This window comes from Pseudomonas helleri (genome assembly GCF_001043025.1).
Taxonomy (GTDB): Bacteria; Pseudomonadota; Gammaproteobacteria; order Pseudomonadales; family Pseudomonadaceae; genus Aquipseudomonas; species Aquipseudomonas helleri.
Window position 1 is genome coordinate 519045 of sequence record NZ_JYLD01000002.1, and the last position, 57671, is coordinate 576715.

At 61.3% G+C, this 57671-nt stretch carries 48 protein-coding genes (2 of these 48 cut by a window edge); 32 read left to right on the plus strand and 16 right to left on the minus strand.

Going from position 1 to position 57671, the window contains the following annotated elements:
- Together TU84_RS05045 and TU84_RS05050 are read left to right on the plus strand one after the other, a co-directional pair.
- A protein-coding gene (locus TU84_RS05045) for a C13 family peptidase (protein WP_048367661.1) crosses the window boundary here: on the plus strand, nt 1-1601 show its 3' portion. Its footprint begins 82 nt before the window's first position; only the last 1601 of its 1683 coding nucleotides appear in the window; its start codon lies beyond the left edge, outside the window; it ends in the stop codon at nt 1599-1601.
- Between the two features lie 61 nt (nt 1602-1662).
- Nucleotides 1663-2304, plus strand: a complete 642-nt coding sequence (locus tag TU84_RS05050) for an oxidoreductase (protein WP_048367662.1) — start codon at nt 1663-1665, stop codon at nt 2302-2304.
- A gap of 51 nt (nt 2305-2355) precedes the next feature.
- On the opposite strand, the gene TU84_RS05055 is transcribed toward TU84_RS05050, so the two are convergent.
- The 4 genes from TU84_RS05055 to TU84_RS05070 form a co-directional block, all read right to left on the minus strand.
- Nucleotides 2356-2643, minus strand: a complete 288-nt coding sequence (locus TU84_RS05055; RefSeq protein ID WP_048367664.1) for a YceK/YidQ family lipoprotein — start codon at nt 2641-2643, stop codon at nt 2356-2358.
- Nucleotides 2636-3265 carry a flavin prenyltransferase UbiX gene (ubiX, locus tag TU84_RS05060; protein WP_048367666.1) on the minus strand — a complete coding sequence of 210 codons (630 nt, stop codon included), beginning with the start codon at nt 3263-3265 and terminating at the stop codon, nt 2636-2638. The genes TU84_RS05055 and ubiX overlap by 8 nt, the downstream gene beginning before the upstream one ends.
- A complete protein-coding gene (gene mpl / locus TU84_RS05065) occupies nt 3262-4611 on the minus strand; it encodes a UDP-N-acetylmuramate:L-alanyl-gamma-D-glutamyl-meso-diaminopimelate ligase (RefSeq protein WP_048367668.1) in 1350 nt (449 codons plus the stop codon). Before mpl ends, ubiX begins: the two co-directional genes overlap by 4 nt.
- 192 nt (nt 4612-4803) lie before the next feature.
- Complete coding sequence (locus TU84_RS05070; protein ID WP_048367669.1) at nt 4804-6693, minus strand: sigma-54-dependent Fis family transcriptional regulator; 1890 nt, start codon at nt 6691-6693, stop codon at nt 4804-4806.
- 341 nt (nt 6694-7034) lie between these two features.
- Here TU84_RS05070 and exaC point away from each other — a divergent pair, with 341 nt between their 5' ends.
- The 14 genes from exaC to TU84_RS05140 all read left to right on the plus strand — a co-directional run bounded on the left by exaC (nt 7035) and on the right by TU84_RS05140 (nt 21371).
- Entirely contained in the window at nt 7035-8555 is a 1521-nt protein-coding gene (gene exaC / locus TU84_RS05075) for an acetaldehyde dehydrogenase ExaC (protein WP_048367671.1), read from the plus strand.
- A gap of 148 nt (nt 8556-8703) precedes the next feature.
- Nucleotides 8704-10152 carry an ethanolamine permease gene (gene eat, locus TU84_RS05080; protein ID WP_048367672.1) on the plus strand — a complete coding sequence of 483 codons (1449 nt, stop codon included), beginning with the start codon at nt 8704-8706 and terminating at the stop codon, nt 10150-10152.
- 52 nt (nt 10153-10204) lie between these two features.
- Complete coding sequence (locus tag TU84_RS05085) at nt 10205-11605, plus strand: ethanolamine ammonia-lyase subunit EutB (RefSeq protein ID WP_048367673.1); 1401 nt, start codon at nt 10205-10207, stop codon at nt 11603-11605.
- A 2-nt stretch (nt 11606-11607) separates the two neighbouring features.
- Nucleotides 11608-12408 carry an ethanolamine ammonia-lyase subunit EutC gene (gene eutC, locus TU84_RS05090; protein ID WP_048367675.1) on the plus strand — a complete coding sequence of 267 codons (801 nt, stop codon included), beginning with the start codon at nt 11608-11610 and terminating at the stop codon, nt 12406-12408.
- A 266-nt stretch (nt 12409-12674) separates the two neighbouring features.
- Nucleotides 12675-13322: a DedA family protein gene (locus TU84_RS05095; protein WP_048367677.1), complete on the plus strand. Its 648-nt coding sequence runs from the start codon at nt 12675-12677 to the stop codon at nt 13320-13322.
- A 13-nt stretch (nt 13323-13335) separates the two neighbouring features.
- Nucleotides 13336-14148: a M90 family metallopeptidase gene (locus TU84_RS05100; protein ID WP_048367679.1), complete on the plus strand. Its 813-nt coding sequence runs from the start codon at nt 13336-13338 to the stop codon at nt 14146-14148.
- A gap of 102 nt (nt 14149-14250) precedes the next feature.
- Nucleotides 14251-14778, plus strand: coding sequence for an inorganic diphosphatase (gene ppa / locus TU84_RS05105; RefSeq protein ID WP_016779241.1), 528 nt, complete (start codon nt 14251-14253; stop codon nt 14776-14778).
- A gap of 234 nt (nt 14779-15012) precedes the next feature.
- Nucleotides 15013-15768, plus strand: a complete 756-nt coding sequence (locus TU84_RS05110) for a LexA family transcriptional regulator (RefSeq protein ID WP_082148622.1) — start codon at nt 15013-15015, stop codon at nt 15766-15768.
- 407 nt (nt 15769-16175) lie between these two features.
- Nucleotides 16176-16754, plus strand: coding sequence for a TetR/AcrR family transcriptional regulator (locus TU84_RS05115; protein WP_048367682.1), 579 nt, complete (start codon nt 16176-16178; stop codon nt 16752-16754).
- 136 nt (nt 16755-16890) lie between these two features.
- Nucleotides 16891-17967, plus strand: coding sequence for an ABC transporter substrate-binding protein (locus TU84_RS05120; RefSeq protein ID WP_053225188.1), 1077 nt, complete (start codon nt 16891-16893; stop codon nt 17965-17967).
- Complete coding sequence (locus tag TU84_RS05125) at nt 17964-18797, plus strand: ABC transporter permease (RefSeq protein ID WP_048367684.1); 834 nt, start codon at nt 17964-17966, stop codon at nt 18795-18797. Before TU84_RS05120 ends, TU84_RS05125 begins: the two co-directional genes overlap by 4 nt.
- On the plus strand, nt 18794-19561 hold the full coding sequence (locus TU84_RS05130) for an ABC transporter ATP-binding protein (RefSeq protein WP_048367686.1): 768 nt from the start codon (nt 18794-18796) through the stop codon (nt 19559-19561). The genes TU84_RS05125 and TU84_RS05130 overlap by 4 nt, the downstream gene beginning before the upstream one ends.
- Nucleotides 19562-19639: 78 nt before the next feature.
- Nucleotides 19640-20194, plus strand: a complete 555-nt coding sequence (locus tag TU84_RS05135) for an OsmC family protein (protein WP_048367688.1) — start codon at nt 19640-19642, stop codon at nt 20192-20194.
- On the plus strand, nt 20187-21371 hold the full coding sequence (locus TU84_RS05140; protein WP_048367690.1) for a flavin-containing monooxygenase: 1185 nt from the start codon (nt 20187-20189) through the stop codon (nt 21369-21371). The genes TU84_RS05135 and TU84_RS05140 overlap by 8 nt, the downstream gene beginning before the upstream one ends.
- A gap of 479 nt (nt 21372-21850) precedes the next feature.
- Here TU84_RS05140 and TU84_RS05145 read toward each other — a convergent pair whose 3' ends face one another.
- The 6 genes from TU84_RS05145 to TU84_RS05170 are packed head-to-tail and all read right to left on the minus strand — an operon-like array spanning nt 21851 to nt 28978.
- The gene (locus tag TU84_RS05145; RefSeq protein ID WP_048367692.1) at nt 21851-22699 is read right to left on the minus strand and encodes an alpha/beta fold hydrolase; all 849 of its coding nucleotides are present in this window, start codon (nt 22697-22699) and stop codon (nt 21851-21853) included.
- Nucleotides 22686-23909, minus strand: coding sequence for an LLM class flavin-dependent oxidoreductase (locus TU84_RS05150; RefSeq protein WP_048367694.1), 1224 nt, complete (start codon nt 23907-23909; stop codon nt 22686-22688). The genes TU84_RS05145 and TU84_RS05150 overlap by 14 nt, the downstream gene beginning before the upstream one ends.
- Nucleotides 23906-25531 carry a dipeptide ABC transporter ATP-binding protein gene (locus tag TU84_RS05155; RefSeq protein WP_048367695.1) on the minus strand — a complete coding sequence of 542 codons (1626 nt, stop codon included), beginning with the start codon at nt 25529-25531 and terminating at the stop codon, nt 23906-23908. Before TU84_RS05155 ends, TU84_RS05150 begins: the two co-directional genes overlap by 4 nt.
- Nucleotides 25528-26376 carry an ABC transporter permease gene (locus TU84_RS05160; protein ID WP_048367697.1) on the minus strand — a complete coding sequence of 283 codons (849 nt, stop codon included), beginning with the start codon at nt 26374-26376 and terminating at the stop codon, nt 25528-25530. Before TU84_RS05160 ends, TU84_RS05155 begins: the two co-directional genes overlap by 4 nt.
- Nucleotides 26373-27365, minus strand: coding sequence for an ABC transporter permease (locus TU84_RS05165; RefSeq protein WP_048367699.1), 993 nt, complete (start codon nt 27363-27365; stop codon nt 26373-26375). The genes TU84_RS05160 and TU84_RS05165 overlap by 4 nt, the downstream gene beginning before the upstream one ends.
- Nucleotides 27362-28978 (minus strand): ABC transporter substrate-binding protein, encoded by a 1617-nt coding sequence (locus TU84_RS05170; protein ID WP_082148623.1) that lies wholly within the window; start codon nt 28976-28978, stop codon nt 27362-27364. The genes TU84_RS05165 and TU84_RS05170 overlap by 4 nt, the downstream gene beginning before the upstream one ends.
- Before the next feature lie 275 nt (nt 28979-29253).
- On the opposite strand from TU84_RS05170, the gene TU84_RS05175 reads away from it, so the two are divergent.
- Entirely contained in the window at nt 29254-30630 is a 1377-nt protein-coding gene (locus TU84_RS05175) for a tetratricopeptide repeat protein (RefSeq protein ID WP_048367700.1), read from the plus strand.
- 111 nt (nt 30631-30741) lie between these two features.
- Here TU84_RS05175 and TU84_RS05180 read toward each other — a convergent pair whose 3' ends face one another.
- Entirely contained in the window at nt 30742-31734 is a 993-nt protein-coding gene (locus tag TU84_RS05180) for a P1 family peptidase (RefSeq protein WP_048367701.1), read from the minus strand.
- A 371-nt stretch (nt 31735-32105) separates the two neighbouring features.
- Here TU84_RS05180 and TU84_RS05185 point away from each other — a divergent pair, with 371 nt between their 5' ends.
- The 4 genes from TU84_RS05185 to TU84_RS05200 all read left to right on the plus strand — a co-directional run bounded on the left by TU84_RS05185 (nt 32106) and on the right by TU84_RS05200 (nt 37679).
- On the plus strand, nt 32106-34541 hold the full coding sequence (locus TU84_RS05185) for a TonB-dependent receptor plug domain-containing protein (RefSeq protein ID WP_048367704.1): 2436 nt from the start codon (nt 32106-32108) through the stop codon (nt 34539-34541).
- Nucleotides 34542-34602: 61 nt separating this feature from the next.
- Complete coding sequence (locus tag TU84_RS05190) at nt 34603-35556, plus strand: LLM class flavin-dependent oxidoreductase (protein ID WP_048367705.1); 954 nt, start codon at nt 34603-34605, stop codon at nt 35554-35556.
- Nucleotides 35546-36562: an LLM class flavin-dependent oxidoreductase gene (locus TU84_RS05195; RefSeq protein WP_048367707.1), complete on the plus strand. Its 1017-nt coding sequence runs from the start codon at nt 35546-35548 to the stop codon at nt 36560-36562. The genes TU84_RS05190 and TU84_RS05195 overlap by 11 nt, the downstream gene beginning before the upstream one ends.
- A gap of 1 nt (nt 36563) precedes the next feature.
- Entirely contained in the window at nt 36564-37679 is a 1116-nt protein-coding gene (locus tag TU84_RS05200) for an LLM class flavin-dependent oxidoreductase (protein ID WP_048367709.1), read from the plus strand.
- Here TU84_RS05200 and TU84_RS05205 read toward each other — a convergent pair.
- Nucleotides 37676-38752, minus strand: a complete 1077-nt coding sequence (locus TU84_RS05205) for a sigma-54 interaction domain-containing protein (protein WP_048367710.1) — start codon at nt 38750-38752, stop codon at nt 37676-37678. The two genes, TU84_RS05200 and TU84_RS05205, sit on opposite strands and share 4 nt — an antisense overlap.
- 453 nt (nt 38753-39205) lie before the next feature.
- On the opposite strand from TU84_RS05205, the gene darT reads away from it, so the two are divergent.
- Complete coding sequence (gene darT / locus TU84_RS05210) at nt 39206-39850, plus strand: type II toxin-antitoxin system toxin DNA ADP-ribosyl transferase DarT (RefSeq protein ID WP_048367712.1); 645 nt, start codon at nt 39206-39208, stop codon at nt 39848-39850.
- On the plus strand, nt 39847-40935 hold the full coding sequence (darG, locus tag TU84_RS05215; protein ID WP_048367713.1) for a type II toxin-antitoxin system antitoxin DNA ADP-ribosyl glycohydrolase DarG: 1089 nt from the start codon (nt 39847-39849) through the stop codon (nt 40933-40935). Before darT ends, darG begins: the two co-directional genes overlap by 4 nt.
- An 84-nt stretch (nt 40936-41019) precedes the next feature.
- On the opposite strand, the gene TU84_RS05220 is transcribed toward darG, so the two are convergent.
- Both TU84_RS05220 and TU84_RS05225 read right to left on the minus strand, forming a co-directional pair.
- On the minus strand, nt 41020-42057 hold the full coding sequence (locus TU84_RS05220; RefSeq protein ID WP_048367715.1) for a branched-chain amino acid aminotransferase: 1038 nt from the start codon (nt 42055-42057) through the stop codon (nt 41020-41022).
- A gap of 229 nt (nt 42058-42286) precedes the next feature.
- Complete coding sequence (locus TU84_RS05225; protein ID WP_174479314.1) at nt 42287-43390, minus strand: GlxA family transcriptional regulator; 1104 nt, start codon at nt 43388-43390, stop codon at nt 42287-42289.
- Between the two features lie 329 nt (nt 43391-43719).
- On the opposite strand from TU84_RS05225, the gene TU84_RS05230 reads away from it, so the two are divergent.
- From TU84_RS05230 to TU84_RS05270, 9 genes are all read left to right on the plus strand, one after another.
- Complete coding sequence (locus tag TU84_RS05230; protein ID WP_241486380.1) at nt 43720-45531, plus strand: DUF1302 domain-containing protein; 1812 nt, start codon at nt 43720-43722, stop codon at nt 45529-45531.
- 26 nt (nt 45532-45557) lie between these two features.
- Entirely contained in the window at nt 45558-46850 is a 1293-nt protein-coding gene (locus tag TU84_RS05235) for an MFS transporter (protein ID WP_048367717.1), read from the plus strand.
- Between the two features lie 44 nt (nt 46851-46894).
- Nucleotides 46895-47977, plus strand: a complete 1083-nt coding sequence (locus TU84_RS05240) for a M14 family metallopeptidase (protein ID WP_048367718.1) — start codon at nt 46895-46897, stop codon at nt 47975-47977.
- Nucleotides 47978-48028: 51 nt separating this feature from the next.
- The gene (locus TU84_RS05245) at nt 48029-49675 is read left to right on the plus strand and encodes a CapA family protein (RefSeq protein WP_048367720.1); all 1647 of its coding nucleotides are present in this window, start codon (nt 48029-48031) and stop codon (nt 49673-49675) included.
- A 330-nt stretch (nt 49676-50005) separates the two neighbouring features.
- Nucleotides 50006-51502 (plus strand): aldehyde dehydrogenase family protein, encoded by a 1497-nt coding sequence (locus TU84_RS05250; protein ID WP_048367722.1) that lies wholly within the window; start codon nt 50006-50008, stop codon nt 51500-51502.
- Nucleotides 51503-51512: 10 nt separating this feature from the next.
- On the plus strand, nt 51513-52697 hold the full coding sequence (locus tag TU84_RS05255) for an iron-containing alcohol dehydrogenase (RefSeq protein WP_241486381.1): 1185 nt from the start codon (nt 51513-51515) through the stop codon (nt 52695-52697).
- 65 nt (nt 52698-52762) lie between these two features.
- Complete coding sequence (locus tag TU84_RS05260; RefSeq protein WP_048367724.1) at nt 52763-54208, plus strand: purine-cytosine permease family protein; 1446 nt, start codon at nt 52763-52765, stop codon at nt 54206-54208.
- Between the two features lie 139 nt (nt 54209-54347).
- On the plus strand, nt 54348-54995 hold the full coding sequence (betI, locus tag TU84_RS05265) for a transcriptional regulator BetI (protein WP_053225189.1): 648 nt from the start codon (nt 54348-54350) through the stop codon (nt 54993-54995).
- Nucleotides 54996-55445: 450 nt separating this feature from the next.
- Nucleotides 55446-55796, plus strand: coding sequence for a DUF6124 family protein (locus TU84_RS05270; RefSeq protein ID WP_048367726.1), 351 nt, complete (start codon nt 55446-55448; stop codon nt 55794-55796).
- Between the two features lie 392 nt (nt 55797-56188).
- On the opposite strand, the gene TU84_RS05275 is transcribed toward TU84_RS05270, so the two are convergent.
- Together TU84_RS05275 and lpdA are read right to left on the minus strand one after the other, a co-directional pair.
- The gene (locus tag TU84_RS05275) at nt 56189-56968 is read right to left on the minus strand and encodes an acetoin reductase (RefSeq protein ID WP_048367727.1); all 780 of its coding nucleotides are present in this window, start codon (nt 56966-56968) and stop codon (nt 56189-56191) included.
- Nucleotides 56969-57035: 67 nt separating this feature from the next.
- Nucleotides 57036-57671, minus strand: the end of a protein-coding gene (gene lpdA, locus TU84_RS05280) for a dihydrolipoyl dehydrogenase (RefSeq protein ID WP_048367728.1). It continues 762 nt past the right edge of the window; only the last 636 of its 1398 coding nucleotides appear in the window; its start codon lies beyond the right edge, outside the window; its stop codon occupies nt 57036-57038.

Sequence of the window (57671 nt, forward strand, 5' to 3'; positions counted from 1 at the left end):
GCCTGCCTGATGGCGGCCGTTACCGGGGCGAAGTGGTCAATGGGTTGCTGCAAGGCCAGGGCCGTATCGACTACCCAAACGGCAGTTGGTACGCAGGCCAGTTTAAAAATGGCCAATGGCACGGCCAGGGCGAGTGGCATGGCAGCAACGGCGAGGTCTATATCGGCCATTTCGAGCAAGGTTTGTTCAATGGTCAAGGCAGCCTGACCACCCACAACAGCAGCTATGTGGGGGGATTCAAGAACGGCCGTCGCGAAGGCGAAGGCACGCTCAAAGAAGGCAGCATGAGCTATCGCGGCGAGTTCCATGATGACGAGTTCTCCGGGCTCGGCCATCTGGAGCTGGACGACGGCAGCCAGTACGAAGGCCAGTTTGCCAACGGCAAGCCCAACGGCGAAGGCAAGCGCAGCGACTCAACCGGCAATGAATTCAGCGGGCACTTCGTCAACGGCCAGCTCGAAGGCAACGGTACGTTCAACAGCGCTGATGGCGACCAGTACGCCGGCGGGTTCAAAAATAACCAGTTAAATGGTAAAGGCCGCTATGAAAACGCCGACGGCGACGTCTGGATTGGTGACTTCAAAGACGGCGCGCTGACCGGCAAAGGCGAGCTGATCGGTGTCGATGGCAGCCACTATCGCGGCCAGTTCAGCGAGTGGCGCTTCAATGGCCCCGGCCATTTGAGCATGACCGATGGCAGCACCTACATCGGCGACTTTGCCGCCGACACCTATCAGGGCAACGGCACGCTGACCGCCAGTGACGGCACGGTCGAAAGCGGTTTCTGGATCAATGGCCAGCGGGTTCGCGATGCCCAGGGCGGCCTGCTGCCAGATACCCTGGAACTGGGCCTGCTCAACCAGGGCCAATTGCTGAACCAGGCACTGCAAGCGGTCCCGGCCTCAACCCCGGCCATTGAGCTGTACAGCCTGGTGGTCGCGGGCGACGGCAAACAAAGCGTTTTCATGCGCGAAGCCGACTACGTGACGGACATGCTCGCCAGCCGTTTCGGCAGCCGCGGCCACATCACCCTGGTCAACCATCGCGACCATCTGATGGACCGCCCCATGGCCACCCGTGAAAACCTGCACCGTGCCGCCAAAACCCTGGCCGAGCGCACCGGGCCCGAAGACCTGGTGTTTATCTACCTGACCAGCCACGGCACCCAGGACCATGAACTGGTACTCGACCAGCCGCGTCTGGAGCTGGCAGACCTGCCCGCCGATGAACTCGCCGCAGCGCTGGAGCCGCTGAAAAACCGCGACAAGGTCATTGTGATTTCATCGTGCTATTCGGGCGGCTTTATCCCCGCGCTCAAAGATGAAAGAACCCTGATCATGACCGCCTCGCGCACCGACCGCGTGTCATTTGGCTGCTCCGAAGAAGCCGACTTCACTTACTTCGGCAACGCCTTGTTTGCCCAGGCGCTGAACCAGACCGATGACCTGCAAAAAGCCTTCAAGCTGGCTAAAGAGGCCATTGCTGAACGCGAACAAACTGACGGCTACGAGGCGTCCGAGCCGCAAATGTGGGCGCCAAAAGGCGTGCTGAATCACTGGCAACGCCTGCGTCAGCAACAAGCCAAACGGGCTTTGCAATAAATCAGTTGAACAGCAAGCCCTCAAAGAAGGACTAAGCTGAATGTATCAAGGGAGAACTCGCATGTACTTGACGCCTCAGCACATTCTGCTCGCAGGAGCCACCGGCCTGACCGGCGAGCTTCTGCTCGACCGACTGCTCAACGAACCTACCATCAAGCGCGTACTGGCCCCCTCGCGCAAACCATTGGCGGCTCACCCGCATCTGGAAAACCCCGTGGGTGACCCGGCCGTATTCTTGCCGCAACTGAGCGGCCCGGTAGAGGTAGCCTTCTGCTGCCTGGGCACCACCATCAAACAGGCAGGCTCAGAAGAAGCATTCCGCGCCGTGGATCACGACATGGTCGTGGCCTTTGCCAAACGCGCCCTGGAAATGGGGGCAAAACACCTGATCGTCATCAGCGCGATCGGCGCCGATCCAAAATCCTCAGTGTTCTACAACCGGGTCAAAGGTGAGATGGAGCAATCGTTGCGCGCTCAAAATTGGCCGCAATTGACCATCGCCCGCCCATCATTACTGATTGGCGAGCGCCAGGAAGAACGCCCCGTAGAAAAAATTGCCGGCACCCTGTCCAAGCTGATTCCAGGCAAGTACCACGGCATCGAAGCCTGCGAACTGGCCCGGGCCTTGTGGCGTTTAGCGCTGGAAGAGCAAAAAGGTGTGCGGGTGGTCGAGTCGGATGAGCTGCGCAAGCTGGGTAAATAACCGGCGGCAGTTACTAATGCGGCGCCTGAGCCGGGCAATAAAAGCCCGGTATCAAAGGCCGCCGCTGGCTTGAAACCCGACACCCAGCACAGTCAGCACTGACAACGGCAGCAACACCGTGTCCAGCAATGCACTAGCCGGCAAATCCAGCCCCGGATAGCGCGGCGCCTGAGCGCCAAAACGATCCTGCGCACAACACCCGCCTTGCAGTGCGTACCAGTCCAGCCGCGTACCGGAATAGACAATCGGCGCCCCCGGCTTGGCAGCGTCCAGCGTACGAACGCTGGCGCAGCCGCCGATCTGGATCAGCACCCATAGGGCCAGCAGAGCCTTAGTCATTACTGCCCAGATGGTGCTCGCCCCAACGCGGGAGCATGTCTTGCGGGATGTTCAGCAGATTCAGAATGCGCGCGACCATGAAGTCCACCAGGTCATCAATGGTCTGCGGCTGGTGATAGAAGCCAGGGGATGCGGGCAATATCACGGCCCCCATGTTCGACAGCTTGAGCATATTTTCCAGGTGGATACTGGAATACGGCGCCTCACGCGGCACCAGAATCAATTGGCGACGCTCTTTAAGTGTCACGTCCGCGGCCCGCTCAATCAGGTTGTTGCAAGCGCCTGTGGCAATTGCTGACAACGTACCCGTCGAACACGGCACCACCACCATCGCAGCCGGTGCTCCAGACCCCGACGCCACGGGCGACATCCAGTCTTCCTTGCCGTAAACGCGAATCTGCCCTGCGGCAGCGCCCGTGTATTCGGTCAGAAAGGTCTGCATGGCTTGTGGCTTGGGTGGCAAGTTAACGTCGGTTTCAGTCGCCATCACCAATTGCGCGGCCTTGGAGATCAAAAAATGCACCTCGCGATCTTCGCGTACCAGGCAGTCGAGCAGCCGCAACGCGTAGGGCATGCCCGACGCGCCGGTCACGGCCAGGGTAATGCGCTCCGGGCCGCTCATTGCAGCGCTTCCGCCAGCTTGCCATGCAGGCCGCCGAAGCCGCCGTTGCTCATGATCACCACGTGGGTGCCCGGCTTGGCCTGGGCTTTCACATCGGCAATGATCGCTTCCAGCGAATCACACACCCGCGTCGGCACCGAGCTTGAAGCCACGGTTGCGGCCAGGTCCCAACCGAGGTTAGGCGGCGCATACCAGACCACGTGATCGGCCTGGGTCACGCTGCCGGGCAAGCCGTCACGGTGGGCACCGAGCTTCATGGAGTTGGAGCGCGGCTCAATCACGGCGATCAACGGCGCATCGCCGATGCGTTTACGCAGGCCGTCCAGCGTAGTGGCAATCGCCGTCGGGTGGTGCGCAAAGTCGTCATAAATAGTGATGCCCTGCACCTCAGCGACTTTTTCCATACGGCGCTTCACGCTTTTAAAGGCGCTCAAACCGTCGATCGCCAAACTCGGTACCACGCCCACATGGCGCGCGGCGGCCAGGGTTGCCAGGGCGTTGGCGACGTTGTGCTGGCCGGTCATGTCCCATTCAACGATGCCTTGGGCAACGCCTTCAAACAGCACCTCAAAGCGCGAGCCGTCTTCGCTCAGCAATTTGGCTTGCCATTGACCGCCTTCGCCGGTGGTTTGCACCGGCGTCCAGCAGCCCATCTCGATCACTCGCTGCAAGGCAGGCTCGGTGGTCGGATGAATCACCAGGCCTTCACCGGGGATGGTGCGCACCAAGTGGTGGAATTGACGCTCAATCGCTGGCAAGTCCGGGAAGATGTCAGCGTGATCGAACTCAAGGTTATTGAGGATCGCGGTGCGCGGGCGGTAGTGAACAAATTTTGAGCGCTTGTCGAAGAATGCGCTGTCGTATTCATCGGCCTCCACCACGAAAAACGGCGTATCGCCCAGACGGGCCGACACGGCAAAGTTCTGCGGCACCCCGCCGATCAAGAAGCCCGGCGCCATGCCCGCGTGCTCAAGCACCCAGGCCAACATGCTGCTGGTGGTGGTTTTGCCGTGCGTACCGGCAACGGCCAGTACCCAGCGCCCTTGCAGCACGTGATCGGCCAGCCATTGTGGGCCAGACACATACGGCAGGCCTTTATTGAGTACGTACTCAACCGCCGGGTTGCCCCGTGACAGCGCGTTGCCGATAACCACCAGATCCGGCGCCGGATCGAGCTGTTGCGGGTCGTAGCCTTGAGTCAATTCAATGCCTTGAGCTTGCAGCTGGGTGCTCATCGGCGGATAGACGTTAGCGTCGGAACCGGTAACGTGATGGCCCAGTTCTTTGGCTAATACCGCCAGCGAACCCATGAAAGTGCCGCAAATACCAAGAATATGAATGTGCATAGTCGACCTCGTAAATCATCGGCGAAGGGTAGCGTAGGGGGCTGTTTTTCGCACCTGATGATTCTCGTTGAGGGCTAAACACGACGCGCAACCTTGTAGCCGCTGTCGAGGCACGAAGGCTGCGATGGGTTGCACAGCAGCCCCAAACGGCGGTCCTGCGGCCCGCATCGCAGCCTCGTGCCTCGACAGCGACTACAGGTTTCTCTCTATCCCATGCCGGCGCAGCTTTCTATAGAGCGTATTGCGGCTGACACCCAACTGCGCGGCGGTTTGGGTCATGTGCCAGCGCTGTTGTTCCAGCGCGGCCAGTAAGGCGAGTTTTTCGGCGTCTTCCAGCGGGTTGTCAGAGCAAGGTGGCAGCGGTTTAAGCGGCACCTGACGAATCGCCACGGGCAAGTCGCCAAACTCGATAACCTCGCCTTCACACAATGCCGCCAAGGTGCGCAGCACATTGCGCAGTTGGCGCACGTTGCCCGGCCATTGAAAGTGCAGCAACGCCTGACGCGCCGTCGGGCTAATCGTCAGCCGCTGCCCGCCCGCTTCCTGGGCCAGCAAAAAGTCCAGTAACTGCGATTTGTCGGTGCGCTCGCGCAACGCCGGCAAGGCTACTTCCAGGCCATTGAGACGGTAGTACAAGTCTTCGCGAAAGCTGCCGTCGGCCACACGCTCCAATAAGTTGCGGTGGGTCGCGCTGACAATGCGCACATCCACCGTCTGCGGCTCGCCGCCAATCGGTACCACCACGCGGTCCTCCAGCACCCTTAACAGACGGGTTTGCAGCACCAGCGGCATGTCGCCTATTTCGTCCAGAAACAATGTTCCGCCATCGGCCTGCTGCAACTTGCCCTGCATGCCTTCTTTGCGTGCCCCGGTAAAGCTGCCACCGCGATAACCAAACAGCTCGCTTTCGATCAAGCTCTCGGGGATCGACGCGCAGTTCAGCGCCACAAACGGCTTGCTGGCCCGCAGGCTGGCCTGGTGCACGGCCTTGGCAAAGGCCTCTTTGCCTGTGCCGGTTTCGCCGTTGATCAACAACGGCACGTCACGCTCAAACACCCGCAGTGCCCGGCGAAAATCACTTTGCAGGGCTTCATCACCCAGGCAAATCCCGCCCGGCGACACCCTCACCGGCGCAGGCGCCACCAACACCGGTATTGCGCGAGGCTGGCCACGCAGGGCGGCAAACAAGAGGCGACCATCGCGGCTGCGCAGCGGCCAACTGGTCGTGGCCTGCACACTGGCGCGGGCAAACAGCTCATCAGCGCTGCAATCGAAAATGCTGTCCACCGCTTGCCCGAGCAAACCGCTGCGGGTCTGCCCCAACAAATTCAGGCCACTTTGATTGACGCCACAGATCACACCATCGCCGTCAAACGCCAGCATGCCTTCACTGAACAGGCCCACCGATTCGGCCTGTAAATGAAAGCGCAGCAACCACTGGTGTTCGTATTGGCGCAGGAAGTAACTGCTTTCGATGGTCTTGGCCGAGAGGTTCACCAGCGCCATGGTGTGGAACTGGCTCTGGCGCGAGGCTTCATGACGCGCCGAAGACACGTCCAGCACCGCCAGCAGTTCACCATGAGGGTCAAATACCGGGCTGGCCGAACACGTCAGGCCGGTATGACGACCACGAAAATGCTCGTCCTGATAAATGCTCAGGGCCTGGCGCTCTACCAGGCAGGTGCCGATGCCGTTGGTGCCTTCACGGGCTTCACTCCAGTCGGCCCCCAGCCACAAACCTGCATGCTCGAAGACTTTGCGCTCCGTGGGCGCGGTGATGCAGTTGAGGATGACCCCGCGGGCATCGGTCAACAGCACCGCATGGCCAGCGCCCGATAACTGCTGATGCAGGCTGTTCATTTCGTGCCCGGCGATTTGCAGCACCTGCTGCAGACGCTCGCGGCCCTCAAGGATGCGGCTGTGTTCCAGCACCGTCGGGGCGATGTTTTGCGCGGGATCGAGGTGGTAGTCCTCCAGGCAACGCTGCCAGGAGCGAATGATAGAAGGGTCACACCCTTGGGGGCGGCCCTGAATGACATTGATGACTTGTCGGGCGTGCCGATTTAAATCGGTACTGTGCATTTTTATTGTTCTCCGCTCTGTCACGACGACCCCACCGCGCAAAAAAACCAGCCTTGTGCGACGCATGGGACTCAGTCCAAACCGAACAGCCAGCATCCTCTTGCGCTCGATGCATTGCAATCTCGAACTGACCCGTCGGTCACTTGTTGTGCCATTTTTGACACAACCTGTCACTCACGCTGTACCAGCCTTGTCACACTCGCCCTGCTTCAGCCCACCCCTGAAAACCTGCAAGCCCCGGCTTACAAGGGCTTGCGCTATTTGGCCCAGCCTTTGCTCCGGTATGGGGCAGCGCCACAGCGCGTCCTCCCATAAGCACAATAAAGCCAAGGAGACACTCCATGCGTTACGCACAACCCGGTACTGAAGGCTCGGTCATCACATTCAAGGGCCGCTACGGTAACTACATCGGCGGCGAATTCGTGGCACCGGTCAAAGGCCAGTACTTCACCAACACCTCGCCGGTTAACGGCAAGCCCATCGCTGAATTCCCCCGTTCCACTGCCGAAGACATCGAAAAAGCCCTGGATGCCGCCCACGCCGCAGCCGATGCCTGGGGCGCGACTTCCGTGCAGGCGCGCTCGCTGGTGCTGCTGAAAATCGCTGACCGCATTGAGCAAAACCTCGAACTGCTGGCCGTGACTGAAACTTGGGACAACGGCAAAGCCGTGCGTGAAACCCTGAACGCCGACGTGCCGCTGGCGGCCGACCACTTCCGCTACTACGCCGGGTGCATTCGTGCACAAGAAGGCAGCGCGGCAGAGATTGATGGCAACACCGTGGCTTATCACATCCACGAGCCGCTGGGCGTGGTCGGGCAGATCATTCCGTGGAACTTCCCGTTGCTGATGGCCGCCTGGAAACTCGCCCCGGCATTGGCCGCCGGTAACTGCATCGTGCTCAAACCGGCCGAGCAAACCCCGCTGAGCATCACCGTGCTGATGGAGCTGATCGGCGACCTACTGCCACCGGGCGTGCTTAACGTGGTGCAAGGTTTCGGCAAGGAAGCAGGCGAAGCGCTGGCCACCAGCAAACGTATCGCCAAAATCGCCTTCACCGGCTCGACACCGGTGGGCTCGCACATCATGAAATGCGCGGCAGAAAACATCATTCCGTCGACCGTCGAACTGGGCGGCAAATCGCCGAACATCTTCTTCGCCGACATCATGCAGGCCGAGCCGACCTTTATTGAGAAAGCCGCAGAAGGCCTGGTGCTGGCGTTCTTCAACCAGGGCGAAGTGTGCACCTGCCCGTCACGTGCACTGATTCAAGAGTCGATCTACGACGACTTCATGAAAGTAGTGATGAAGAAAGTCGAGTCGATCAAACGTGGCGACCCGCTGGACACCGACACCATGGTCGGCGCCCAGGCGTCCGAGCAGCAATTCGACAAGATCCTGTCCTACCTTGAAATCGCCAAAAACGAAGGTGCAGAACTGCTGACCGGCGGCCAGGTGGCCAAGCTCGAAGGCGATCTGTCGACCGGTTATTACATCCAGCCGACCCTGCTCAAGGGCACCAACAAAATGCGCGTGTTCCAGGAAGAAATCTTTGGCCCGGTGGTCAGCATCACCACCTTCAAGGATGAAGCCGAAGCATTGGCGATTGCCAACGACACCGAGTTTGGCCTGGGCGCCGGCTTGTGGACCCGCGACATCAACCGCGCCTACCGCGTGGGCCGTGCGATCAAAGCGGGCCGCGTGTGGACCAACTGCTATCACCTGTACCCGGCGCACGCCGCGTTCGGTGGCTACAAAAAGTCCGGTGTTGGCCGTGAAACCCACAAAATGATGCTCGACCATTATCAGCAGACCAAAAACCTGCTGGTGAGCTACGACATCAACCCGCTGGGCTTCTTCTAACCGCCCTACCACTTTGTGGGAGCGGGCTTGCCTCGCGATCTTTTAAAAGATCGCGAGGCAAGCTCGCTCCTACAAACGGGCCTGTGGCCCGGCTCTTGCTTTGTTCCCTGTCAAATTTTCCAAACTATAAAAGAACAGGTGATCTGAAATGCCTAGCGAACCCAATGCGGCTCCCGCAGCAAATTCCTCTGTCGATTTTGAAAAAGTCGGCTCCGAATACTTTCAACAACGTGAACTGAAAAAAGGCGCTGCCGGCTGGGTCCTGCTGGTGGGCCTGGGCGTGGCGTACGTGATCTCCGGCGACTACGCCGGGTGGAACTTCGGCCTGGCCCAGGGCGGCTGGGGCGGGATGTTTATCGCCACCCTGCTGATGGCCACCATGTACTTGTGCATGTGCTTCTCGCTGGCCGAACTGTCATCGATGATCCCCACCGCAGGCGGCGGCTACGGCTTTGCCCGCAGTGCTTTCGGGCCGTGGGGCGGGTTTCTGACCGGCACCGCCATCCTCATTGAATACGCCATCGCCCCCGCCGCCATTGCGGTGTTTATCGGGGCGTATTGCGAGTCGCTGTTTGGCATCGGCGGCTGGATGATTTACCTGGCCTTCTACATCATTTTTATCGGCATCCACATCTTCGGCGTCGGTGAAGCGCTCAAGCTGATGTTCATCATCACCGCCGTGGCCGCCATTGCCCTGGGCGTGTTCCTGGTCGCGATGGTGCCGCACTTCAGCGTCGCCAACCTGCTGGACATCCCCGTCACCCAAGCCAAGGGCGCCAGTTCGTTCCTGCCGTTTGGTTATGTTGGCGTGTGGGCGGCTATCCCCTATGCGATCTGGTTTTTCCTCGCGGTCGAAGGCGTGCCACTGGCCGCCGAAGAAACCAAAAACCCCAAGCGCGACCTGCCCCGCGGCCTGATTGGCGCCATGCTGGTACTCGCCACCTTTGCCCTGTTGATCCTGTTCATCGGCCCCGGCGGCGCCGGTGCCCACCACTTGATGACCTCGGGCAACCCACTGGTAGAAGCACTGAGCAAAGCCTATGGCGGCTCAACCTGGATGGGCAGCTTCGTCAACCTGGTCGGCCTGGCCGGTTTGATCGCCAGCTTCTTCTCGATCATTTACGCCTACTCGCGTCAGATCTTCGCCCTGTCCCGTGCAGGCTATTTGCCACGCAAGCTGTCTGAAACCAACAAGAGCAAAGCCCCGGTATTGGCGCTGATCATCCCCGGCATTATCGGCTTTGGCCTGTCCCTGACCGGTCAGGGTGACTTGCTGATTCTGGTGGCGGTGTTTGGCGCGACCATCTCGTACGTGCTGATGATGGCTGCGCACATCACCCTGCGCATTCGTCGCCCCAAAATGGAGCGTCCTTATCGCACCCCGGGCGGTATTGTCACTTCAGGCACCGCTTTGGTGCTGGCCTGCGTGGCCGTGGTCGCCGGGTTCCTGGTGGATCCGCGCGTAGTGATTGGCGCTGCGGTGATCTATGGCGTATTAATTGCCTACTTTGCTTTTTACAGTCGACACCATTTGGTCGCCGGTACGCCGGAAGAGGAATTCGCAGCCATTCAACAGGCTGAGCAATCCTTGCACTAGTCGCTGAGAAACCCGCCAGGCGCACCGCGTCTGGCGTTAAGGAGCACCTTGTATGGCAACTTTTTCTCACGCGGTGGGGACACAGACCTACCGTTTTGACAGCCTCAAAGACGTCATGGCCAAAGCCAGCCCGGCCCGTTCCGGGGACTTTCTGGCCGGTGTTGCCGCGACCAATGATGGCGAACGCGTCGCGGCGCAAATGGCATTGGCTGACATCCCGCTCTCGTACTTCCTGCAAGAAGTGCTGATCCCTTACGAGTCCGACGAAGTCACCCGGCTGATTATCGACAGCCATGATCGACAGGCTTTTGCCACGGTCAGCCATTTGACCGTGGGCGGCTTTCGTGACTGGCTGCTCAGTGACGCCGCCGATGAACACACGCTGCGCGCATTGGCCCCCGGGCTCACCCCGGAAATGGTCGCGGCCGTGTCGAAGATCATGCGCGTGCAGGATTTGATTCTAGTGGCGCAGAAGATCCGCGTGGTCACCCAGTTTCGCGGCACCATGGGCTTGCGCGGGCGCTTGTCGACCCGACTGCAACCCAACCACCCCACCGACGACCCGGCCGGGATTGCCGCGAGCATTCTCGACGGCCTGCTGTACGGCAATGGCGACGCGATGATCGGCATCAACCCGGCCACCGACAGCATCGCCTCAATCTGCGACCTGCTGAACATGCTCGACGCGATCATCCAGCGCTATGACATCCCGACCCAGTCCTGCGTGCTGACCCACGTCACCACCTCCATTGAGGCGATCAACCGTGGCGTGCCGCTGGACCTGGTGTTTCAGTCGATTGCCGGCACCGAAGCGGCCAACGCCAGCTTCGGGATTAACCTGAATGTGCTGCAAGAAGGTTACGAAGCAGGTTTGAGCCTCAATCGCGGCACGTTGGGCAACAACTTGATGTATTTCGAGACCGGGCAAGGCAGCGCGCTGTCGGCCAACGCGCATTTCGGCGTTGACCAGCAAACCTGCGAAACCCGCGCCTACGCCGTGGCCCGGCACTTCAAGCCGTTCTTGGTTAACACCGTGGTCGGCTTTATCGGCCCCGAGTACTTGTACAACGGCAAACAAATTATCCGCGCCGGGCTCGAAGACCACTTTTGCGGCAAGTTGCTCGGCGTGCCGATGGGCTGTGATATTTGCTACACCAACCACGCCGAAGCCGATCAGGACGACATGGACAACCTGCTGACGCTGCTGGGCGTGGCCGGGATCAACTTCATCATGGGCATTCCGGGATCGGACGACATCATGCTCAACTATCAGACCACGTCCTTTCATGACGCACTCTACGCCCGAAAAACCTTGGGATTAAAGCCTGCGCCCGAGTTTGAACACTGGTTGAGCAAGATCGGAATTTTCACCCAGAACGATGGCCGGATTGAATTTGGTCATCAGTTGCCGCCTGCGTTCCGTCAGGCGCTGGCCCATTTGGGAGGGCGCTGAGCATGGCCACCGACACCCTTAACCCGTGGCTCGAACTGCGCCGCCTGACCCCGGCACGTATTGCCCTTGGGCGCACCGGCACGAGCATGCCGACCCAGGCGCAACTGGACTTTCAATTTGCTCACGCCCAGGCGCGGGACGCGGTGCATTTGCCGTTTGATCATGCCGGGCTGAGCAGCCAATTTGCTGAACTGGGCCGTGACAGCCTGCTGGTGCACAGCGCCGCCAGTGATCGCCACAGCTACCTGCAACGGCCTGATCTGGGGCGCAAACTCAATGACGCCTCGGCGCAACAGTTGCGCGACTACGCGCAGGCCAACACGGGCGGCTTCGATGTTGTTGTGGTAGTAGCCGACGGGTTGTCCGCGTTGGCGGTTCATCGTCACACCGTGCCTTTTTTAACGCGCATGCAAGAGCACTTCAGCACTGAAGGCTGGCGCCTGTCGCCGGTGGTGCTGGTTGAGCAAGGCCGGGTGGCCGTCGCCGACGAGATTGGCGAACTGCTGGGCGCCAAGATGGTGGTGATGCTGATTGGGGAACGCCCGGGCCTCAGCTCGCCGGACAGCCTCGGGCTGTACTTCACCTACGGGCCGAAGGTGGGTTTGACCGACGCGTACCGCAACTGCATCTCCAACGTCAGGCTTGAAGGCTTGAGTTACGGCATGGCCGCTCATCGGCTGGCGTACCTGATGCGCGAGGCCTGTCGGCGGCAGTTGTCGGGCGTCAACTTGAAGGACGAAGCCCAGGTACAGACCCTGGACGTGGCCGCGCCCAACGAAAACTTTCTGCTAAAAGACGCGTAATCACGCGCAAAACCCTCTGTAGGAGCGAGCTTGCCTCGCGATCTTTTGATCTTTAAAAAACAAAAGATCGCGAGGCAAGCTCGCTCCTACACGTTTGGTCAAGCACAACTAATACATGCTTCGCTACAAACTCAGGCAGCACAATTTGTCTCAATCCGTATAATCCCCCGGAACCAGAATGTACGAAAAAACTACATTCGTTGTAGTTAACTACCTACTCCCCCGCACAGACCTGCTGAGCCGGGTCATCAAGACAGGTGCCTTACATGGATTTCAACCCTATCGACATTATCCTGCACCTCGATGTGTACCTGGACATGCTGGTAAGAAACTACGGTGTATGGATTTACGCCATCCTGTTTCTGGTGATCTTTTGTGAAACCGGGCTGGTGGTCATGCCATTTTTGCCGGGTGATTCGTTGCTATTTATCGCCGGCGCCGTTGCCGCGGGCGGTGGCATGGACCCGGTATTGCTGGGCGCACTGTTAATGCTGGCGGCGATTCTGGGTGACAGTACCAACTACGTCATCGGACGAACGGCCGGGGAACGCTTATTCAGCAACCCCGACTCGAAGATCTTCCGTCGTGACTACCTGCAAAAAACCCACGATTTCTATGAGCGTCATGGCGGCAAAACCGTGACCATGGCGCGCTTCCTGCCGATCTTCCGCACCTTCGCGCCGTTCGTGGCCGGTGTGGCCCGCATGTTCTACCCGCGCTTCTTCATGTTCAGCGTGTTCGGCACCATCCTGTGGGTCGGCGGCCTGGTCACCCTGGGTTACTTCTTCGGTAACGTACCGTTCATCAAAACCAACCTGTCGCTGCTGGTGGTGGGCATCATCGTGCTGTCGTTGGTGCCAATGATTATTGGTGTAGTACGCAGCCGTTTCGGACGCAGCCCTTCCAAAGCCTGATCGGAGAACGGCAATGTGGTCGCTGAGTGAATGGAGACGCCAGCGGATTCTGGCGCAGCACCCGGTGGCGGAGGACGTCTGGCATGACGTGCGCCAACACCTGAGTATTCTTGACGGGCTGGACGACGCGCAGGACAAATGGCTGCGCGAAAGCAGCGTGTTGTTCCTCAAGCAAAAACACCTGACGCCCATGCCCGGCGTCGAGCTGACCGAAGAAGGCGAGCTGCTGCTCGCCGCCCAGGCGCAACTACCTTTACTCAACCTGGGCGATCTGGACTGGTATCAGGGCTTTCATGAAATCGTCCTGTACCCCGATGACTTCGTCAGCCCCCAGCGCCACCGCGATTCCAGCGGCGTAGAACACGTGTGGGAAGGCCATCACAGCGGTGAAGCCTGGCAGCACGGCGCGGTGATTCTGGCTTGGCCGGGCGTACTGGCCAGTGGTCACTGGGAAGGTTACAACCTGGTCATTCACGAGCTGGCGCACAAGCTGGACATGCTCAACGGCGCCGCCAACGGCATGCCGCCGCTGCACAGCAACATGCAAGTGACTGACTGGACGAAGGACATGCAGCAAGCCTTCGATCACCTCAACCACTATCTGGACCACCACAACCCGGACCACGCGCCCATCGATCCGTACGCCGCTGAAAACCCGGCCGAGTTTTTTGCCGTCACCAGCGAGTACTTCTTTAGCGCGCCCGACCTGCTGCACCATGTCTATCCGCTGGTGTATAAGCAGCTCAGCCTGTTTTACCGGCAGGACACCCTGGCCCGCTTACGCACGCTACAGAGTGAACACCCTGATTACCGTGCACATCACTGATACCGCCAGACGTGACGTGGTTGCAGGAATACGCCTATAATCGCCGCCACTTTTTGGCCACATCGGCCAAGTAAACTGGCCTACACACGGGGGCACCGCCCAATGAGCTACAGCAAGATTCCGGCTGGCAAAGACCTGCCGAATGACATCTACGTCGCCATCGAGATTCCGGCTAACCACGCGCCGATCAAATATGAAATCGACAAAGACAGCGATTGCCTGTTCGTTGACCGCTTCATGGCGACCCCGATGTTCTACCCGGCCAACTACGGCTTCATCCCCAACACCCTGGCTGACGACGGTGACCCCCTCGACGTGCTGGTTGTGACCCCTTACCCGGTTGCTCCAGGTTCGGTTATCCGCGCGCGTCCAGTCGGCATTCTGCACATGACCGACGACGGCGGCGGCGATGCCAAAGTAGTAGCTGTGCCTCACGACAAGCTGTCCCAGCTGTACGTTGACGTGAAAGAGTACACCGACCTGCCACCGCTGCTGATCCAGCAGATCCAGCACTTCTTCGAGAACTACAAAGACCTCGAAAAAGGCAAGTGGGTAAAAATCGAAGGTTGGGGCGACGCAGAAGCTGCCCGCGCCGAGATCACCAAATCGGTTGCTGCCTACAAAGGCTAAGTGCACACCGGCAGGCGTTTTCAGCCCGCCCGACGCACTCAAAAAACCCCGGCTCGCCGGGGTTTTTTATTGCCGTCTAAACACCCGCAACACAGCCCGTTCATCGGTTTTGCGCGATAACCGGCATACCGTAAGAAATCTCCTTTTAGCTCAGGGAAATGTCTCTTTTTCACCGTTTTTTTTGAACGTTTAGTTTATTTAAACGGTGCTGTCTTCTCCGTAAACTCCGCATTCATGAATACATCCGGTGATCGCCTCAGAACCCTCCTGCGGGAGTGTCATTTATCCGCTTCGGACTTCGCCGCCAATCGCCGCGTTACGCCGCAGCACGTCAACAACTGGTTCAAGCGTGGTATACCCATGGCCCGACTGGACGAAATCGCCGAACTGTTGTGCGTTAACAGCCGTTGGCTGCGCACGGGTGAAGGCACCAAACATCCAGGAGCCCCCAGCATTAGTCCTACGGCACGCAACACCGCGCCCAAACAACCCGTGAGCACTCACCCCTACACCGTCTCAACCACCCCCCATGACATCGACGTCCCGTTCTACAACGAAGTGTTAAATGCCAGCGGCTCAAGCCAAACCCATGTGGCCCAGATCATGGACTGTCAAATCCGCCTGAGCGCGGCCATCCTGCAGGCCATGGACGTCGGCCACGACCAGGCCATCTGCGCGCCCATGCTCGGCAACAGCATGGCGCCACGCATAGAAGACGGCTCCACCCTGGCCATCGACAGCAGCCTGACCCACATCGTGGACGGCGAAATCTACGCCATTGAGCATGACGGCATGCTGCGCATCAAATACGTCTACCGCCAGCCCAGCAATGGTTTACGCCTACGCAGCCACAACCACGAAGAGTTCCCGGACGAACTCTACGGTGCGGCGCAGATACAAGAACAACGCATACGCATATTGGGCTGGGTATTCTGGTGGTCCACCCTCAATAAACGTCGCCCGCCAGTCCCGTGCAAACTGGCGGAATAGAGCCTTGGCGCGCGAACCAGCGAAGCCACAAGAGGAATTTGTGCTGGGAAATGTAACCGATTCCCAGTATGCTTCGCTCCACTCGCGCAACCCCTTGCTCAGGCAGGCCGGATTGCAGGGGCCGCCGCAAAAAGCGGCCATGCCCCACACCAGCCCAACGCGCTGGTCGCCCCGATTTGAAGGCGAGTACGGTTTGCCAAAAACAAACCAAACCCGCCCCCGAGAAGCCGGCCACAAGCCGGCTTTTTAATGTCTGAAATAAAAAGCTGCTACGGCCCAAAACTGTAGGAGCGAGCTTGCCTCGCGATCTTTTGACTTGCCTTTTCGCCCCCCAAATCCTTCCCTAATCCCCCCCCACTCATTACCCTGCACGCAGCCCCCCACTTGATTCAGCCGGAATTGATTTGATGGAAAGTACACACCCGACCGTTGCCAAGGAGCGTTTGCTGGAGAGTGCCCGGCGGTTGTTTTGCCGTGAGGGCATTCATGCCACGGGCGTTTCTCGTCTGCTCAGTGAGGCCAAGGTCGCGCGGCGTACGTTGTATGAGAGTTATGGCTCGAAGGAGAATCTGCTGCGCGCGGTGTTCGATCGCGAGGCGGCGATGTGGTTTGGCTGGTTTGATCATTCGCTGCCCCAGCACACGGATGATCCGGAGCAGCGTCTGATTTTTCTGTTTGATCTGCTGGAGGCGTGGTTCGCCAGCGGGCGCTTTTTCGGCTGCCTGTTCACCAATGCGGTGGCGGAGCACGATAAGTCTTCGAGTTGGGTACGGGACTTGGCCCAGGAGCATTTTGATCGGGTGCATGCCCGCATCGAGGCGCTGGCCGTGGCCTCTGGCCTGCGTGATCCGGCGTGGATGGCGCAGCAGATTGCGCTGTTGATCGACGGTGCCATCGCCACCGCGATGGTCACGCGCAATGCGCAGAGTGCGCAGGTGGCGCGCTCGATTTTGTTGATCCTGCTGCGCGAGGCGAAAGCCGTCTAGACCGAGCCTCTCGGCCTCACTTATTCCATACAGAACTAAGCTAAGGCTAAAAAATTAGTTCTGCTTATATTGCAGATCTCACATACTTCGCACGCCTGCCGAGAACGATCGGTCTACCTGTTTTGGGATGCGTGTGATGCGAGATTTTTTCCAGCGGTTGTTCTCCACTTCTGACGCCCGAGCGACGTCCGCACTCCAGCCCAATCTGAGTCGCCGCTCGTTCATGTGCGCCTGTGGCTGCGGCATGCTGGCCTTGAGCAGTGTGGGCACCGCGCTGTTGGCCGCCGCCAGTGAGGTCGAAGCCGCCACCGGCGGGCCGCTGTTGCGCGTCGGGCACATGCCCGCGGGCTGTGTCTCGCATTTGCTGCTGGCGAAATTGCGCGGCGACTTCGCTGCGGCAGGCATTCAGGTCGAATTGACCCAGTTCAACAGCCCAAGCGATGCGTTGCAGGCGTTGCTGGCCGGGCGTCTGGACTTGATGCACGGCCCCTGGACCATGACCGCAGCCGCCTATGCCAAAGGCACCCAAGACCTGCGCATCATCGGCGGCTCCGGGCAAGGCGGCATCGAACTGGTGGCACGCAACGGCTCGGTGGCCAGCCTTGACGAATTTATTGCCGCCGCAGGCAGCGGTTTGCGCGTCGGCACGCTGCGTCTGGACACCCTGGAGTTGGTGGGTTACGGCTCGATGGCGCGCCACGGCAAGTCCTATAACGATTACCAAATGACCTTTTTCCCAAGCATGGCCGGCATGGGCGAAGCCATCGCCAACGGCCGTCTGGACGTCTGCACCCTGGCCCAGCCCTATGCGCAGAACGTCGTCAGCACCACCGGCGCGCGCTATTTGAGCGACTCCAATGCGGTGTGGGGCCCGGAAGCCGCCGACTGCGTGATCACCACCCAAGTACGGACCAGCGAAGAACAAGGGCCGCTGCTCACGCGCTATCTGGAGCTGCTGCAAGCTTCGGCGAACGCAATGAAAGCCGACTTCGACGGCGCTGTGCAGCAGTTGCAGCCGGTGTACGGGGTGTCCAATGACGTGCTCAAAGTGGCCCTGGCGCGCCAGTCGCCCAACCCGGTCATCAGCCCGGTGGGCGTGGCAGGCCTCAAGCGCGGCGCGGGGTATCTGGTTGAGTTGGGCTACTTCACCGACAACCCGATCGACGCGGTACTCGACCTTCGCCATCAACCGGCCGCTCAGGTGACGGGATGAGCGAAAGCATTTTGACCCTCAACCCGCCGGTCGAGGCGCGGCGCCCGTCGCGGTATCTGCACGCGCTGCGCGACACCCTGTGGTTTCTCCTGGCCTGGGCGCTGTTGATCGGTGCGTGGGAGTTGGCCGTGCAGGTCGGCTGGCTGGACGGCCGCGTGCTGCCGCCGCCCAGCGTGACGCTGCCGTACGCGTTTTCCGGTGAAGCGGTGGTGGGTTTCGGCCAGCAGCGCAGCGGATTGCTGGAGGCCTTGCTAGTGACCTTGATGCGGGTCAGCGGCGGGCTGCTGGCCGGCAGCCTGGCGGCGCTGGTGCTGGCGGTACTGATCACCGAAGTGAAGCTGTTGCGCCGTTTGATCCTGCCACTGGTGCAAACCCTGGCGCCGATCTCGCCAGTGGCCTGGGTGCCCTTCACCATCGCGGTGATCGGCATTGGTGGCCAGGCGGCGGTCTTCGTGGTGTTCCTCGCCGTGCTGGGCACCATGACACTGTCGCTGAGCGCCGCACTGGACGCCATCAACCCGCAGTACCTGAACATCGCCCACAACCTGCGCTGCACCCGCAAACAGATCTGGCTGCGGGTGCGCTTGCCGGCGATTGCGCCGAGCGCGATGACCAGCCTGCGCATGGCCTTTTTCGGCGCGTGGATGGCGGTGCTGGCCGGGGAAATGGCCGGGATCAATTCCGGGTTGGGCTACATGATCATCATGGCCCAGCAGATGTACAACATGCCGTTGGTGATGGTGGGCGTGATGACCATTGGTGCTGTGGGTTTTGTGGTGGATCGCCTGTTGCTGTTGCTCGGGCGCCGTTTTAGCGGGTGGTCGTCATGAGCCGGGGCGCCACGCTGAGCTTTCGTGGCCTGAGCAAGCAGTTTGAAGGCGGCACGCGGGTCGATGTCGGTGATCTGGACATCAAGGCGGGCAGCTTCACCGTGCTGCTGGGGCGCAGTGGCTGCGGCAAAAGCACCTTGCTCAACATCGCCGCCGGTCTGCAACAGCCCAGCACCGGGCACCTTTTGTATGACGGCCAGGCGTTGACGGGCAACAAACCCGACAGCGCGCTGATCTTCCAGCAGAACAACCTGTTCCCGTGGATGAGTGCGGCCGAGAATATCGCCATCGCCCTGCTCAACCGTGGGCTGAACCGCGAAGACGCCAACCGGCGCGCCGGGCAATTGCTGGCCGAGGTCGGTTTGGCCGAGTTCGCCCAGCACCGGCCCGGCGCGTTGTCGGGCGGCATGTGCCAGCGCATTGCGTTGGCCCGAGCCTTGGCGCTGGAGCCACGTTTGCTGCTGCTCGACGAGCCGTTTTCGGCACTGGACGCCCAGACCCGGCGCTTGATGCAGGAGCAATTGCTGCGCGCCTGGAGCAACAGCGGCGCCACTGTATTGATGGTCACCCACGACCTGCAAGAGGCGCTGCTGCTGGCCGACCGCATCGTGCTGATGGCCAGCGCGCCCCACGGGCACATCGCGCAGATCCTCGAAATCGACATGCCGCGCCCGCGTCTCGGGCGCTCGGAAGCACTGCTTGATCTGCAAGAGCGGCTGGACGCGTTCCTGACCCACGAAACCCGGCTGGCCGAGCATTTTTAGTTAACACGGGACCTCCCGACTTACTTGATTGGCACCCGGTCATTCGACCGATACGCCGCCCTTTGAAGAGCAAAGACCATGAGTGAAACCACACACCGCGTGACCATCAACGGACTGCACGTCAACGCTGGCCGCGAAGTTCGCGAGCGCATTCGTGCCGATGGCGAAGGTGACATTGCCCGCCCGCTGTACCAGACCTCCGTGCAGTGGACCCAGGGCTACCAGACCCAGACCACGGTCAAGTCCGGCGCGGTCCTGCACGGTGACGAACCGTGCGCCTACGGTGGCGCCGGGCTGGGTGCAACGCCTCAGGAACTGCTGCTGGCCGGTATCGGCAACTGCCTCGCGGCCACTTACATCGGCGGCTTGTCGGCCTCCGGGGTCAAGGTCAACAGCCTGGTGCTGGACGTTTCCGGGCGGGTGGATTTCCGGGCCGCGTTTGGCGTGACCAGCGGCAACCCGGGCTTTGAAAGCATCCAGGTGCAGGTGCTGATTGATACCGAAGAATCCTCCGAGCGCGTCGACGCCTTGCTGGCCAAGCTGCTGCCAACCGCGCCGATCCCCGACACCATCATGCGTCCGGTGCCGCTGACGGTGGAGGTTCAACACACTGGCGGCGCCACCCATGGCTGATAACGAGCACTCGGTGCTGGTCGTGGGCGGCGGGCCTGCGGGGCTGTCGTGCGCCTACGAACTGGTGCGTGCGGGCCTGCGCCCGCTGGTGCTGGAGCGCACGCAGGCGGTGGGGGATGTGTGGCGCAACCACTACGACGGCCTGCGCCTGAACACCGGGCGCTGGTTTTCCAGCTTGCCGGGCCTGCGCTTCCCGTGGTCGGCAGGGCGCTGGCCAAGCCGTGATGACCTGGCCAAGGAGCTGGCAGCGTTGCCAGCCCGTGGCGGTTTTAATGTGCTGACCGGCTGCGCGGTGGTGAATATCGAGTACCTCGCGGGGCCAGGGCTGTGGCAAGTGCGCTGCCGGGATGACCGGGTGTTTCGTGCGCAGGCGCTGGTGATTGCCACCGGCACCTCGTGCGTGCCGTCGATCCCGCAGTGGCCGGGAGCGCAGCACTTTACCGGGCAGGTGGTTCACGCGGCCCACTTCGGCAATGCTCGCCACTACGTGGGCAAGCACGTGGTGGTGGTCGGCAGTGGTAATTCATCCTGCGAGATTGCCAGCCGTCTGGTGCCCCATGCCGCGTCGGTCACGTTGTCGGTGCGGCGGGCGCCGCACTTTCTGCCCAAGAGCCTGTTCGGCGTACCGCTGGCGGCGCTGGGCACGTTGATTCGTCGACTGCCGACGCGCTGGAGCGACGCCGTATTGAGCGGATTGTCGCGGCGCTGGGTCGGGGATTTGTCGGCCTACGGCCTGCCACAACCGGCGCAAGGCGTTTCCGGTTTGGGCAGCGTGACCCCGACGCTGTTCATGCCGGTGATCGACGACCTGAAACAAGGCCGCATCAAGGTGGTGGGGCCGGTACTGGAACTCAATGAGCAAAGCGTCGTCGCCCACACCGGTCTCGACCGTACACAGCGCTGCACGCTGAACACCGACGTGATCGTCGCGGGCACCGGTTACACCACCGGCCTTGAGAACCTGATCAACTACCCTGCGCCGCTCACCGCCGACGGCAAACCAACGGTGGATGCCCAAGGCCACTCCACCGTGGCCAAAGGGCTGTTCTTCATCGGCTACCGCAACCCCATCAGCGGCCAGTTGCGTGAAATCGGCTTGCAGGCACCGGGCGTGGCAGCAGGGGTCAAGCGTTATCTGCAACCCCAGCTAAAACCTGTAGTCGCTGCCGAAGAATGAGGCTGCGATGGCTTCACCCTGTAGGAGGGGACCGCCCCGTCTTCGACGCCGCGCTGTCGCGCAGCAAACAGGCCGCCGAGTATCTTCAGCATCCCCCAATCGGTTCCCTCTCCTTCGGGAGAGGGATAGGGTGAGGGGGCTCTTGACTTGAGTACATATCCGTTGCTGCGGCAACGGCCACTTAGGGTTCCGGCCTTACGCCGCGTCACTTTGCAAAAGCGGCAAAGTAACCAAAACGCTTTTGCCCCTACCCCTCGGTGCCTCGCTTTGGCTCGGCATGCCCTCACCACAGGCCTTGCTCCGTAGGCCCGCCGCGATCGGCCATCCATGGCCGTGTCGCGGCTAACCCGGCGTCCTGCCGGGTTACCCACTGCGCAAAACCTGCGTTCGGCCAGCGTGGTTTAATGGGGCCTTTTAGATCAAGATCAAAAGCAAGATCTAGATCAATAGATCGCGAGGCAAGCTCGCTCCTACAGGGGTCAACAGTTAGCCGCTAAACGCTCGAAAGCTTGCAGCACTTGCTCCGGGCGTTCGAGCATCAGTTGATGGCCGCAGGGCAATACCTGGTAGTGCGCGTTGAGCAGGTGGCGGGCAAGGGCTTCGCCGCCGCTGGCGGGGGTCAGGCCGTCGGTTTCGCCAGACACTACGTACACCGGCACATCCAGCCCGGCCAACGTTTGGGCGTCGGGCCATTGGGCGTTGTTCATCAGGGCTTTGAACACGTCCAGGCGGTTGCGCTGGGCCAGGCCATCCTCGTAGTCGACCAACGCCGGATCAGCCTCAGGGTGCCAGGCGCGGGCGCGAAAGTCTTTGGCCAAGATCGGCCGTAATAACGTCAGCAGCCAGTTCGGCAAACTCAACAACCCACCCGTCCCCACCGGGCGATGCAAGACGCTGCCCAGCAGCAACGCGCCGTCGATGCGCAGCGCCGGTTGCTGGCGCGGCAATGCGAGCAAAGTGCTCATGGCCAAGCCGGTGCCGTAGGAGTGCGCCACGTACAGGTTGCGCGGCCCGGCATAGCGCTTGAGCACCGCCAGATTGTCGGCCACCAGTTCGTCCCAGGCGTAGGCGTTGGCGTCGCGCGGTTTGTCGCTGTCGCCATGGCCGAGCAGGTCCCAGGCCACCAAGGTGTAGCTCTGCTCGCTCAAGTTGCGCCATAGCTCGCGCCACTGGTCTTTGTTGCCGCCGCTGCCATGGCCCAAAAACACCACGGTGTCGCGGTTGCCCTGATGCACGGCCACGCTCAGTCGCCGTCCGGGGCGCACTTCAATCAGTTGGCCACGCACCAGTGGCAGATGGGCGAATCGGTTGGGGTCAGCCTTGGGCACTTTTGGCCTCCTGAGCAGCAAAATAATCGGGACGGGGCAGGCCAAGATGATCACGCAACGTGCGGCCTTGATAAGCGCGGCGGAACAGCCCACGGCGCTGCAACTCAGGCACTACCTTGTCGACAAACGCATCCAGCGAACCGGGCAAATACGGCGGCATCACGTTAAAGCCATCGGCGGCGCCTTCGACAAACCATTGCTCCAGTGCGTCGGCCACGTGCCGCGCATCGCCCACCAGTACCAGATGCCCGCGTGCCGCTGCCATGCGCAAGTAAAGCTGGCGAATGCTCAAGCCTTCTGCTCGGGCCACACGGATCAGCAGGTCACGACGGCTGACCCCCGACTCGGTGGCGGGCAGTTCAGGCAGCGGCCCGTCCAGCGGGAAGGCCGAGAGGTCGGTGCCACCGGCAATGTCCGCGAGCAGCGACAGGCCCACTTCGGGCTGCACCCACCCTTGCAACTGATCAAACAAGGCCTGCGCTTCGTCCGCCGTGTCAGCGACGATGGGCATCACCCCCGGCATGATTTTGACCTGCTCGGCGCTACGCCCGTATTTGGGCAACAAGGCCTTGAGGTCACGGTAAAAACGCTGGGCGCCCGCCAGCTCAGGTTGTGCGGTGAACACCACTTCGGCATGGGCCGCTGCCAGCTCGCAGCCTTCCCGTGAGGCGCCGGCCAGCACTTGCACCGGCGCTACACCGGCGCTGGCCCAACGTTGCTGCACCTCGGCCAAAAAGCGGTGGGCCCGTTCATAACGTCGGGCGTGTTCAAAGTGGCCGTCTCGTCCAAAGTTGAAGGCTTCGTTGGCATTGCTGGAGGTCACCAGATTCCAGCCGCTGCGCTGCCCGCTGAGGGCTTCAAGGGAGGTGAAGGACTGGGCCAGCGACTCAACCGAGTTGTAAGAGGTGGTCACCGTCGCCACCAGGCCAATGCGCTCGGTGACGGCGGCCAATCCCGCCAATAACGTCAGCGGCTCAAAGTGCTCGGTGCGCGACATGCGGCTCAGCGCCTCAACGCTGCCCGGCAACATGGCCAAGGTGTCGGAGAGGAACAGCGCATCGAAACAGCCGCGCTCGGCAGTGCGGGCCAGTTGCTGATAGTGGGCGAAGTTCAGGCCGCCATCGGCCTGCGCCTCGGGGTGGCGCCAGCCCGCGATATGGTGCCCGGTGGCCATCAAAAACGCGTTGAGACTCATCATCCGTTGGCTCATGGTGTGGCCTCCAGCACCGGGGTATGCAGCGCAAAATCTTGCAGCAGCCTGCGGGTGTAAGGGTGATTCGGTTGGCCGAGCAGCGCGGCGGTCGCGCCCTGCTCCACCACTTGCCCGGCCTGCATCACGGCGATGCGGTCACTCAAGCGCGCCGCCACGCGCAGGTCGTGGGTGATGAAGACAATACTCAGCTTCAACCGCCGTTGCAGGTCCTCAAGCAATTCAAGAATTTGCACCTGAATCAGCGCATCGAGTGCCGACACGCATTCGTCTGCGATCAGTACTTTGGGCTCCACCGCCAAGGCTCGGGCGATGCCGATACGTTGGCGCTGGCCGCCGGAAAACTCATGGGGATAACGCTCCAGCGCGGTCTCTGGCAGGCCCACCAGGCCCAGCACTTCTCGTGCTTTTTCTGCCGCCTGCGCCGGGCTGCGGCCTTGGGCCAGCGGCCCGGTCATCAGTTGCGTGCCGATGCGCTGGCGCGGGTTAAGCGAGGCAAACGGGTCCTGAAAGATCATTTGCACCTCGCCACGCTGCCCGCGCAACCGCGCTTCAGGCAGTTCGGTGACGTCACGCCCGTGCCAGTGCAAGCTGCCGCCATCGCTGCGCAATAAACGCACGAGGCAGCGGCCCAAGGTCGATTTGCCCGATCCGGACTCACCGACGATGCCCAGGGTTTCGCCTTCGGCCAGTTGCAGGTCGACACCCGCCAGCGCCCGCGTGGTACGCCGCCCCCACCAGCCGAGGCGGCGGCTGAAGTGTTTTTCCAGTTGCTGCGCCTGCAACACCGGCTTGCCCGGCGCCAGGGTCGGGCGCGGGTGATCGGGTGCCGCAGACACCGCCGCAATCAACTGCCGCGTGTAGTCTTGCTGCGGCGCACCGAGCACCTGAGCCGCCGTGCCTGCTTCTACGTGATGGCCCTTTTGCAACACCAGCACGCGGTCGGCAATGGCCTCGACCACGGCAAAGTCGTGGGTGATAAACAGCATGGCCATGCCCTGCTCACGCTGGATGCGCCGCAGCAAATCGAGAATTTGCCGTTGCGTAGTCACGTCCAGCGCTGAGGTCGGTTCATCCGCAATCAACAGCTTCGGCGCGAAGGCCAGCGCCATGGCGATCACCACCCGCTGACGCTGGCCACCGGACAACTCAAACGGATAAGCATGGTAGAGCCGCTCCGGGTCCGGCAGGCCGACATAGCCGAGCAGTTCGACAACTCGAGCGCGGCGCTGGGCGCGGTCTTTCACACCATGGGCCTGCAAGGTTTCGTCGATCTGTCGACCCACACTGAGCAACGGGTTGAGCGCGCTCATCGGCTCTTGAAAAACCATGCTGATGTCGCGCCCGCGCAAAGCGCGCATGGCCGGTTCATCCAGGTTGGCGAGGTCTTCACCACGCCAGCGCAGGGTGCCGTGCTCGATTTTTAGAGGTGCTGGCAGCAGGCGCAGCAGGGCCTTGGCCAGCATCGACTTGCCCGAGCCGGACTCGCCCACCACGCACAGGCATTCGCCTTCGCGCACGTGCAGCGACACGTCATGCAGCGCGTGGCTGCGGTCGCCACCCGCAGGCAGTGCGATGCGCAGGTGCTCGACGTCGAGCAAAATCGGTTGGGCTGCGCTCATGCGGAGTCTCCAGGGCGACGGGCAGGTTCAAAAGCAATGCGCAGGCCTTCGCCCACACGGTTAACCGCCAGCACGCAAAACAGAATCGCCAGCCCCGGCATCAGGCTCATCCACCAGGCGTCGCGCAGCATCCCGCGCGAGGCGTTGATCATGTAGCCCCAGCTCATGGCATCCGGGTCGCCAAGGCCAAGAAAGGCCAACGCGGCTTCGGTGAGAATCGCTGTGGCCATCACAAAGCTCAGCGTCACCAGCAACGGCGCCAAGGCGTTCGGCAGGATTTGCCGGAACACGATGGCCAACGGCGCTTGCCCCAGCACCCGCGCGGCCTGCACAAATTCACGCTGACGCAGACTGAGGAACTCGCTGCGCACCAACCGCGCCACCGCAGGCCAGGCGACCAGCGCGATGGCCAACACGATGGTGCCCAGCGACGGCTCCAGCACCGCCACCAAAATCACCGCCAGCACCAGTTGCGGAATGATCTGGAAGAACTCGGCCACGCGCATCAGCACCGCGTCCAGCCAGCCGCCGAAGTAACCGGCCAACGCCCCCACCAGCAAGCCGGTGAGCAAGGTGGCCAGCGTCGCCAACACGCCCACCGACAGCGACACCCGGGCGCCGTACAGCAAGCCGGTGGCCAGGTCGCGGCCCAGCATGTCGCTGCCCAGCCAATGCCCGGCCTGGGTAAACGGCGCGAGCATGGGCGTGGTGTTCATCTCCCAGGGCGAGCCCTGGCAGAGCCACGGTGCCGTCACGGCCAGCAGGCCCAGTAGCAATAAAAACAGCGCGCCGATCAGCGCCGCAGGTTGCCCGATAAAACGTTGCCACACACTGGAATCCCTCATCGTGCTGCCCCTTCGGCGCCGATGCGCGGGTCGATCAGGCGGCAGGCCAAATCCGTGAGCAGGTTGAAACCGACCACCAACACCGAGATCAGCAAAAAGCCGCCCAGCAACACGCTGTAATCACGTTGGGACAGGGCGTCGTACATCAAGCGGCCGATGCCCGGCCAGGAATACACCACTTCAATCAGCAAGGCGCCGCTGGCCAGTTGCCCCAGTTGCAACCCGGCAAAGGTCACCACCGGCAGCAGCGCGTTGCGCAGCACGTGGGCGAAGACGATCCGTGACGGCGCCAGGCCTTTGGCACGGGCCGTGTAAACATGCTCCTGTTGCAGCGCCTCCAGGGTGGCGGCGCGGGTCAGGTGCACGTACAAAGCCAGGAACAGAAAGCTCAGCGACAGGCACGGCAGCACCAGATGGCGCAGGCGGTCGCCCAGCCAGGCGAAGCCGCTCAGGTCGGCGGCGACGGTCTGCATGCCGAACGCGGGCAGCCAGTCGAGCTTGACCGAGAACAACACGATCAACAGCATCGCCAGCCAGAACGGCGGCGTGCCGTACAACAACAGCGCACCGTTGGAAATCAGTCCGTCCAGCCAGCGGCGGCGCTGGCGGCTGAGCGCAGCCAGCGCGCCAAGGGCCACGCCGAACAGTGACGAGATGACAAACGCCGAGCCCATCAGGCTCAAGGTGGCGGGCAGGCGCTCGGACAACAAGTCCCAGACCGGCGCCTGATTGCGGTACGAATATCCCAGATCCAGGTGCGCCACCTGCCCCAAGTAGTGCAATAACTGCTGGGGCAACGGCTGATCGAGCCCCATCTCACTGCGCAGCTTGGCGATGTACTGGGCATCGTCGACCCCGGCCTCACCGGCCATCAACTGCGCCGGATCCCCCGGCGCCAAACGCACCAGCAAAAAGCTCAGCACCAGCACGCCAAGGATCATCAGCAGCGCACGCCCAAGGCGCGCGCCGAGGAACCACACGCCGCTCATGGCGCCGGGGCGTCCAGGTAGACGCTCTCGTAGTCTTCGTTAAGGCTGGTGGCGGTTTGCAGCAGGTTTTTCACCTGGCTGTGGAACAGCGTCGGGTAGCGCATCTCAAAGATCGGCGCCACCGGCAGGTCGTCGTTGAGCTTGTGCTCCAGCTCGCTGTACACGCGAGTCCGCTCCGCGCCTTCAGGGGTGTCAGCAACCTTGCTCCACAGGTTGTCCACGTCCGGGTTGCTGTAGCCGCCGACGTTGGCGAACGGCGAGGTTTTAAGGATGTAGTCGGTGCGGTACAGGTAGGCGTTGACCAGATACGGGTCGCCGATCTGGAAGATAAAGTTGTAGGTCAGGTCAAAGTCCCAGTCGCTGACGCGCTGGAACCAGGTCGCCGCGTCCGACGTCACCACCTGCACTTTGAAACCCAGCGGCTGCAAGGCCTGGCGGGTGTACTCGGCCAGACGTTCCCAGGCGCCGCCTTTTTCACCGTTGAGCAAACGAATGCGCACCGCGCCCACGTCCACTCCGGAATCAGCGATCAGCGCCTTGGCTTTGGCCAGGTCATAGCCGTACTGCGGCAGTTGCGGGTCGTGATAAGGCGAGCTGGAGGCGAAAGCACCGGGCGACACCTTGCCCGCACCAAAGAAGATGTTGTCGACGATAAACGGACGGTTCAGCGCATACAGAATCGCCTGGCGAACCTTGGGGTTGTTCAGCGGTGGCTTGCGGGTGTTGAACTGCAAGTAGGCCAGCCCTGAGTACAGCTCCCATCCCTTGTCCGAAGACTCCACGCCCGGCAGTGCGCCCAGGCGCTTGAGGTCGGAGTAGTCGGCATCGCCGCTGCGCAGCACCTGCACGTCGTTGCGCTCAAAAGCGGCAGCACGCGACGAGCCGTCCGGGATCACGTGAAAGACAATCGCGTCCAGGTGCGGCAACCCCTTTTTCCAGTAGTTCGGGTTTTTCACCAGCTTGATGTAAGCGCCGCGCTTCCACTCCTCAAACTTGAACGGCCCGGTGCCCACCGGCTTGAGGTTGTAAGGGTTGCTGCGAAAATCAGTGCCCGCGTAGAGGTGCTCCGGGGCAATCGGGCGCAGGCCGCTGCCGAGCAATGACAGGAACGGCGCAAAAGGTTTTTTCAGGTGGAAGACCACTTGGTGCGGCTGGCTGGCGTCGATGCTGTCGAGGTACTCCTCGAACACGCTGGCAATGCGTTTATCGACTTCGGGGTAGAAGGTGCCGAAGCTGAACTTCACGTCAGACGCGGTGAACGGCTTGCCGTCGTGCCATTGCACGTCGGGCTGCAATTCAAAGGTGTAGGTGAGGCCGTCCGGTGACACCGTCCAGCTGCGCGCCAGCACCGGCTTGGGCTTGAGATCGGTGTCAAAGGTCAGCAAGCCCTGGAGGATCTTGCCGCTGACGTATTGGGTCGAGACATGGGTGACCACCCCGTGCATCAGCGACGGCGGCTCGGGCTGGGCGATCAGGTTGAGCACACCGCCGTCTTGCGGGGCGGCGTGAACGCTGGCGGCAAACACGGCGGCACTGGCCAGCAGGCCCAAGCGTTTGAGGGCAAGGCGCAGCGGCCCGGGGCGAGGCGGATGACGATGGGCTGGACTGGACATGCGAACTCCTGGCGTTAATTGCTCGGGGCATGCGGCCCCACTGCCAAGCAGTTTTGCAAGGGGTGTGCCACTCCCCGGCGGGCCGCTGAACCGGCGGCGCAGCGGTCTGCGGCGCTGGCGCATTGATGAAAAATCCACAGCCCCGGACCTGACTGTGGAAAAAGCAACAGTGGCCAACGTGTTGTTTTCCCCCCAGTGCGCATGACTGCGCAGCCGCACGAACTGGCACAGCCCTTGCCCTGTACAACGGATCGACCTTTGAGCGGACACCTCGCATGTCACACGACTACCTCGGCAACCCCATCGACACCGACCACCCCTTGGCGCGTCAGGCGCTGGACGATTTCACCTTGGGTTTTCTCAGCTACCACCCGCGTGCCGAGGGGATTGTGGCCAGCGCCGAGCGCCACCCGGAATCGGCGCTGAGCAATGCCCTGGCAGGCATCCTGATGATGTTCAGCGAATCACCGGAAGGCCCGGTACTGGCCGAGCGCTTTCGCACAATCGCCGCGCAGGTGACCGACCCGCTGCCACGGGCAGCGCTGTATGTGGCGCTGTTGCAGGCGTGGATCAACGAAGACCTCGACCAGGTGCTGCACCTCAGCGAAACGCTGCTCGACCAGTACCCCCGCGACCTGTTCGCGGCCAAGCTCAACCAGTACGTAGAGTTCAATCGCGGCAACTGGCCGGCGCTGCTGCGCATCGCCCTTAAGGCTGTGGCGGCCAGCGACGATATCGCCCAGAGCCACGGCATGCTGGCCTTCGCCTACGAGCAATGCCATTTGCTGGATGAGGCCGAAGCCAGTGCGCGCCGCGCCCTGCAACTGCAAGCGAGCGAACCCTGGGCGCAACATGCGCTGGCCCACGTGATGCTGACCCAAGGGCGCATTGAAGAAGGCATCGGTTTTCTGGAAAGCGTCAGCCACCATTGGCAGGGGCTCAACTCGTTTATGTACACCCACAACTGGTGGCATCTGGCGCTGTTTTATTTGGCCCGTGGCGATGAGGCGCGGGTGCTGGAGATCTACGACCAGCATGTCTGGGGCGTGCTGCCGGCGTACTCCCAGGACCAGATCGGCGCCGTGTCGCTGCTGGCCCGCCTGGAACTGGCAGGGATTGATGTGGGTGAGCGCTGGCAGGCACTTGCGCCGTATCTGCAACAGCGCCATGCCGATACCGTGCAGCCGTTTTTGAGCGTGCAATACCTGTATGGATTGGGCCGCGCAGGCAAGCCCGAGGCCAATCAATTACTGCACGCATTGCGCGAGCACGCCCTTGAGGCGCCAGTGTTCAGCCGGGCGGTCTGGGCCGAGGTCACCCTGCCGCTGGCCGAAGGATTGCTGGCCCATGCCCGTGGTGAACACCCAGTGGCGCTGGAACGTTTGGGCGTGGCCCTGCCCCGCTTGAACGACATTGGCGGCAGCCATGCGCAGCGCGACCTGTTCGCCCAGATCGAACTGGACGCACGCCTGCACGCGCAAGACTGGGCCGGGGCGCAGCAGGTGCTGGAATTGCGTCGTCGTTATGACGCACAGGACGTACCGACCAACCGGGCGCTGGAGCGGGTTTACCAGGCGCTGGGCTTACCGACATTGGCGCAAGCCGCCGCAGCGCGGGTTGAGGCGGTGCTCAACACCCCACACACCCCATAACCCCCTGACACCCGTGGGAGCGGGCTTGCTCGCGATGCAGACAACTCGGTATCTCTGCCAGACCACGTTGATCCGATCGCGAGCAAGCCCGCTCCCACAGATTTGGGGGTTTCAACGGCGGGCTTGATAAACGCCACGGGCGATGGCGCGGGCCACGCAGGTGGCCGCCGCCGAACCGATGCGGCCGATATCGACCTGGCGGCGGGCGCCAGCACTCAGTTCAACCTCGCCGCTGGCCAAGGCAAATACGGTGTCGCCATCGAACGGCAAGTGCGCCGGGCGCACCGCCATGGCAATGCCGTCCTGAGCCATGATGGCCACGCGTTTGCAATCGGCGGTGCTCATCTGCGCGGTGCTGGCGACCACCACCAACGTGGTGTTGGCACCGGCTTGCAGGCGGCCCATGGAGTCGAGCCGTGACAGTTCAGGCATCGGGTCGTTGCAGTCCTGTTCGCCCTGCGGCCGCGCACCTCCCGCCTCGCCGGCGATTTCCCACGGCCACGCCCAGAAGGTTTCGCCATCGGGCATGTACACCGAGCCGATCGGGTTGGCCACCACCAGCGCGGCCACCATCAGGCCGTCGCCCAAATCCAGCGAGGCCGAGCCCAAACCGCCTTGCAGCACGCCCGCCATCGCGCCCCGCCCCGCGCCTGCCGCCCCCAGGTCGAAATCCTCGGCGCAGTTGTTCAGCGCCTCAAAGCCCAAGCGACGATAAGGCGGCTCCAGCCCCCAGTCCTTGTCGCCGTCATTGGACAGGTCGTGCAACACGGCAGCCGGAACGATAGGGATGGCCGGCGCGCCCGCCTTCAAATGCAGGCCAATACCTTGCACCGACAACGCCGCCGTCACCGCATCCGCAGCGCCCAGGCCAAACACCGAGCCGCCAGAGAACACCAGCGCATGCAACTGCCCGACCATGTTCTCCGGCTCCAGCGCCGCCGACTCGCGCCCGCCCGGACCGCCGCCACGAATGTCGACGCTGGCGGTACACGGGCGATCGGTGCGGATCACCGTGACGCCCGTATCGACACGTTCATCGATGGCGTGGCCGACCAGCAGGCCAGGGATGTCGGTGAGCAAGTTGCGGGGTCCGGGATGTGGCATTCAATTGCTTCCTGAAAAGGTGGTGGTACCCGATGTGGAGCAAGTGATGTGCCAAAGCCGAGAGCGCCGTCAACAGCCGGTTCGCCATCCAATGCCCCTGTAGAAAAATCAACACCCTGACCGGGCGTTGCTACAAAAACACCAACCCCGCTCACACCCGCCGTGCAAGCCGTTGTTAACAAAGGCTTTTCAACAATGGCACAGCCCTTGCTCAAGGCCTTTGCACCAGAGCTTGAGACTGATGCCCCAGAGCATCCGGCAACAAGCCGCTACTCACCACTTTTTACGCGACGCCAATGCCGTCGCCTTACCCGACAAGGTTGGCCACCCAGCAGGGCGCGAACCGGGGAACACACTGGAGCCTTCGTACCATGACTTCTTCACGTATCACGGGTTTACCCCAGCCGCGCAAGATCTTCGCCCGCAGCCTGTTGTTTCTTGCCGTGTGCGAAGCCGCGACGGCCGCAAGCCCGCTGCTGGCCGCCGAGAGCAAGAGCGACAACCCGCTGGACACCGTCGTGGTGGTCGGCAACCGTGGCCAGGCTCGCACCCTGGCCGAAAGCACCGCGCCGGTGGACGTGATCTCGTCCCAGCAGTTGCTGGCCACCGGCGAGCCTGACCTGACCCGCGCCCTGAACCGCGTGTTGCCGTCCATCAACCTGCCGGCGTCGTCCGGCTATGGTTCCGCGTCGGTGGTGCGCCCCATCAGCCTGCGCGGCTTGAACGGCGACCAGGTGCTGGTGCTGGTCAACGGCAAGCGCCGCCACAACAGCGCCCTGCTCAACAACGGCACGTCGCTGAACTCCGGCTCGCAGCCGGTCGACCTCGACATGATCCCCACCGCATTGATCGATCATGTCGAGATCCTGCGTGACGGCGCCTCGGCCCAGTACGGCTCGGATGCCATCGCCGGGGTGATCAACATCGTCCTCAAACAGACCGACCACGGTGGCAGCCTGAAAACCACCTACGGCCAGAACTACCAAAACGGTGATGGCGAAACCATCCGCCAGACCGGCGACGTCGGCCTTGCCCTGCCCAATGACGGCTTTATCAACTTTGGCCTGGACGTGCGCCACCAGAAGGTCTCCGACCGCTCCGACAAAGCCCCGTACACCGACAGCGCGGGCAACACCAGACTGGAGCACACCTATTACGGCACCGGCCTGCCCGAGGCGCGCAACTTCAGTTTGGGTTACAACGCCGAGCTGCCAGTCAGCGATGACCTGACCCTGTACTCATTCTCGACCTACACCCGGCGCAACTCGGAAAAGCCTCTGGCCTTCCACCAGCCCGCCAGCTTTGACGGCATTGCCACGCCGTTCCCGGAAGGGATCGAAGACACCCTGCGCTTTATCGAAAACGACTTTCAGGTGGCCTTCGGTGGCAAAGGCACCGTCGCCGGCTGGGACTACGACCTGTCCAGCACGTACGGCCAGGACCACGCCGAAGCCACCCTGCGCCACACCTACAACCTGAGCTACGGCCCTGATTCGCCGACCTCGGTCGACACCGGGGTGAAGACCTTCAGCCAGTGGACCAACAACCTCGACCTGACCCGCGCCTTCGATTTTGGTCTGGCCAAACCGACGCAGATTTCATGGGGCCTGGAGCAACGTTACGAGAACTACAAAATCGGCAAGGGCGACTACGCCTCATACGCCAGCGGCCCGTTTGACACAGGTGTCAGCGGCAACCCGATTGCGCCGGGGACTATCTCCGGTGCTGGCACCACGCCTGCCGATGCCGACCAAAAAGGCCGCACCAGCCTGGCGGCTTATGGCGAGATTGGTCAGGACCTGACCGACAAATGGCACGTTGATCTGGCCGGTCGTTACGAGCATTACAACGACGGTTCGGGCACCACCACCAACGGCAAAATCGCCACCCGCTATCAGTTGACGCCGATCCTCGCCGTGCGCGGCAGCGTCAGCACCGGCTTCCGTGCGCCTTCGTTGGCCCAGCAGATCTACAGCTCCACCTCGCAGACCAGCGTCAACGGCAACCTGTTCAACTACCGCAACGTGGCGGTCGACTCGGAAGTGGCCAAGGCTTTGGGGGCCACCACCCTCAAGCCGGAGAAATCCACCAACTTCGCCCTGGGCCTGACCCTGCAACCGACCGATGCCACCAGCATCACCCTCGATGCCTACCAGATCAAAATCAAGGACCGCATCGACCAGACCGGCTACCTCGGCGGCACGCCGCAAATCGACGCCATCCTCGGTGCCGCCGGGCTGCCGACCAACCAGGCGGTGACTTACTTCACCAACGCACTGGACACCACCACCCGCGGCATCGACCTGATCGGTGACTACCGCCAGAACCTGGGCGCCTACGGCAACCTGCGCTACACCCTGGGCTTTAACTGGAACACCACCGAGATTGACGACATCCACGCCTCGCCCCTGGCCCAGGCCACCCTCGGCCCGGACGGCGGCTACAACCGTCAGCGTCAGGGCAACCTCAAGCACGGCAACCCGGAGTCCAAGCTGATTCTGGGCACCACCTGGACCATCAACAAGTTTGATATCGGCCTCAACCTGACCCGCTACGGCGAGTACACCCAGTACGGCACCGCCGAAATCTACGACCGCACGTTCTCGCCAGCCTGGATCACCGACCTCAACGTGGACTACCACCTGACCTCCAGCCTGACCCTGACGGCGGGCGCCAACAACCTGTTCAACATCTACCCGGAACGCACAAACCTGCCGAGCAGCTCGGGCGCCTTCCCGTACGGCAACTTCTCACCGTACGGCACCACCGGCGGCTACTGGTACACCGGCGTGACGTACAACTTCTGACCCATTGCCCTGCCGCCCCAGCGGCGGCAGGGCTTTGCCGAACACTTGCACGGAGGCTGTCATGACCCGCCGTACCGACCCATTGATAGTGGGTGCCTGTTTCACCGCCAACACCCGTCGCCCGGACTTCGAGCGCCTCAAGGCCCTCGCCCGCAGCGCCGAACGCGGCACATTCGCTGCACTGAGCTTCACCGAACCGCCCGAACAGTTTGAGTCGCTGACCTTGATATCGGCCCTGGCCGCCGTCACCGAGCACATCGGCCTCATCGCCACCCCGCACGATCCCGAGCCGTACCACATCGCCCGTAAACTCGCCTCCCTCGACCACCTGTCCAACGGCCGCGCCGCCTGGGGCGTTGCCAGCGAGCCGTCAAGCCAGCGCGCAAACGAACGCCACGACCTGGTTAACGACCTGTGGGACAGCTGGGACGACGACGCTTTTATCCGTGACAAAGCCAGCGGCCGCTATTTTGACCCCGGCAAACTGCACACCCTCAACCACAAGGGTGAACACTTCTCGGTGCGCGGCCCACTGAACGTCGCCCGCCCGCCGCAAGGCCACCCGCTGCGGGTGCACACCCTCACATCAGAAGCAGACAAAACCTTGGCCATCCGCGTGGCTGACGTGATCATCGCCGAACAGCGAGACCTGCCCGCTGCCCAAGCCTTCTATCACGACATCAAACAGCGTGCTGCTGCCGTGGGCCGAAACCCTGAATACCTCAAGATTCTGACCACGGTCAACCCGCTGGGCAGCACGCCCAATGACATCGCCGAGCATTTAGAACACGAGTTCCAGGCCCGCGCCTGCGATGGTTTTAATGTGCTGTTCCCCGACTCGACCGACGCCATCGACACCTTCGTCGAGCATGTGATTCCATTGCTGCAACACCGCGGGCTGTTGCGCCACGGCTACAGCGGCAGCACCCTGCGTGAACACCTGGGCCTGCCGCGACCAAGCAACCGTTTCAGCGCCAGCATCCTCCCCGTTACGGAACCTGCCCATGCCTCTTGAATTCAGCTGGCAACTGCCGCTCTGCGCAGCGGGCGCGACGCCCGACTGGACGGCGCAGCCAGGGCACTGGATTCAGTTGGCCCAGGCCGTCGAATACGCAGGCGTTGATGGCCTGTGGATACCCGGCGGCTCCCAGTGTGCCGACAGCCTGGGCGTGGCCGCCGCGCTGTGCGCACATACCCGCCACCTGCAACTGACGGTCAGTGTGCCGCCGCAAGTGATGCTCCCCGCCGCGCTGGCCAGCACCGTGCAAAGCCTGCAATCGATCAGCGCCAACCGCGTGCGCCTGCACCTGCCGGACAGCCAGCAGAGCACCGCGCGCCACACCTTCGACGACTGGCTCAACCGTGACCAGCGCAGCGAAAGCATCGGTGAGTATCTCGACATCCTCGGGCGCCTGTTGCGCGGCTGCGACGGTGGTTTTACTTACAGCGGCCGCTACTTCCAACTGGAAAACGCCGGTTATGCCCGCCGCGATTTGCCCGCCCCGGCCATCGTCCTCAATGACAGCCAGAGCCCGGCGCTGATAGCCAGCCAGGCGCAGGTTTGTTTGTTACGGGCAGCGCCGCCTGCACAGTTGCGCCAGGCCATCGAGCGTCAGCGCGCCGCCAGCCCCGAGCCGTCAACACCGCTCGCGTTTGCCTGCACCTTCGGGCTGATCCTCGCCGACACCGAAGCGCTGGCCTGGGAGGCCGCCGCCCGACAACTGCCAGCGCTACCGGCCGCCCCGACCAGCGAAGCCGAAAGCGTGCTGCGCCTGCAACGCAGTGGCCACCCGCTGCGCCATTTCGAGGTCCATCCCAATCTGCTGCAAACGGCGCCGGGACAACCGGCGTACCTGATTGGCACCCCGCAACAACTCGCCACCCGCCTGCAAGAACTGCATGGCCTGGGGATCGAACACATCGTGATTCAGAGCCAGCCGTCGGTCAGCGACGTGCTGCGCTTTGGTGAACAGGTCCTGCCCCTGCTGGCAGCTCAGGGCCTGCGCAAGGAGAACGCCTGACATGCCCACACCCGCTAACGGGGCCATCGAGATTGACTGGTTCCTGCCCACCAACGGCGACGGCCGCCACCTGACCAGCAGCGGCCTGCCCAGTGTCGGGCTGTTCCAGCAGGGCGAACGCGCGCCCACCCTCGACTACCTGCGCCAAGTGGTGCGGGCGGCCGAATTGGGTGACTTCGACGGCATCATGGTGCCAACCGCCAGCGGTTTCGAAGACCCTTGGTTGATCACCGCCGTGCTGGCCCAAGAAGTACGCCGCCTGCGCTTTTTGCTGACCGTGCGCCCCGGCCTCGAACTGCCCGCCTACAGCGCCCATCGTGCAGCGACCTTGCAGTTGCTCAGCGACGGGCGTCTGGACCTGCATGTGGTCAGCGGTTCGAGCCGGTTTGAGCAGCGCTCACTGGGGGATTTTCTGGAGCATGACGAACGCTATGCGCGCACCGCCGAGTTTCTTGAAGTGTTCCAGTCGGTGTGGAGCGGCCGCAGCCAGCCCTATCACGGGCGCTATTACCGCAGCGCAGGCGGCGCCCCCATCGCGCCTCAGGCACCGGCGCCCGCGATCTATTTTGGTGGTGCTTCGCAGGCCGCCGAACAGGTCGGCGCGGCCCATGCGCAAACCTACCTGATGTGGTGCGAGCCCCCGGCGATGATCGCTGAACGCATCCTGCACATGCGCGAACGCGCCGCCGCCCGCGGCCGCCCTCTGCGCTTTGGTCTGCGCGTGCACGTGTTCGCCGCCCCCACCGACGATGAAGCCTGGGCGCATGTCGAGCGGTTGCTGGAAGAGATCCCCAAAGAGGCCATCGAACGGGCGCAGTTGCAGATGGCCGCGTATGAGTCGGTGGGCCAGACCCGCCAGACGGGGCTGGTCAAAGGTCGCGGACGACGCGCGCGGGAACTGGAAGTGTCGGCCAACCTCTGGGCCGGTGTCGGCCTGGTGCGTGGCGGTGCGGGTACTGCGCTGGTGGGCAGCTATGAACACGTCGCCCAGCGCATCGAGGAGTACTACCAACTGGGCGTGGAGTGTTTTGTGCTGTCGGGTTTTCCGCACCTGGAAGAGGCCATCCACCAAGGCGCGGAGTTGCTGCCACTGTTACGACGCATCGGCCGCACTTAGCTCGGTGCGCGCCCCTTGAGCATCCCGTGATTGACCAGCAGCGTGCGCATGGCATTACGGGTGATGCCCAGCAGCGCGGCGGTGCGCAACTGGTTGAAACCGCAAAAGGCAAAGGCCTCGCGCACGATCAAGTCTTCAATGTCATGCAGCAACGTGTCCCCCGGCACCTCGAACAAACGCAGCAACTGCTCACGCATCACCTCTTGCGGCAGCTTGCTCAGCGTACTCGCCCCGGCCTTGGCCACGCTGAGCCCACCTGAAAATTTCAGGTGCTCCGGGCGGATCGGCTTGTCACCGGCCACCAGCAACGCCAGGTGCACGACGTTTTCCAGCTCACGAATATTGCCCGGCCACGGGTAATCCAGCAGCGCTTGCGTCGCGGATTCAGAGAGCATCGGTTCATTGATCTTCAAGCGCGCGCTGTAAAGACGGCGGAAGTGTTCCACCAGCGGCAGGATATCCAGCGGGCGCTCACGCAGCGGCAACACCGAGACTTGGGCGACGTTGACCCGGTAAAACAAATCAAGACGGAAATTACCCGCCTCCACCGCTTGCTCCAGATCGACGTTGGTGGCGGTCACCAGCCGTACATCAATCTTCACCGGCTTGCGCGAGCCGACGCGCACCACCTCCTGCTCCTGCAACACGCGTAGCAGCTTGACCTGCAACGGCAGCGGCAGATCACCAATTTCATCGAGAAACAGCGTGCCGCCATCGGCCTCTTCGAACCAGCCTGCGCGCCGCCCGGTGGCCCCGGAAAAGGCCCCGGCTTCGTGGCCGAAAAACTCGCTCTCGGCGAGGGTTTCACTGATCGCCCCGCAGTTAACCGCAACAAAGGCGCCACGCCGGCCACTGGCCGCGTGCAAATAACGGGCAACCAGCTCCTTGCCGGTACCGGTTTCGCCATTGATCAACACCGGCACCTCACTCGGCCCCACCTGCTGCAAAAAATCCAGCAACTGGCGCGAACGCGGGTCGGCAAACACCAGGGCCTTGGCCCGGATAGACAGGGGGTCCTTTTCACCCTGAGGGAACGTCAAAATCGGGGTCGAATGTCCCAAGGGGCCGCTCATGGCAAGGAATTCCAGCGTAGGTAACGATCGAAGGTAGCGATACTTTACCGAGCGCGAGTTATAGCCAGAAATACTTAAAAAGAATTACGACCAAACTTTTCTGGATATTGGTAGACACAAGAAAGATCAAAGGATCGCGAGCAAGCTCGCTCCTACAGTTTGTGTGTGCATGCAACAGTCGTCGGCCGTCGGCTACGGCTCCCAAGCCCAATAAGTCCAACAGCCTGTTGGACAATTACGACCTGAGCATGGCTGCGTAAATCCAAGCTGGCGCGTGAGAGTCCTCTCATCCATATGAGATACCTGATGGGCCGTTAACCTATACTCGCGTGTCAATCAGCACATCTCGTAGCCATCACCGGAAAGCGTCCATGTCAGTGCGAATTTACAGATAGCGTTTTATTACCTGTACGGCATTGCCCAAACCAGAGTGAACCGAGGAATTTTTCTTAGATGATTTACAACAGTCTGAATCCAGAAAAAGCGCTGATTTGGCGGATCGTCCACCGTGACAATCTGCCCTGGATTCTGGACAACGGCCTGCACTGCGCCAGCTCCGAGGTGCAGGCGCCCCATTACGTGAATATTGGCAATGCTGAATTAATAGACAAGCGCCGCACTCGGCGTGTTCCTATTGAGCCGTCAGGCATGTTGGCCGATTACGTACCCTTCTACTTCACGCCCTTCTCTGTGATGATGCAAAACATTCACTCAGGATGGAGCGTTCAGCAGCGCGGCAACGATGAAATCGTGATTCTGGTCTCCAGCTTGCACCGCGTCGCCGAGCTAGGGTTACCGTTCGTCTTTACAAATGCACACGCCTACCCGGATTGGACAGACTATTACAGCGATCTGGACAGCCTGCATGAGATCGACTGGCCTATCCTTCAACGACGCGACTTTAAACGTGACCCTGATGACCCCCGAAAAATGGAGCGATATCAGGCCGAAGCGCTGATTCACCACCACCTACCGATTACAGGACTCCTTGGCATCATGTGCTACACCGATGCAGTGAAAGCACGCATAGAGCAGGACGTGGCCGCCAGGGGCCTGACGCTAGCAGTGCATGCCCGGCCGGGATGGTATTTCCAATGATCACATTTACCCAAGGCAACCTTCTGGAAGCCAAAACCGAAGCCCTCGTCAACACGGTCAATACCGTCGGGGTGATGGGCAAAGGTATTGCGCTGATGTTCAAAGAGCGCTTTGCACAAAACTATCGTCTGTATGCGGCCGCCTGCAAAGCTGGCGAAGTAGAAACAGGCAAGGTTCACGTCACCGAAGTCAACGAGCTTGAAGGCCCCAGGTGGATCGTAAACTTCCCGACCAAACGTCACTGGCGCTCACCTTCGCAGATGGCCTGGGTCACTGAAGGCCTGCATGATTTACGCCGCTTCCTGATTGAAAACCAGGTCAAATCCATAGCAATTCCACCGCTGGGTGCTGGTAATGGTGGCTTGAAATGGCCTGAAGTCCGCGATCAGATCGTTAATGTTTTGAGTGATCTGGATGTAGAGGTACTGGTGTTTGAACCCTCTAGCCAGTATCTGAACGTCGCTAAACGCAGTGGTGTGGAAAAGCTAACGCCAGCTCGGGCACTTATTGCCGAACTGGTACGGCGTTATTGGGTTCTAGGGATGGAATGCAGCCTGCTGGAGATTCAAAAACTGGCATGGTTCCTTGAGCGCACTATTGAAAAACTGCCAGACACACAAAACCCGCTGAAACTGAAGTTCATTGCTCACACCTATGGCCCCTACGCCAATCGGTTGGAGCATCTGCTCAACAATCTGGATGGCAGCTACCTTCATTGCAACAAGCGCATCAGTGATGCGGGAATCAATGATGTGATCTGGTTTGACCAAGATCGAAAAGACTTTTTGCAGGCTTATCTCAAAACAGAGGCCAAGGAATATTCTCAAGTCCTGGAATACACCGCCGAATTAATCGATGGTTTTGAGTCACCGTTCGGTATGGAGTTGTTGGCGACAGTCGATTGGCTACTGAGCCAGGAAGATGTCTCCCCGACGCTTCCAGCCGTGCGCGAAGCATTAAAGCATTGGGATGGCGGGGCTGATGCTGCTGCCCGTAAAAGCAGGTTGTTCGACGATCAGTCGCTTTCTATTGCCCTCAAACGACTCACGTCCAGTCACTTCAAACCGCAAATGGCGCTCTGCTGAGGTTTGCTCATCTACTAGCCGCCTGTAGGAGCGAGCTTGCCTCGCGATCTTTTGAGCTTTTAAAAAATCGCGAGGCAGGCGTATTTAAGCCTGTTGCGAGCCTGGGACCTTGACGATCCAGCCAGCCGGAGCTTCGACGTCGCCGGACTGGATGCCGGTGAGTTCGCTGTACAGACGTTGTGTTACCGGACCTACTTCTGTCTCGCTATGGAAGACGTGCAGTTTGTCGCGGTACTGGATGCCACCAATCGGGGTGATGACGGCAGCGGTGCCGCACGCGCCCGCTTCGGTGAAGCGCTCCAGTTCGTCTACGCGTACATCGCCTTCAACCACGGTCAGGCCCAGACGCTCTTTGGCCAGTGCGATCAACGACAAACGCGTGATGCCCGGTAGTACCGAGGCCGAACGCGGGGTCACGAATTGTTTGTCTTTGGTGATGGCAAAGAAGTTGGCCGAGCCGACTTCTTCAATGTGGGTGTGGGTCAGCGGGTCCAGGTAGATGCAATCTGCAAAACCGGCCTTTTTGGCTTCGGAACCCGGTAGCAGGCTGGCGGCGTAGTTGCCACCCACTTTGGCAGCACCGGTGCCATTTGGCGCGGCGCGGTCGTAGTCGGAGATCATGAAGTTGCAAGGCTTCATGCCGCCTTTGAAGTACGGGCCAACCGGGATGCAGAACACGCTGAAAATGAATTCCGGTGCCGTGCGCACGCCGATGTTGTCGCCCACGCCAATCACGAACGGACGCAGGTACAGCGCGCCACCCGAACCGTACGGAGGGATGAACTGCTCGTTGGCTTTGACAACCTGGGTACACGCGTCGATGAACTGCTCAACCGACACATGCGGCATCATCAGACGGTCGCAGCTGCGTTGCATGCGCAGGGCGTTCTGGTCCGGGCGGAACAGGTTGATCGAACCGTCTTTGCAGCGATAGGCCTTCAGGCCCTCGAAGCACTGTTGCCCATAGTGCAGGGCAGTGGACCCTTCGCTGATGTGCAGCACGTTGTCTTCAGTCAGAACACCGTTGTCCCACTTGCCGTCGCTCCAGCGAGACAGGTAGCGATAGTCGGTTTTGATGTAATTGAAGCCCAATGTGCTCCAGTCGATACTCGGGACAGACATGATTACCTCGAAAGCTGTTCTTGGCAGGTTATGCGGCATCGGCAAGGTCGATGCCTTTATCACGGGCCAGTGTGCCAGCCACTCACGGCCAGCGCACCGGGGTCATTCAGTATTTGCGAAAAATAACGTGCGGTTCGTCGCGTTGAGCCCTGAAGGCCGAACCAAAGTGGCCATTTTTATTGCACGGAAAAACCGGTTAGGCAAGTGTCTCGATGGCGGCTGCCTGCCATCAATGGCCCGCGTTGTCGCCCGGTTCAATCCCCAATGACTTGATCAGGTCATCTGCCCGCTCATCGGCACCCGGTTCATCGGCGCGCCACCAACGGCTGGAAACACGCATGGTGTAGCGGCGCCGATACTCAGAGGGCGTGACCCCGGTGGCGCGCCGAAACAGGCGGCGGAAGGCACTGGCATCCTGGTAGCCGCAATATTCCATGACCTCAGTCAGGTCGATCAGCGTCACTTCCAGCAGCTGTTTGGCCCGTTCCACACGCAGGCGGTGCAGGTAGTCCAGCGGGGTCATGCCTTCGACTTCCTTGAAATGGCGCAACAAGGTACGCGGGCTGGCGGTCGCGGCCTGGGCCACGCGCTCCAGGCTGTAGGGCGTCTGAATATGCTGCTGTAGCCAGTGCTTGGCGCGAAACACCACACTGTCGCGGGTTTTCACCGAGATGCCGGGAAAGTTCAGGCCCGACTGTTCAAAACGCATGGGGTGATAGAGCAGCCCGTTGGTCGCAATTTGCGCCATTTCTTCGCCCGCGAAATGGCGAATCAGTTCAACCACCAAGTCGCAGACCGCCGCCGGTGCCCCGGCAGTAAAAACCGGACCATCCACCACAACCGGGCCTTCCATCGCCATCTGCACGGCGGGGAAGCTGGACGCAAACCAGTTGGCAATCATCCACGTGACCGTGGCGCGCCGACCATTAAGCACCCCGGCACGCGCCAGCATCACCGGGCCATTGAAGCTGGCAGCGATAACCCGGCCCTGGGAGTGGTAGCGGGCGATGCAGTCCAGCTCTTCGCTGCATTGGTCGAGCACATGGTTGAGGTCGGGGACGCTTTTCATCTGCACGCCCGGGACAAACAGCGCAGTTTGCGAGGGTCGCAAGGTTTTGCGCCCCCCGGCAGGCGACTGCATGGCCGTCATCCAGTCGGGCAGCGGCAGCTCATTGCCTGCCGCATCAATCAGCCGCCAATGGAAGAACGCCCCGCGTTTGTCGGGGTTACGCATCTGCCAGAGCGTGTTGAAGGTGCGCAGAATATCGATAACGCTGAACAGCGTCCCGGTCATGCTGTGCGGGCCGTGGAGCAAATCAATACGGACGTTCATGGGCTAACCCGGCGATATTGGACTTATTGTTGGCGATATTAGCTCCACCTCTGTGCCTTGTCTGCCAGCGGCACTCGTCGTCCCTGCCCCGCACCTTATTCCTGCTTGTTCAAACCAGCCGGACACAGCGCACGCCAAGCGCTGCGCGGGCGGTTTACCACGTGTTTTGGCTGGCGATATTGGCCCTATCGCTGTCGGTATTCGCCGTATTACCGCCCGACCTTGGGCGATAGACTGAAAACGCCTGGCATCCCACAAAAACAAAACGAAGGTAGTGCTCAGTGAACACAACAATAAGAAAAGCGTGGGCCAAGGCTGGCAAACCCGTTATGACGGGACTCTCCATGGCGCTGCTCAGCGCAGGCATGACAGCCCCGGTATCAGGGGGCGAACTGGTGTTCGGTGACCTACGGTCCGGGCTCGGCCCAGGGATCGAATGGCAGCAGGACGACACCCGCCTGACCGTTAAAGGCGCCGTAAAACTGGGCACGGTGCGGCGCATGGACAACCCGAGCCACCGCCTGACCAGCACCGAATACGGCATGAACCTGTTCAACGACGGCGACCTCAACTACAAGCGCGGCGATGCCGTGTCGACGTCGCTGGAAACCTACCTGCAAGCCGACCTCAGCCACCGCAACCTCGGCGTGTTTGTCAGCGCCAAAGGCTGGTACGACTACGCGCAAAAAGACCAGGGCGTGGACTATGGCAGCGTCCCGAACGGCTATCGCCCCGGCAAACCCTTGAGCGATGACGGTTTCGACTCGCTGGCGCGGTTTTCCAACGCGGTCATCGACGATGCCTATGTGTATGGCAACTTCCAGCCGGGCGGGCATGACCTGTTGGTCCGGCTTGGCGATCAGGCGATCCCTTGGGTGACACCGACCACCATCGGCGGCGGCCTGCAGGCTGTGAACGCATTCGACTGGGCCGCCGCCCGGCGCAGCACCTCGATTGCCGAGGCCCGCACCGTGGCGATGCCCGCGCTTTACGCCAAGCTGGCCCTGACCGACAACCTGAGCGTGGATGCCTTTAATCAGTTTGAGTTGCGCCCCAATGCCTTCCCCGGTTGCGGCACGTTCCTGTCGACCAGCGATTACGCGCAACCCGGGTGCAACCAGTTTTTACTCAACGGCAGCATCCTCAGCTCGCTGGCCGGCCGCCCGATCTTTACCCCGGACGGCCAGGCCCTGAATAACCCCCTGGACAGCGTGGCCCGCGGCCCTGACCATCGGCCCAGCAACAACCAATACGGCGCAGGCCTGCATTACTTGTGGGACAACGTCGGCATGTTCGGTTTGTATTTCGCCGACTACACCAGCCGCGATGCCATCACCCAAGTGGTGCGCACAGGGCCCGGCGTGCTGACACCTCCGGCCGCCAACCTGGGCCAAGCCACCCCCACCGGCGTGGCCGCGTATTACCAGCGCGCCTTCCCGACCCACATCCGCCTGTACGCGCTTAACTTCAAGACCCGCCTCCCGGATGGCACCGGGATTTATGCCGAATACAGCTACCGGCCCAACCAGCCCATTGCCTGGAACGGCTCGGACTTTATCACCGGTTTGCTGGGCGGCAGCGGCCCCTTTGCGTACCTGACTAAAACCCCGACCGGCTATCTGGCGCCCGGTTACGACCGCTTTCGCGTCAGCCAATTCAACCTTGGCGCCAGCCGCCCGTTCGGCCACGTGCTGGGCGGTGACATGAAGCTGTCGGCCGAAGCCGGGTTCAAATATGTGCACGACCTGCCGGACACCGACGAGCGCCGCTACGGCCGCCCCGGTTTTGGCAGCGCGCCCTACGGTGAGAACGCGAAATGCACGGGCCCGGCGGCTAAATGCTCAATGGACGGGTTTGTCACGCCGTTTTCCTGGGGCACCCGCGCCAAAGCCGAAATCCACTATAAAAATGTGTTGCCGGGGCTCGACCTGACCCCTTCGCTGGCGGTGCTCTATGACGTTAAAGGGCATGCCTATGACGGCGTGTTTTCCGAAGGCCGCTACGCGCAGGTGCTGGGCGTGCAGGGCGAATACCAAAAAACCTACACCTTCAACGTCAGCTACCTGAACACCGGTGGCGGCGATTACAACCTGGTCGCCGATCGCAGCATGTTTGAGGCCAGTGTCGGCATCCGCTTCTGAGCGCCCCTATTGAAAAGGCCATCCCCATGCACTCATTGACCGATAAACGCCGCCCGCTGGTGGTCGCGCTGCTGATGACCGTGGTCATTATCAGCGTGCTGGATAAAACCATTTTTGCCTTTGCCGGCCCGCAGATCATTGACGAACTCAAGCTCACCGCCGAGCAGTTCGGCTTTATCAGCAGCGCATTTTTCTTTTTGTATTCGATTTCCGGCGTGCTGGTGGGCTTTGTGGCCAACCGCATGCCCAGCCGCTGGATCCTGTCGGGCATGGCCCTGGTGTGGATGACCGCGCAATTGCTCGCGGCCCTGTCCACGACGTTTATCAGCCTGTTGGCCAGCCGCGTGCTGCTCGGTGCCGGTTGCGGGCCGGGCACCGCGGTCACCCAGCACGCCTGCTTCAAATGGTATGCCACCCGCGAGCGGGTCTTGCCCGCCGCGCTGATTCAAGTGGCAATCATGCTCGGTGCCATCGCCGGGGCGCTGGCCTTGCCCAAATTGATAGAGCATTACGGCTGGCGCACAGGGTATGTGCTGCTGGCCGGGATCGGCCTGATCTGGCTGCTGCTGTGGCAACTGTATGGCCGCGAAGGGCAGCACGATGACACCAAAACCGCCAACGGCGAGGCTTTGCCGACGCTGCCTTATGCCCGCTTGTTGCTCAATCGCACCTTTGTCTGCATCACTCTGGTCGCCTTTTGCAGTTACTTGCCCAACGCCCTGCTCTACAGCTGGCTGCCGACGTACCTGCAAAAAGGGTTGGGCATGACGCCCATGCAATCCGGTTACCTGGTGCTTGCAACCACGCTGGGGGTGATTGCCATCAACCTGCTGGTCTCAAGCCTGGCCCAACGCGCCATGAAACGCGGCGCCAGCATCCGCAAGGCAATGGTGGTGCCACCGCTGCTGGCCTGCCTGATTGCGGGCGTGGCGTACATCGTCATGGGCTTTACCACCACGGCCCTGACCGTGACGCTGGGCTTGTTTTTGCTGGGCAGCATCCTGCTCAACCTGTTGTCTGCGTTTGGTTTCAGCATCGTTGCCCACATCGCACCGGCCCGCCAACGCGGCAGCATGCTGGCCATCCATATCGCCTTGATGACCACGGCCGGCATGCTCGCGCCCCTGGTGGTCGGGCAAGCCATTGGCTGGCAGCACGGCGATCTGGTGAACGGCTTCGAACTGGCCATCGGCCTGTTTGGCATCACCCTGTTGGTCTTCAGCGTACTTGGGCTGCTGTTGATCGACCCGGAGCGCACTCGCCGCGAGCTCAATGCCAACACTCCCCTTGCAGGTTTACCGGCCGCCAGCCCGGCCTAGCCTGCGCGTCATGACACCTCCCGACTTTGCATAGGAACTGCTTGATGGACTTATCCTGCTTTTCACAGAGCTACGCCCAAGCGCGGCAAAAATTCCTTGAGGCCTGCTTCAATGCGGATCTCAAGGTGGAGTCTCACCTTCACCCGCTGGCCGGTAAGGAGGGAGAAGAACTGGCCATTGATGTGGCGCTTTCAGGCTCGCCCTGTGCGGCCAATTTGCTGGTCGTGAGCAGCGGCGTCCACGGTGTCGAAGGCTTTTGCGGCTCGGCGGTGCAAGTCGATCACCTGCGTGACCGCAACTGGCTGCGTGACAGCCACCGAGAGAATGTGGCCGTGCTGTATCTGCATGCGCTCAACCCTTATGGCTTCTCTTGGCTGCGCCGGGTCAACGAAGACAACGTCGACCTCAATCGCAACTTCAATGACTTCAGCCAGCCGCTGCCCGCTCATTCCCCTTACCGCGCCCTCGCCTCGTGGCTGGTGCCAAAGCGCCAGCCGCCGACGCTGCTCAGCACCTTGGGGCTGGCGGGTTATGCCGTGCGTCACGGGCCTAAAGCGCTGCAAACAGCCATCACCAGCGGCCAGCACATCGACCCGCGCGGTCTGTTTTTTGCGGGTACTCAACCCACCTGGAGCAACCTGCAACTGCGCCAGATCATCCGCCGCCTGGGCAGCCATTGCCAACGCATCGGCTGGATCGACGTGCACACGGGGCTCGGCCCTTATGGCGTAGGCGAGCGTATTTACAAAGGGCACACCACCTCAAACGACATTGCCCGGGCGCGCGAATGGTGGGGGCCGCAGGTCACCTCCAGCGAAGACGGCTCGTCGTCCTCTGCCGTGCTCAACGGCACGCTGGACCTGGCCGTGATGCAAGAGTGCCCGCTGGCCCAATACAACGGTTTGACCCTGGAATACGGCACCAAACCCGGCCCGGCCGTGCTCAACGCACTGCGCGCCGATCAATGGTTGCAGAACAATCCACAGGCTAATGACACCCAACGCACTCAAATCAAGCGACAACTTCGCGATGCCTTCTACATTGATAGCGATGACTGGAAACGACGCGTGCTGGAACAAGCGCGAGAGGTCACGGCACAGACCCTCAAAGGGCTTTCCATGACGTAGCACTCTGCGCCGTCGATAGAGTCACCCCTCAAGACAAAAAGGATATTCAGGATGAATGCGTATTTGATGGAAGCGTTAAGACAGATCATGCAACAGATCAAGACCACACTTGATGAGCATGGCGATGAGATCACCACCACTCTTCAGCGTGTGGCGCTGGGGGAGTTAAAGCCTGTAGAGACGCTCAGCCCCGAAGAGCTTGAATGCGCGCGCGAGTTGTTTGGCTGGGTGGCGCAGCACGACCCGCTGAAGGTCTGGGCCAAGGTTGAGCCGCTGTTGCCGGAACTGATCGGCTCGGCCGCAGACATCGCCCTGGATGAGATTTTTGTCGATCCGGGCTTCGGCGAGCTGCCGCCTTCGCTTAAAAAACTCAAGGACAAGCGCACCCTGGCAAGGCTTGGGGTGCTGTTGGCGAGCTACATCTGCTATGACCAGTTCCACTACCCGCAGCCTGAAACCGGGGTGTACAACATTTCGGGCAGTGCATTCGAAAAGCTCAAGTGGGTGTACCGGTACTGGTTCAATCAACTGGAAGTCGCTGAACTGGGCTCGGGGCTGGAAGCGTTTTTCGCGTCCCAGCGCTTAGAGTTTTTCAACCTGACAGACCCGACGCCGGACCCTGACAGCACGATCGCTTCGGTGTCGGTGTCGTGTGCCGGGGATTTGCTTGCGGTGGATGTGCTGACACCCGAAAACACCGAGCACTTGTTCGATGCGATCACCGACTTTTACAGCAGCGCCGACATTGTCAGTGCCAACCTCGAATCCACGGTGGACAAAAACCAGGAGCCCGGCCGTAACCAGCAGCCCGGCGAACCGGCGCGGATGAACACGTCCGAGGCGATGTTCGACAAGTTCCGCCACGAGGCCAAAATCAACTTCTTCAGCACCGCGACCAACCACGCCATGGACTATGGCGAATCGGGCGTGCTGGCCACCCTCGACGTACTCAAAAGATCGGGTGCACTGTATGCCGGTACGGCCGCTAGCCAAGCCGAGCAGAACGAGGTGGTGATCTTTGAAAAAGACGGCATCAAGGTGGCGCTGCTGGCCTACACCTTTGACCTCAACGGTCACTTGGTGCCCGAGGGCAAGTCTTACCTGGCCAACGAAGTACGCTTTAACGATGTAAACCCGCCGCCTGATTACACCCTGATCAAAAAGCAGGTCGCGGCGGCGCAGGCCAAGGGCGCGGACTGGATCATCGCTTACTGCCACTGGGGCTGGGAGTTCGAAATGTACCCCCACGTCAACATCGTCGATGCGGCGCACAAGGTGATTGAGTGCGGCGTCGACACGATTCTGGGCAACCACCCGCATGTCAGCCAGCCCGCGCAGCTGATCCCGCGCACCGGCAAACAGGACGCGCTGGTGATCTACGCGTTCGGCGACTTTGTGAGCTACCACCCCGACAGCCGCAACTCCAAACTGGCCTACAGCGTGAAGTTCAACATCGGCATGGTGAAGGGCTCCACCGGGCTGTTCAATTTGCAGGCGTTGCCGCTGTATATCGTCAATCAAGACCTGGGTAACAAGCGTTTCGACTGCCGCATCGTCAAGTTCTTCGACGTGCTGGAAAGGCCGACTGAGTTTGGCCTGACCGAGCTGGAAATAAGCCAGTTGCCGCACCTGCGCGACAAAGTGTGGAACGACATCCTGTCGCCGCTTTCGAGCATCGCCCAGCGTTTTGACGCGTAACGCCCTCCTCTAAGCCCGCGCTGCTTCGCGATCTTTTAAAAATCAAAAGATCGCGAGGCAAGCTCGCTCCTACAGATTGAACTGCCCCCACAATCCCCGTAGTCGCTGACGAGCGGAGCGAGGCTGCGATCGGCTGCGCAGCAGTCGTCATATCCCCTTGAAAATTCGAAAGATCGCGAGACAAACGCACGCCTACAGGTAGGTTTTGGCCTGTATTTACGGACAAAACAACTGAAAATAATTTCAGTAAAGCGCAAAACCACTATTGAAGATATTTTCAGTATTGCCTAGCATTGCCTCAGCCTGACAAGAATAAATCGAGGTGTTGCTGTGCCAGAGTCAAAAGATCGAACCTATTGGCTCGACAAAGCCCAAACGCTGCCCATTGAAGGCCGGGCGTTTATTGATGGTGCTTATGTCGATGCCCAAAACCGTGCCACGTTTACCTCGTTCAGCCCCATCGACGGCGCGCCGCTGGCGTCGGTGGCGCAGTGCGCCAGTGCCGATGTCGACCTGGCCGTGGCCGCTGCCCGTCGCAGTTTTGAAGCCGGGGTGTGGTCGGACCTTTCTGCCCGTGAACGCAAAGCACTGCTGCTCAACTGGGCGCAGTTGCTCGAAGCACACACCCAAGAGCTGGCCTTGCTGGAGTCTCTGGACAGCGGCAAACCCATCGCTGACACCCTGGGCGGTGACCTGCCCGGCACGATTTATTGCCTGCGCTGGTTTGCCGAACTGATCGACAAGGTGCACGGCGAAGTACCGGCCACCGACCCGCAGTTTTTCGGCACCGTGACCCAGCAACCGATGGGCGTTGTGGCCGCCGTTGTGCCATGGAACTACCCGCTGTTGATGGCCGCCTGGAAGTTCGCCCCGGCCCTGGCCGCAGGCAACAGCGTGGTGCTCAAGCCTTCAGAAAAAACCCCGCTCAGCGCGTTGCGCATTGCCGCGCTGGCGCTGCAAGCGGGCATCCCGGCGGGCGTGTTTAACGTGCTCAGTGGCGACGGGCACACCGGCAGGGCCTTGAGCCTGCACGCGGACGTCGACTGCATCGCCTTCACCGGCTCAGGCAAGGTGGGCCGTGAAATCGCCAAAAATGCCGCCGCATCGAACCTCAAGCGCGTGTGGCTGGAACTGGGCGGCAAGTCGGCCAATATCGTCATGGCCGATTGCGCCGATATCCCCCAGGCCGCCCGCTCGGCCGCCGCCGCCATTTTCGCCAACATGGGTCAGGTGTGCAGCGCAGGCTCTCGCCTTCTAGTGCAGCGCTCCGTTGCCGACACCCTGCTCAGCGAATTGATGCACGCCACGCAGGCGTACCAACCCGGCCACCCGCTGGACCCTGCCACCGTCACCGGCGCCATCATTGACGGCGGGCAGCTCCAGCAGATCAATCAGTACCTAGACATCGGCCGGCAAGAAGCCACCTTGCTGCGAGGCGGCCGCACCCTGCAACTGGCCGGGACGGGCGCATACCTGGAGCCGACGATTTTCCTGGCCAAGGACGCCTCGGCACGCATCGCCAACGAAGAAATCTTCGGCCCGGTATTGGTGGTGATCGTGTTCGACACGCTAGACGAAGCCATCGCCATCGCCAACCAGACCGAATACGGCCTCGCGGCGGCGATCTGGTCGTCTGATATCAACACGGTCCACACGGCCACACGCCGTTTGAAAGCGGGCACCGTGTGGGTCAATTGCTATGACGAACTGGTGGACATGAACTTCCCGTTCGGCGGCTTTAAAGAGTCGGGAAATGGCCGGGACAACTCGGTTCACGCGCTCAGCAAATACACCGAGTTGAAATCCACCATCCTGCGTTGCCGTTAAGGTGAGTCTTGTGCAAAACACTCTTTCAGCGTTACTCCCACAAAAGTGGACCGTGCCATTGCCGATGGAATACGGCCCCGGCGCCCGTCATGAACTGGCCGCCCTGTGCAATCAATTCGGCATCTCGCGGCCTTTTATCATCACCGACCAAGGCTCGTTGAACCTGCCATTCGTGGCCGAGTTGCAGCACGCCCTGAACGCTGCGGGCCTGGCCTGCGGCCTGTACGGCGGCATTGAGCCCAACCCGACCGACAGCACCATTGTTGCCGGTGCGCAGGCTTATCAGGCCTGGGACGCAGACGGCATCATCGCCCTGGGCGGCGGCAGCGGCCTGGACGGCGCCAAAGCCATCGCGTTGATTGCCCGCCAAAAGCGTTGCGAGCTGTGGGCCTTTGATTTCGATCAGCCGGTGCCCGAAGGGTTTCGTGCGCAAGACTTCCCGCCGGTCATCACCCTGCCGACCACCGCAGGCACCGGCGCAGAAACCGAAAGCACGGCCATGGTCACCGACACCCGGCGCGGCATTAAAGGTTGTGTCTGGCACCCGCTGGCGCGGCCGTCGGCGGTCATTCTGGACCCGGAACTGACCCGCAGCCTGCCCGCCAACCTCACCGCCTGGACCGGCTTCGACGCCATCATCCATGCGCTGGAAGCCTACTTTGTGCCCACCTTTAACCCGCTGAGCGACGGCGCGGCGTTGCAGGCGCTGGACTTGCTCTGGCACTCCATCGACACCGCCGTGCAGCAAGGCCAGGACCTCGAAGCCCGGGGCAAAATGCTCATCGGTTCGTGCCTGGCGGGCGTGGCCTTTCTCAAGGGCCTGGGCCTGGTGCACGCGCTGAGCCACATGGTGGGCGCGACCTACAACACCCATCACGGGCTGACCAACGCGATTATTTTGCCGGTGGTGCTGCGCTTCAACCAGGCCGAGATCAGCCCGCGGCTCAAGCCCGTGGCGCAGGTGCTGGACCTGCCCGATGCCGATTTTGAAACCTTCTACACCGCCATCTGCGCCAAGCTCGACAGCCTGAACATCCCCAAATCCCTGGCGGAACTGGGTGTGAAACACGCTGACATCGACGCGCTGGCCACCAAGTCGCTCGGCGACCCCGCACGTTTGACCAACCCCCGCGACAGCTCCCTTGAGCAACTCAAGACCCTGCTGGCACACGCCATCGACCACGCTCGCGACTGATGACCTGACACACCGAAATCCTGCTTTGTCGTGTAACCACAATAAATAAAAAAGGTGCCACCGCGATGTCTGACTCAACCCAAGCTGCGTCCAAAGGACGGCTCAATCTTGAAACACGCTCCATCGACTATGTGCCGCTGGCCGAGCGGCACGGCAAAGCCTGGCACTTGTGGCCGATCTGGTTTTGCGGCGAAGCCCACCTGACCACCCTCGCGGTGGGCATCATCGGTGTGGGCATGGGCGCCAACCTGTTCTGGTCGGCCATCGCCATCTTTTTCGGGTGCGCATTCGGCACGCTGTTCATGGCCGGGCATTCCACCCAGGGCCCGCAAATGGGCCTGCCACAACTGATCCAGTCCCGACCGCAGTTCGGCTATCTGGGCGCGCTGCTGGTGTATGTCGTGGCCATCGCCACGTACGTGGGCTACAACGCCTTCAACCAGTTGCTGGTCGGGCAAACCCTGCACGAGCTGTTCAACGCACCGGAACACGGCTCGGCCATTGCCTTCTCGCTGCTGGCGATTGTCATGGCGATTGCCGGGTACAACACCTTCCACAAGGTGCAGCGGTTTCTCGCGTTTGTGCTGATCGCGGTGATGGTGGTGTTCACCATCGGGCTGTTTTTCTTCGTCAAACTGCCTGCCGAACAGTTGAGCATGTCGGGCTTCAAGGCCACGCCGTTCCTTGCGCAGTTCTTTGTGGCCGCCGCGTACCAGTTGAGCTGGGCGATTTACGTGTCGGACTACTCGCGGTACTTGCCGGCCAATATCAGCGTCAAATCGTCGTTCTGGTGGACCTACATGGGCGCCATGATTGGCGGCGTGTGGATGATGCTGATCGGCGCCCTGGCTGCTGCCTTGAGCCCTGGGCAGAATCTGGCCAAGGGCTTGGTCATGCTGGGCAACACGCTGTTCAGCGGCTTTGGCGAGATCCTGTTGATTCTGGCCGTGCTCAGTTTGGTCACCAGCGCGGCGCAGAACTTTTACGGCGCCTCGATCACCCTGCTAAGCATTGCCGACACGGTTAAAAGCCAGACCTCGACGTTGCTCAAACGCATCGTGTCGATGCTTATCGTGGGCGGCACCGCCATCGCCATCGCCATGACCGCGTCGGATAACTTCGTGAAGGATTTCGGTGACTTCCTGGCGATCCTGCTGTACCTGTTCACCCCGTGGACGGCCATCAATTTGGTGGACTTCTACAAGGTGCGCCACGGCAAGTTCTCGATCACCGAGATCTTCAAGCCCAACGGCATTTACGGGCGCTGGAACTGGCGAGGCATCGGCGCTTACGTCGCAGGCTTTGTTGCCATGTTGCCGTTCTCCAGCACCGGCCTGTACACCGGCTACGTTACCACCCTGCTCGACGGTGCCGACGTGAGCATGATCGTCGGGTTGCTCGTTTCGGGCGTGGTGTACTGGTGGCTGTGCCGCTCACAGAACATCCAGCAGGAACTGTCGCAAATCGACCATCTGGACAAGGACCTCGAAGCCGGTTTACCCGCCCACTGATCACCGCGTGCACGCGGTTCACTGCCTGCCACGGGCCGTGAACCGCCACCGAGACTAATTCCTGCCACTCGCCCGACAAAAAGTTGCTAAATTGGCGCCCTGTTTTTAAGCGTCGATTTTAGTGTCGGAGAATGGATGAATGAGTGGTGACGCCGCAGTGCCTGAGCTCAAAAAGCGCCGAACCCGCATAGACCCGGAGTTGCGGCGCAAGGCGATCATCGAAGCCACCATGCAATGCATCACGCAGTACGGCCACAGTGGCTGCACGCTGGAGCGAATCTGCGCACAGGCGGGTATTTCCATTGGTTTGGTCGGCCATCACTTTTCCAGCAAGGAAGAGCTGATGCTGTCGACCTACCAGGCGCTGACCGACCAGCTACGCGAAGAAACCCGCAAATATTTGGCCAACCAGAACGGCTCATCCGAAGACCGCTTGCTGGCGATTATTCGCTCCTCGTTCCGGGGGCAGATCTTCAACGAATTCATCCTCACCACCTGGCTGGGTTTCTGGGGGGCTGCGGTGTCGTCCGAGCAGTTGCGGGCGCTGAACAAAAAGCTCTACGCCGACTACCGCAAAGAACTCGAAGCGGTGTTCAACGACATCGCCCGTGAAAACGGCACCCACATCGACGCCAAAAGCGCGGCCCTGACCATCACCGCCTTGATAGACGGTTTTTGGCTGGAATGGGCCCTGGACCACAAAGCCTTCAGCTCCAAAAAAGCCGAAAAATGCTGCATCACCACCGCGCAGATGTTTGTGAAAGCGGCCCAACCGCTGACGGTTTAACAGCCGAACTGCATGTAGTCGCTGCCGAGGCACGAAGGCTGCGATGGGGTGCACAGCGACCCGCTTTTGAAGGGCCTGCGGCCCTTATCGCAGCCTGCGGCAGCGACTACAGAGGTTGCTAATCAGCCATTTCGTACGACGCTTCCCTTTCAATCCGGGGAAACATCCTAGAAACTTCCGTTCGCTTGTGCCTGTGCCATTCGGGGAATAGTCTCGGCCCATCGCTGCAAATCAGCGGTTGGGTTTAGTCGCCCGGTTTAAATTGACGGCGCAAGGCGCCACCTCCGCGAGGCGCTTTTTTTCGGCCTGCGTTTTATGGTGGCCGTGCGCAGGGCGCCTTCGGGCGCGCCGGTTTCCGTCATTACCGGTCGACTAACCTGCGCATGGCTGCCACCCATTCGTTTAGTCGCGACAGGTGACAGCTCCTTAAATAATGATGGAGTTGTACCCATGAAAAAAATTGTTCCTGATCCTCCAGCCTCACCCCCGCAAACTGCTGCTCAGTGCGAAGCATTGTCGTTAGACCGTGCGGCCACCGAACGCGCCCTCGATTACTACCTGCACGACCATAAGCCTCCACGGCACGTGGATCAGGCCACGTATGCCATCCCGGACAGCGTCAATTTAGAAGCGGCTTTGGCCCAGGCGTCAGACTTGTTGCGCTGCGCGGGAGCTTCGGCGAGTGAGGCGGGGAATGGCTTGAGCGGGCATTCGCGCAGTTTGGTGATGTCCTGCATGCACCTGGTGGAGCTGGCCAGGGCGTATGTGGACAAGTCGCTGGATGGTGTAACGACGCACTAAAGCAGCACGCGCCTGAGTGCAAGCAGGCGCGTTTTGAAGATCAAAAGATCGCGAGACAAGCTCGCTCCTACAGATTGGTGGTACACGCAAAGCCCTATCTGTTGCCGGCAGCACCAAGGTCCTTGGCCAGGGTTTCCATGTGCGACACACCAGCGCGGGCTTGAGTCAGCATTTCGGCGATATCGTACAGAGTGGACATTTGTAGTCCTTGAGCATCAAAACAAGCTAAATCTGCTGATTTTGTAGCCTTGGAGCACCATGGCTGCGAGGGCAGGTGGTGAGGCGGGGAATGGTTTAAGCAGGCGCGTTAATTTCAAAGGCTTTTCTGTAGGAGCGAGCTTGCCTCGCGATCTTTTGATCTTTTAAAAGATCGCGAGTTACAGCCTGTGGAATTAGCGGAACACTAAGCCGCCGTCGATCAGCGGGGCCTGGCCGGTCATGTAGTCGGCGTCCGGGCTGGCCAGGTAGGCGACGAACGCTGCGACGTCTTCCGGGGTTTCGGCACGGCCCAGGGCGATGCCGTTGACGAATTTATCGTAGGTGGCGCCAATCGGCGCGCCGGTGATTTCGGACATGCGTTTGTCGATGTCGACCCACATGTCGGTCCCGACCACGCCCGGGCAGTAGGCGTTGACGGTGATGCCGTGTACCGCCAGCTCTTTGGCCGCCGCCTGGGTCAGGGCACGGACGGCGAATTTGGTGGAGGAGTAAACGCCCAGCAAGGCATAGCCTTCATGGCCCGCGATGGAGCACGCGTTGATGATTTTGCCGGTGCGTTTAAGCGCCTGGAATTTCTCGGCCGCCGCCTGAATGCCCCACAGCGTGCCTTGCACGTTGATGCGGTAGATGCGTTCGATTTCTTCGGCGGTCACGTCCAGCAGCGGCTTGACCTGCGAGATGCCCGCGTTGTTGACCATGATGTCCAGCCCGCCCAGCGTGCTGTGGGCATGTTCAACGGCCTGGAAGACTTGTTCGCGGTCACCCACGTCCGCCACGAAGGTGCTGGCTTTGCGGCCCAGCACCTGGACCTCTTCGGCCACGTGGCGCAGTTTTTCCGGGTTGAGGTCGACCAGCGCGATGTCGGCGCCTTCTTTGGCCAGACGCAAGGCGATGCCACGGCCAATGCCTTGTGCCGCGCCGGTGATCAATGCAACTTTTCCACTGAGTTTCATTCGTTGGACTCCTTTCAACCGTTAGCAAGATCAGCGGTCTGAACCATAGCCCAGACCGCTGGCGTGTCTATTGATGCAGCGCACGGTCTCTGGCCGCCAGCACGGCTTCGTGCATGGCTTCGCTGAGCGTCGGGTGGGCAAAGATGACCTCGCTGAGCTCCGCGTCGGTGGCCTCCAGCGCCTGGGCGATACCAAAACCCTGGATCTGTTCGGTCACGTGCGGGCCCACCATGTGGGCGCCCAGCAATTCACCGGTTTCACTGTCAAAAATGGTTTTCACAAAGCCGGTGCTTTCGCCCATGGCCAGCGCTTTGCCGTTGGCCTGATAGTCGAAACGGCCGACGTTGATGCTGTGGCCTTTGCTGCGCGCTGCCGCTTCGGTGAGCCCCAGGCTGGCGACTTCGGGCCGGGCATAGGTGCAGCCGGGAATGCGGCTTTTGTTGAGCGGGTGCACGCCGTCTACGCCCGCCAGTTTCTCGACGCAGATCACCCCTTCATGGCTGGCCTTGTGCGCCAGGCACGGCGCCCCTGCCACATCGCCGATGGCATACAACCCGGCCACGCTGGTGCGCGACCACGCATCGGTTTTGATAAAGCCTTTGTCGAACTCCACGCCCAGCGCTTCCAGGCCCATGTCTTCGGTATTGGGCTGAATGCCCGCCGCCAACAACACTTGCGCCACGTGCACGGTCTGCTCGCTGCC

What these genes read in the sequence shown, in the direction of transcription:
- TU84_RS05050 (WP_048367662.1), top strand. Translation starts at nt 1,663, where the DNA reads ATGTACTTGACGCCTCAGCACATTCTGCTCGCAGGAGCCACCGGCCTG.
- TU84_RS05055 (WP_048367664.1), bottom strand. Translation starts at nt 2,643, where the DNA reads ATGACTAAGGCTCTGCTGGCCCTATGGGTGCTGATCCAGATCGGCGGC.
- ubiX (WP_048367666.1), bottom strand. Translation starts at nt 3,265, where the DNA reads ATGAGCGGCCCGGAGCGCATTACCCTGGCCGTGACCGGCGCGTCGGGC.
- mpl (WP_048367668.1), bottom strand. Translation starts at nt 4,611, where the DNA reads ATGCACATTCATATTCTTGGTATTTGCGGCACTTTCATGGGTTCGCTG.
- TU84_RS05070 (WP_048367669.1), bottom strand. Translation starts at nt 6,693, where the DNA reads ATGCACAGTACCGATTTAAATCGGCACGCCCGACAAGTCATCAATGTC.
- exaC (WP_048367671.1), top strand. Translation starts at nt 7,035, where the DNA reads ATGCGTTACGCACAACCCGGTACTGAAGGCTCGGTCATCACATTCAAG.
- eat (WP_048367672.1), top strand. Translation starts at nt 8,704, where the DNA reads ATGCCTAGCGAACCCAATGCGGCTCCCGCAGCAAATTCCTCTGTCGAT.
- TU84_RS05085 (WP_048367673.1), top strand. Translation starts at nt 10,205, where the DNA reads ATGGCAACTTTTTCTCACGCGGTGGGGACACAGACCTACCGTTTTGAC.
- eutC (WP_048367675.1), top strand. Translation starts at nt 11,608, where the DNA reads ATGGCCACCGACACCCTTAACCCGTGGCTCGAACTGCGCCGCCTGACC.
- TU84_RS05095 (WP_048367677.1), top strand. Translation starts at nt 12,675, where the DNA reads ATGGATTTCAACCCTATCGACATTATCCTGCACCTCGATGTGTACCTG.
- TU84_RS05100 (WP_048367679.1), top strand. Translation starts at nt 13,336, where the DNA reads ATGTGGTCGCTGAGTGAATGGAGACGCCAGCGGATTCTGGCGCAGCAC.
- ppa (WP_016779241.1), top strand. Translation starts at nt 14,251, where the DNA reads ATGAGCTACAGCAAGATTCCGGCTGGCAAAGACCTGCCGAATGACATC.
- TU84_RS05110 (WP_082148622.1), top strand. Translation starts at nt 15,013, where the DNA reads ATGAATACATCCGGTGATCGCCTCAGAACCCTCCTGCGGGAGTGTCAT.
- TU84_RS05115 (WP_048367682.1), top strand. Translation starts at nt 16,176, where the DNA reads ATGGAAAGTACACACCCGACCGTTGCCAAGGAGCGTTTGCTGGAGAGT.
- TU84_RS05120 (WP_053225188.1), top strand. Translation starts at nt 16,891, where the DNA reads ATGCGAGATTTTTTCCAGCGGTTGTTCTCCACTTCTGACGCCCGAGCG.
- TU84_RS05125 (WP_048367684.1), top strand. Translation starts at nt 17,964, where the DNA reads ATGAGCGAAAGCATTTTGACCCTCAACCCGCCGGTCGAGGCGCGGCGC.
- TU84_RS05130 (WP_048367686.1), top strand. Translation starts at nt 18,794, where the DNA reads ATGAGCCGGGGCGCCACGCTGAGCTTTCGTGGCCTGAGCAAGCAGTTT.
- TU84_RS05135 (WP_048367688.1), top strand. Translation starts at nt 19,640, where the DNA reads ATGAGTGAAACCACACACCGCGTGACCATCAACGGACTGCACGTCAAC.
- TU84_RS05140 (WP_048367690.1), top strand. Translation starts at nt 20,187, where the DNA reads ATGGCTGATAACGAGCACTCGGTGCTGGTCGTGGGCGGCGGGCCTGCG.
- TU84_RS05150 (WP_048367694.1), bottom strand. Translation starts at nt 23,909, where the DNA reads ATGAGCCAACGGATGATGAGTCTCAACGCGTTTTTGATGGCCACCGGG.
- TU84_RS05155 (WP_048367695.1), bottom strand. Translation starts at nt 25,531, where the DNA reads ATGAGCGCAGCCCAACCGATTTTGCTCGACGTCGAGCACCTGCGCATC.
- TU84_RS05160 (WP_048367697.1), bottom strand. Translation starts at nt 26,376, where the DNA reads ATGAGGGATTCCAGTGTGTGGCAACGTTTTATCGGGCAACCTGCGGCG.
- TU84_RS05165 (WP_048367699.1), bottom strand. Translation starts at nt 27,365, where the DNA reads ATGAGCGGCGTGTGGTTCCTCGGCGCGCGCCTTGGGCGTGCGCTGCTG.
- TU84_RS05170 (WP_082148623.1), bottom strand. Translation starts at nt 28,978, where the DNA reads ATGTCCAGTCCAGCCCATCGTCATCCGCCTCGCCCCGGGCCGCTGCGC.
- TU84_RS05175 (WP_048367700.1), top strand. Translation starts at nt 29,254, where the DNA reads ATGTCACACGACTACCTCGGCAACCCCATCGACACCGACCACCCCTTG.
- TU84_RS05180 (WP_048367701.1), bottom strand. Translation starts at nt 31,734, where the DNA reads ATGCCACATCCCGGACCCCGCAACTTGCTCACCGACATCCCTGGCCTG.
- TU84_RS05185 (WP_048367704.1), top strand. Translation starts at nt 32,106, where the DNA reads ATGACTTCTTCACGTATCACGGGTTTACCCCAGCCGCGCAAGATCTTC.
- TU84_RS05190 (WP_048367705.1), top strand. Translation starts at nt 34,603, where the DNA reads ATGACCCGCCGTACCGACCCATTGATAGTGGGTGCCTGTTTCACCGCC.
- TU84_RS05195 (WP_048367707.1), top strand. Translation starts at nt 35,546, where the DNA reads ATGCCTCTTGAATTCAGCTGGCAACTGCCGCTCTGCGCAGCGGGCGCG.
- TU84_RS05200 (WP_048367709.1), top strand. Translation starts at nt 36,564, where the DNA reads ATGCCCACACCCGCTAACGGGGCCATCGAGATTGACTGGTTCCTGCCC.
- TU84_RS05205 (WP_048367710.1), bottom strand. Translation starts at nt 38,752, where the DNA reads ATGAGCGGCCCCTTGGGACATTCGACCCCGATTTTGACGTTCCCTCAG.
- darT (WP_048367712.1), top strand. Translation starts at nt 39,206, where the DNA reads ATGATTTACAACAGTCTGAATCCAGAAAAAGCGCTGATTTGGCGGATC.
- darG (WP_048367713.1), top strand. Translation starts at nt 39,847, where the DNA reads ATGATCACATTTACCCAAGGCAACCTTCTGGAAGCCAAAACCGAAGCC.
- TU84_RS05220 (WP_048367715.1), bottom strand. Translation starts at nt 42,057, where the DNA reads ATGTCTGTCCCGAGTATCGACTGGAGCACATTGGGCTTCAATTACATC.
- TU84_RS05225 (WP_174479314.1), bottom strand. Translation starts at nt 43,390, where the DNA reads ATGAACGTCCGTATTGATTTGCTCCACGGCCCGCACAGCATGACCGGG.
- TU84_RS05230 (WP_241486380.1), top strand. Translation starts at nt 43,720, where the DNA reads ATGACGGGACTCTCCATGGCGCTGCTCAGCGCAGGCATGACAGCCCCG.
- TU84_RS05235 (WP_048367717.1), top strand. Translation starts at nt 45,558, where the DNA reads ATGCACTCATTGACCGATAAACGCCGCCCGCTGGTGGTCGCGCTGCTG.
- TU84_RS05240 (WP_048367718.1), top strand. Translation starts at nt 46,895, where the DNA reads ATGGACTTATCCTGCTTTTCACAGAGCTACGCCCAAGCGCGGCAAAAA.
- TU84_RS05245 (WP_048367720.1), top strand. Translation starts at nt 48,029, where the DNA reads ATGAATGCGTATTTGATGGAAGCGTTAAGACAGATCATGCAACAGATC.
- TU84_RS05260 (WP_048367724.1), top strand. Translation starts at nt 52,763, where the DNA reads ATGTCTGACTCAACCCAAGCTGCGTCCAAAGGACGGCTCAATCTTGAA.
- betI (WP_053225189.1), top strand. Translation starts at nt 54,348, where the DNA reads ATGAGTGGTGACGCCGCAGTGCCTGAGCTCAAAAAGCGCCGAACCCGC.
- TU84_RS05270 (WP_048367726.1), top strand. Translation starts at nt 55,446, where the DNA reads ATGAAAAAAATTGTTCCTGATCCTCCAGCCTCACCCCCGCAAACTGCT.
- TU84_RS05275 (WP_048367727.1), bottom strand. Translation starts at nt 56,968, where the DNA reads ATGAAACTCAGTGGAAAAGTTGCATTGATCACCGGCGCGGCACAAGGC.